Source organism: Salipiger pallidus (assembly GCF_014643635.1).
Lineage (GTDB): Bacteria > Pseudomonadota > Alphaproteobacteria > Rhodobacterales > Rhodobacteraceae > Salipiger > Salipiger pallidus.
Genome location: NZ_BMJV01000008.1, coordinates 110,665 through 168,335, shown reverse-complemented (window position 1 = coordinate 168,335; position 57,671 = coordinate 110,665). Strand labels below are relative to the sequence as shown.

The 57,671-nt window shown below is 64.2% G+C and carries 50 protein-coding genes, 1 tRNA gene and 1 pseudogene (2 of these 52 only partly in view); 26 read left to right on the top strand and 26 right to left on the bottom strand.

The window, feature by feature from the left end:
• Positions 1–389: the 5' end (the start) of a DMT family transporter gene (locus IEX41_RS17855; RefSeq protein ID WP_188791676.1), read on the bottom strand. The gene continues 553 nt to the left of window position 1, outside the view; 389 of the gene's 942 nt are visible here — the first part of the coding sequence; it begins with the start codon at positions 387–389; the stop codon falls past the left edge of the window.
• A gap of 69 nt (positions 390–458) precedes the next feature.
• Here IEX41_RS17855 and IEX41_RS21595 point away from each other — a divergent pair.
• From IEX41_RS21595 to IEX41_RS17815, 9 genes and pseudogenes are all read left to right on the top strand, one after another.
• Positions 459–602, top strand: a pseudogene (locus IEX41_RS21595) (LysR family transcriptional regulator); the annotation flags it as partial.
• Between the two features lie 283 nt (positions 603–885).
• Complete coding sequence (locus tag IEX41_RS21590) at positions 886–1,320, top strand: LysR substrate-binding domain-containing protein (RefSeq protein WP_229673340.1); 435 nt, start codon at positions 886–888, stop codon at positions 1,318–1,320.
• 274 nt (positions 1,321–1,594) lie between these two features.
• A complete protein-coding gene (locus IEX41_RS17845) occupies positions 1,595–2,740 on the top strand; it encodes a metallophosphoesterase family protein (protein WP_188791675.1) in 1,146 nt (381 codons plus the stop codon).
• Between the two features lie 259 nt (positions 2,741–2,999).
• Complete coding sequence (locus IEX41_RS17840; RefSeq protein WP_188791674.1) at positions 3,000–4,874, top strand: TniQ family protein; 1,875 nt, start codon at positions 3,000–3,002, stop codon at positions 4,872–4,874.
• A 581-nt stretch (positions 4,875–5,455) separates the two neighbouring features.
• Positions 5,456–5,830 (top strand): hypothetical protein, encoded by a 375-nt coding sequence (locus IEX41_RS17835; RefSeq protein WP_188791673.1) that lies wholly within the window; start codon positions 5,456–5,458, stop codon positions 5,828–5,830.
• A 296-nt stretch (positions 5,831–6,126) separates the two neighbouring features.
• Entirely contained in the window at positions 6,127–6,699 is a 573-nt protein-coding gene (locus IEX41_RS17830; protein WP_188791672.1) for a hypothetical protein, read from the top strand.
• A 327-nt stretch (positions 6,700–7,026) separates the two neighbouring features.
• Positions 7,027–7,200, top strand: coding sequence for a hypothetical protein (locus IEX41_RS17825; protein WP_188791671.1), 174 nt, complete (start codon positions 7,027–7,029; stop codon positions 7,198–7,200).
• Positions 7,197–9,674 carry an AAA family ATPase gene (locus IEX41_RS17820; protein WP_188791670.1) on the top strand — a complete coding sequence of 826 codons (2,478 nt, stop codon included), beginning with the start codon at positions 7,197–7,199 and terminating at the stop codon, positions 9,672–9,674. The genes IEX41_RS17825 and IEX41_RS17820 overlap by 4 nt, the downstream gene beginning before the upstream one ends.
• Before the next feature lie 175 nt (positions 9,675–9,849).
• Positions 9,850–10,413: a DUF2971 domain-containing protein gene (locus tag IEX41_RS17815; protein WP_188791669.1), complete on the top strand. Its 564-nt coding sequence runs from the start codon at positions 9,850–9,852 to the stop codon at positions 10,411–10,413.
• A gap of 503 nt (positions 10,414–10,916) precedes the next feature.
• Here IEX41_RS17815 and IEX41_RS17810 read toward each other — a convergent pair.
• Complete coding sequence (locus IEX41_RS17810) at positions 10,917–11,165, bottom strand: hypothetical protein (RefSeq protein WP_188791668.1); 249 nt, start codon at positions 11,163–11,165, stop codon at positions 10,917–10,919.
• A gap of 316 nt (positions 11,166–11,481) precedes the next feature.
• On the bottom strand, positions 11,482–13,770 hold the full coding sequence (locus IEX41_RS17805; protein WP_188791667.1) for an adenosylcobalamin-dependent ribonucleoside-diphosphate reductase: 2,289 nt from the start codon (positions 13,768–13,770) through the stop codon (positions 11,482–11,484).
• A 147-nt stretch (positions 13,771–13,917) separates the two neighbouring features.
• Here IEX41_RS17805 and IEX41_RS17800 point away from each other — a divergent pair, with 147 nt between their 5' ends.
• On the top strand, positions 13,918–14,349 hold the full coding sequence (locus IEX41_RS17800; RefSeq protein ID WP_188791666.1) for a DUF1489 family protein: 432 nt from the start codon (positions 13,918–13,920) through the stop codon (positions 14,347–14,349).
• Positions 14,350–14,394: 45 nt separating this feature from the next.
• Here the strand turns inward: IEX41_RS17800 and IEX41_RS17795 are convergent, their stop codons facing one another.
• The 10 genes from IEX41_RS17795 to IEX41_RS17750 all read right to left on the bottom strand — a co-directional run bounded on the left by IEX41_RS17795 (position 14,395) and on the right by IEX41_RS17750 (position 26,285).
• Positions 14,395–15,300 (bottom strand): porin, encoded by a 906-nt coding sequence (locus tag IEX41_RS17795; protein WP_188791665.1) that lies wholly within the window; start codon positions 15,298–15,300, stop codon positions 14,395–14,397.
• 106 nt (positions 15,301–15,406) lie between these two features.
• Positions 15,407–15,913 (bottom strand): YdcF family protein, encoded by a 507-nt coding sequence (locus tag IEX41_RS17790; protein ID WP_229673339.1) that lies wholly within the window; start codon positions 15,911–15,913, stop codon positions 15,407–15,409.
• An 82-nt stretch (positions 15,914–15,995) separates the two neighbouring features.
• Positions 15,996–17,066 (bottom strand): BMP family ABC transporter substrate-binding protein, encoded by a 1,071-nt coding sequence (locus IEX41_RS17785; RefSeq protein WP_188791664.1) that lies wholly within the window; start codon positions 17,064–17,066, stop codon positions 15,996–15,998.
• Between the two features lie 49 nt (positions 17,067–17,115).
• On the bottom strand, positions 17,116–18,024 hold the full coding sequence (locus tag IEX41_RS17780) for an ABC transporter permease (RefSeq protein ID WP_188791663.1): 909 nt from the start codon (positions 18,022–18,024) through the stop codon (positions 17,116–17,118).
• Positions 18,024–19,109 carry an ABC transporter permease gene (locus IEX41_RS17775; protein ID WP_188791662.1) on the bottom strand — a complete coding sequence of 362 codons (1,086 nt, stop codon included), beginning with the start codon at positions 19,107–19,109 and terminating at the stop codon, positions 18,024–18,026. The genes IEX41_RS17780 and IEX41_RS17775 overlap by 1 nt, the downstream gene beginning before the upstream one ends.
• A gap of 123 nt (positions 19,110–19,232) precedes the next feature.
• Positions 19,233–20,756 (bottom strand): ABC transporter ATP-binding protein, encoded by a 1,524-nt coding sequence (locus IEX41_RS17770; RefSeq protein WP_188791661.1) that lies wholly within the window; start codon positions 20,754–20,756, stop codon positions 19,233–19,235.
• Complete coding sequence (xdhC, locus tag IEX41_RS17765) at positions 20,723–21,694, bottom strand: xanthine dehydrogenase accessory protein XdhC (protein WP_188791660.1); 972 nt, start codon at positions 21,692–21,694, stop codon at positions 20,723–20,725. The genes IEX41_RS17770 and xdhC overlap by 34 nt, the downstream gene beginning before the upstream one ends.
• Positions 21,684–24,128, bottom strand: coding sequence for a xanthine dehydrogenase molybdopterin binding subunit (gene xdhB / locus IEX41_RS17760; protein ID WP_188791659.1), 2,445 nt, complete (start codon positions 24,126–24,128; stop codon positions 21,684–21,686). Before xdhB ends, xdhC begins: the two co-directional genes overlap by 11 nt.
• Entirely contained in the window at positions 24,125–25,492 is a 1,368-nt protein-coding gene (xdhA, locus tag IEX41_RS17755) for a xanthine dehydrogenase small subunit (protein WP_188791658.1), read from the bottom strand. Before xdhA ends, xdhB begins: the two co-directional genes overlap by 4 nt.
• A 187-nt stretch (positions 25,493–25,679) precedes the next feature.
• Positions 25,680–26,285 (bottom strand): alpha/beta hydrolase, encoded by a 606-nt coding sequence (locus IEX41_RS17750; protein ID WP_188791657.1) that lies wholly within the window; start codon positions 26,283–26,285, stop codon positions 25,680–25,682.
• A gap of 585 nt (positions 26,286–26,870) precedes the next feature.
• Between IEX41_RS17750 and dnaE the strand changes: the two genes are divergently transcribed.
• A complete protein-coding gene (dnaE, locus tag IEX41_RS17745; protein WP_188791656.1) occupies positions 26,871–30,395 on the top strand; it encodes a DNA polymerase III subunit alpha in 3,525 nt (1,174 codons plus the stop codon).
• Between the two features lie 6 nt (positions 30,396–30,401).
• Here dnaE and IEX41_RS17740 read toward each other — a convergent pair whose 3' ends face one another.
• From IEX41_RS17740 to IEX41_RS17725, 4 genes are all read right to left on the bottom strand, one after another.
• The gene (locus IEX41_RS17740) at positions 30,402–30,617 is read right to left on the bottom strand and encodes a SlyX family protein (protein ID WP_188791655.1); all 216 of its coding nucleotides are present in this window, start codon (positions 30,615–30,617) and stop codon (positions 30,402–30,404) included.
• Positions 30,618–30,767: 150 nt separating this feature from the next.
• A complete protein-coding gene (locus tag IEX41_RS17735; RefSeq protein ID WP_188791654.1) occupies positions 30,768–31,799 on the bottom strand; it encodes an ABC transporter substrate-binding protein in 1,032 nt (343 codons plus the stop codon).
• Positions 31,796–33,163, bottom strand: a complete 1,368-nt coding sequence (locus tag IEX41_RS17730; protein WP_188791653.1) for a sensor histidine kinase — start codon at positions 33,161–33,163, stop codon at positions 31,796–31,798. Before IEX41_RS17730 ends, IEX41_RS17735 begins: the two co-directional genes overlap by 4 nt.
• A complete protein-coding gene (locus tag IEX41_RS17725) occupies positions 33,160–33,843 on the bottom strand; it encodes a response regulator transcription factor (RefSeq protein ID WP_188791652.1) in 684 nt (227 codons plus the stop codon). Before IEX41_RS17725 ends, IEX41_RS17730 begins: the two co-directional genes overlap by 4 nt.
• 179 nt (positions 33,844–34,022) lie before the next feature.
• Between IEX41_RS17725 and IEX41_RS17720 the strand changes: the two genes are divergently transcribed.
• From IEX41_RS17720 to IEX41_RS17705, 4 genes are all read left to right on the top strand, one after another.
• Positions 34,023–35,012 carry a Bug family tripartite tricarboxylate transporter substrate binding protein gene (locus IEX41_RS17720; RefSeq protein ID WP_188791651.1) on the top strand — a complete coding sequence of 330 codons (990 nt, stop codon included), beginning with the start codon at positions 34,023–34,025 and terminating at the stop codon, positions 35,010–35,012.
• 101 nt (positions 35,013–35,113) lie between these two features.
• Positions 35,114–35,545, top strand: coding sequence for a tripartite tricarboxylate transporter TctB family protein (locus tag IEX41_RS17715; RefSeq protein WP_188791650.1), 432 nt, complete (start codon positions 35,114–35,116; stop codon positions 35,543–35,545).
• Positions 35,546–35,555: 10 nt separating this feature from the next.
• Positions 35,556–37,094: a tripartite tricarboxylate transporter permease gene (locus IEX41_RS17710; protein ID WP_188791649.1), complete on the top strand. Its 1,539-nt coding sequence runs from the start codon at positions 35,556–35,558 to the stop codon at positions 37,092–37,094.
• A 302-nt stretch (positions 37,095–37,396) separates the two neighbouring features.
• Positions 37,397–37,828, top strand: a complete 432-nt coding sequence (locus tag IEX41_RS17705; protein WP_188791648.1) for a YbjQ family protein — start codon at positions 37,397–37,399, stop codon at positions 37,826–37,828.
• 95 nt (positions 37,829–37,923) lie between these two features.
• On the opposite strand, the gene IEX41_RS17700 is transcribed toward IEX41_RS17705, so the two are convergent.
• Positions 37,924–38,010: transfer RNA gene (locus tag IEX41_RS17700), tRNA-Leu, on the bottom strand.
• 339 nt (positions 38,011–38,349) lie between these two features.
• On the opposite strand from IEX41_RS17700, the gene lipB reads away from it, so the two are divergent.
• From lipB to IEX41_RS17680, 4 genes are all read left to right on the top strand, one after another.
• The gene (lipB, locus tag IEX41_RS17695) at positions 38,350–39,000 is read left to right on the top strand and encodes a lipoyl(octanoyl) transferase LipB (RefSeq protein ID WP_188791647.1); all 651 of its coding nucleotides are present in this window, start codon (positions 38,350–38,352) and stop codon (positions 38,998–39,000) included.
• A gap of 684 nt (positions 39,001–39,684) precedes the next feature.
• Positions 39,685–41,358 carry a cytochrome c oxidase subunit I gene (gene ctaD, locus IEX41_RS17690; RefSeq protein WP_188791646.1) on the top strand — a complete coding sequence of 558 codons (1,674 nt, stop codon included), beginning with the start codon at positions 39,685–39,687 and terminating at the stop codon, positions 41,356–41,358.
• 82 nt (positions 41,359–41,440) lie between these two features.
• Positions 41,441–41,938, top strand: coding sequence for a DUF2244 domain-containing protein (locus IEX41_RS17685; protein ID WP_188791645.1), 498 nt, complete (start codon positions 41,441–41,443; stop codon positions 41,936–41,938).
• 17 nt (positions 41,939–41,955) lie between these two features.
• Entirely contained in the window at positions 41,956–42,852 is an 897-nt protein-coding gene (locus tag IEX41_RS17680; RefSeq protein ID WP_188791644.1) for a hypothetical protein, read from the top strand.
• Between the two features lie 36 nt (positions 42,853–42,888).
• Here the strand turns inward: IEX41_RS17680 and IEX41_RS17675 are convergent, their stop codons facing one another.
• A complete protein-coding gene (locus IEX41_RS17675) occupies positions 42,889–43,356 on the bottom strand; it encodes a GatB/YqeY domain-containing protein (protein WP_188791643.1) in 468 nt (155 codons plus the stop codon).
• Positions 43,357–43,550: 194 nt separating this feature from the next.
• Between IEX41_RS17675 and carA the strand changes: the two genes are divergently transcribed.
• Both carA and IEX41_RS17665 read left to right on the top strand, forming a co-directional pair.
• Entirely contained in the window at positions 43,551–44,690 is a 1,140-nt protein-coding gene (gene carA, locus IEX41_RS17670) for a glutamine-hydrolyzing carbamoyl-phosphate synthase small subunit (protein WP_188791642.1), read from the top strand.
• A gap of 201 nt (positions 44,691–44,891) precedes the next feature.
• Positions 44,892–46,697, top strand: coding sequence for a glycosyltransferase family 2 protein (locus IEX41_RS17665; protein ID WP_188791641.1), 1,806 nt, complete (start codon positions 44,892–44,894; stop codon positions 46,695–46,697).
• Positions 46,698–46,702: 5 nt separating this feature from the next.
• On the opposite strand, the gene IEX41_RS17660 is transcribed toward IEX41_RS17665, so the two are convergent.
• Positions 46,703–47,347 (bottom strand): GntR family transcriptional regulator, encoded by a 645-nt coding sequence (locus IEX41_RS17660; RefSeq protein ID WP_188791640.1) that lies wholly within the window; start codon positions 47,345–47,347, stop codon positions 46,703–46,705.
• A gap of 99 nt (positions 47,348–47,446) precedes the next feature.
• Between IEX41_RS17660 and IEX41_RS17655 the strand changes: the two genes are divergently transcribed.
• Together IEX41_RS17655 and IEX41_RS17650 are read left to right on the top strand one after the other, a co-directional pair.
• Complete coding sequence (locus IEX41_RS17655; RefSeq protein WP_188791639.1) at positions 47,447–48,103, top strand: pyrimidine 5'-nucleotidase; 657 nt, start codon at positions 47,447–47,449, stop codon at positions 48,101–48,103.
• A gap of 116 nt (positions 48,104–48,219) precedes the next feature.
• Positions 48,220–49,413, top strand: coding sequence for a UbiH/UbiF family hydroxylase (locus IEX41_RS17650; RefSeq protein WP_188791638.1), 1,194 nt, complete (start codon positions 48,220–48,222; stop codon positions 49,411–49,413).
• On the opposite strand, the gene IEX41_RS17645 is transcribed toward IEX41_RS17650, so the two are convergent.
• Entirely contained in the window at positions 49,410–50,450 is a 1,041-nt protein-coding gene (locus tag IEX41_RS17645) for an NAD(P)/FAD-dependent oxidoreductase (protein WP_188791637.1), read from the bottom strand. The two genes, IEX41_RS17650 and IEX41_RS17645, sit on opposite strands and share 4 nt — an antisense overlap.
• Before the next feature lie 47 nt (positions 50,451–50,497).
• On the opposite strand from IEX41_RS17645, the gene mnmC2 reads away from it, so the two are divergent.
• A complete protein-coding gene (mnmC2, locus tag IEX41_RS17640; RefSeq protein ID WP_188791636.1) occupies positions 50,498–51,172 on the top strand; it encodes a tRNA (5-methylaminomethyl-2-thiouridine)(34)-methyltransferase MnmC2 in 675 nt (224 codons plus the stop codon).
• Positions 51,169–52,062 (top strand): DMT family transporter, encoded by an 894-nt coding sequence (locus IEX41_RS17635; protein ID WP_188791635.1) that lies wholly within the window; start codon positions 51,169–51,171, stop codon positions 52,060–52,062. The genes mnmC2 and IEX41_RS17635 overlap by 4 nt, the downstream gene beginning before the upstream one ends.
• 126 nt (positions 52,063–52,188) lie before the next feature.
• Here the strand turns inward: IEX41_RS17635 and IEX41_RS17630 are convergent, their stop codons facing one another.
• The 5 genes from IEX41_RS17630 to IEX41_RS17610 all read right to left on the bottom strand — a co-directional run bounded on the left by IEX41_RS17630 (position 52,189) and on the right by IEX41_RS17610 (position 57,384).
• Positions 52,189–52,788 (bottom strand): superoxide dismutase, encoded by a 600-nt coding sequence (locus IEX41_RS17630; protein WP_188791634.1) that lies wholly within the window; start codon positions 52,786–52,788, stop codon positions 52,189–52,191.
• Positions 52,789–52,915: 127 nt separating this feature from the next.
• Positions 52,916–53,485 (bottom strand): sarcosine oxidase subunit gamma, encoded by a 570-nt coding sequence (locus IEX41_RS17625; protein ID WP_188791633.1) that lies wholly within the window; start codon positions 53,483–53,485, stop codon positions 52,916–52,918.
• The gene (locus IEX41_RS17620; RefSeq protein WP_188791632.1) at positions 53,478–56,513 is read right to left on the bottom strand and encodes a sarcosine oxidase subunit alpha family protein; all 3,036 of its coding nucleotides are present in this window, start codon (positions 56,511–56,513) and stop codon (positions 53,478–53,480) included. The genes IEX41_RS17625 and IEX41_RS17620 overlap by 8 nt, the downstream gene beginning before the upstream one ends.
• A 67-nt stretch (positions 56,514–56,580) precedes the next feature.
• Positions 56,581–56,892 carry a sarcosine oxidase subunit delta gene (locus IEX41_RS17615; RefSeq protein WP_188791631.1) on the bottom strand — a complete coding sequence of 104 codons (312 nt, stop codon included), beginning with the start codon at positions 56,890–56,892 and terminating at the stop codon, positions 56,581–56,583.
• Between the two features lie 102 nt (positions 56,893–56,994).
• A complete protein-coding gene (locus IEX41_RS17610; RefSeq protein ID WP_188791630.1) occupies positions 56,995–57,384 on the bottom strand; it encodes a hypothetical protein in 390 nt (129 codons plus the stop codon).
• Positions 57,385–57,620: 236 nt separating this feature from the next.
• On the opposite strand from IEX41_RS17610, the gene IEX41_RS17605 reads away from it, so the two are divergent.
• Positions 57,621–57,671: the beginning of a hypothetical protein gene (locus tag IEX41_RS17605; protein WP_188791629.1), read on the top strand. It continues 372 nt past the right edge of the window; only the first 51 of its 423 coding nucleotides appear in the window; it begins with the start codon at positions 57,621–57,623; its stop codon lies off the right edge, out of view.

Sequence of the window (57,671 nt, the reverse complement as noted above, 5' to 3'; positions counted from 1 at the left end):
CCGACCTTCATGCCCAGCAGGGCGCGCCCCAGTAGCGCCATCCAGGCGGGCGCGGTGTAGTAGCACGCTGCGGCGAGCGCGAAGGACATGGCCGGTAGCGCTGCGTAATAGCTCAGCCACATGGCCGCGAGGCAGAGGCTACGCGCCCAGACCCAGCCGCGGCGGGTGAGACGAAGGCTCGACCGGCCATGCATGGGCAGGAGCCAGGCGGCGAGCAGCACTGCGGCAACGGTCGAGCGCAGCAAGACCAGCTGTGCCAGCCCGAAGTTGTCTCCGCTCATCTTCACCAATGCGTCGGAGAAGGACAGAAGCGTAACCGCCGCGAGGATCGCGATGATGCCGTGCGTGGTCCCGCCAGAACGTGGGGTGTGATCAGATTTCCATGCCATACGCGATGGAAACCACGGGCTGCTTCCCTCATAAAATGAGAATGGGTCGCCAATGCATGAGGATTTGGAATGGATCGCCGTTCGCTTCCACCGTTGTCTCGTCTTCCTGCCTTCGAAGCGGCTGCCCGACATGAAAGCTTCACGGCCGCCGCCGAGGAACTTGGTCTGACGCAGACCGCTGTGACCAAGCAGATCGCCGCCCTGGAGGCGGATCTCGGCCTGCGGCTCTTCGAGCGTCGCAACAGGGCCGTCTTCCTGACCGAGGCTGGGCGCGCCTACGGACAGGTTGTCAGCGCATCCCTCGCCGATATCGCAGCCGAGACGACGCGCCTGCGCGGCGGCCCCTCCGGCGCGGGATTGGTCCTGCATTGCCAACTTTGCGAGGCGTTCTACTGGCTCATGCCGCGCCTTGCGGGCTTCCACGAACGCCATCCCGGTCTGGAGGTGCGGGTTNTCGGCGCGTCTGGCCTTCACCGCCTCGGACGAGATCTTTCCCGTGGCCGCCCCAGGCCTCGTGCCGTCCGGAGCGCTACCGCTTCCTGCTGCGGGACTGGCCCGATACCCGCTGCTGTCGCACCGGGTCCTGCCGCAGGACTGGATGGATTGGCCGGACTGGTTCGAGGCCGTCGGACGCCCCATGCCGAAAAGCGCGCGGATCACCGGCTTCGACAGCTTTCCCTTGGTGCTACAGGCGGCGGTCGCAGGTCAGGGGATCGCGCTCGGCTGGCGCAACACGGTAAGTGGGCTCATCGCAGACGGCAAGCTCGTGAGGCTTTGCGATGAGGCGGTCTTCAGCCCGACAGAGATCTCGGTCTTCCGCGGCACTCGCCGCGGCAACCATGCGGAGACCGATGCACTGCTCTCGTGGCTCCGAGAAAAATTGACCGAAAGCCCCGCCAACGGCGGCTCCGCCCGCACCGTTGATGTCTAGCCGCCCAGAATTCTGCGGTCTGGATGAATGACGGCCTCGAGTCTTTTGCGAAAAAGAAACTTGTTGAGGCCTTAAGTCCAGCGAATCCAGGGGCTTGGGGCTGCCAGGAACGTTGCGAAAAACCATTTATTATCAACGTTTTGCAATCCATCCAACTTAAGAGCATCTTTACCCTCGACTGAGCGAGGCGAGCATTCCAACTCCTCCCGATCAGCCGTGACGCGGCCTGCGCTCTCTGTGGGTCAAAACTCGCTCGAATTCATCGGAGGCTATGTTGGCCGCCCCCACCGTTATCGAAATCCCGGACAATGGCGGGGCGGTCGCAGTAGTGGCCGACCTCCACCTCAAGTCCCATTTTTGGCATGGAAGTAACCCGCTCGAGTTTCATGGCCTCGAAGATCGGCTGCTCGGGGAAAACGTCGATGCCTTGATCGTCGCGGGTGACCTGTCCGACGCCTTCGGCCCGTCTCTGCAGGACGCGCTCGCCTACCTGACCCGCTATGTGCCCGCCGATCGCATCTACATCGTCCCCGGAAATCACGACTACTATTCTGGGCGGCTTGACGACGAGAACCGGCTCCGTGACCTGATTCACGCCAGCGGGAGTTGGTTCGCGCAGAAGACCGAACTCCGCCATCGCAGCGACCGGTATCTCTGCGCCACGCTTTGGACCGACTTCGAGCTACTGTGGGATCAGGAGGCTGCCAAGAACTACGCACGCCGGTTCATGCGCGACTTCGACATGATCTCCACCGAAGCGTCTGGTCATGACTGGCTCGACCCGGGCGAGGTGCTGCCGCGCCGCATTGTCCCGGTTACACCTGAGGACATAATCGCCGTGCATGGGGAACACCGCGCTTGGCTGGAAGAAAGACTGGCGACCCCACATTTCGCCGGCAATGGCAGGACCTTTGTTGTCACTCACCACGGCCCGCACCCGTCGGCAGGAGGCCCAGTCGATGGTCTCACACCAGCCTTCCACTCAGACCTGACCGAAGTCCTCGAGCGGAGCGACATCGAAACCTGGTTCTTCGGTCATTCCCACCGACGACTTTCTTCCGTGGTTGCTGGGACACGCATTCAGAACATCTCGATTGGCTACCCGGACGAGAATCACGGCGACGACGAGGATGACCTGGCGGAGGTCTGCTTCATTGCGGCGGCGCTGGACACGCAGTCCGCGAGTGAGCCTAGGGAACTGCCGGCCGACCGCCAGGCACTCGAGCAGGACTTCAAGTACGCGCTTCGGTGCAGCGAAACCGGCATTCCTGTCCTGGTGGACAGGCTCACACCCGAAACGCGCGTTTTTCTGCGCCACGCGTTGAGAGGATGCGCCTGCCCTGTCGTGCCGGAAGGAGACGCGTACTACGCAACCGATGTCATCGTCGCGCTCGGCCAGACACGGCCAGGTTCTGAATGATGCCGTTTGATGCGATCATTTCGATCTCGGGGATACTGGTCTGTCTGGTTGGCCTTATTCATGTCGTCATCGCCTACCGGCAGACCACGCGCTCGGCTGAACCTGATCCGCAGCGCGTAAAACGCTTCGTCGAAAGCGCCCCGCCGATCCCCGGCCACCTGCTTTACGCTCATCAGGATCGATGCCCCGCAGCGAGGCCCTCTCGCGCGCAAAAGGCCGAGCCTAGTGAGCGAGCCCCCAAAAACCGCGAGGCGCCGCGTTGACCACACCACTCCCCCTCGCGCCCGATCTCCAGGATCGGGAAACTGCCCTCTCCTTCGCATCGCGCCTCGCCGCGATGAACGGCGTGGATACTGCGGGCTTCTGCACCGACATGGGGCTGTCCTTCAGCAAGGTAATCGACGGCAATCCTGAGGCCCTGGCCCGTCTGGCAGATCTCAGCGCGGCTGACGTCGAGGACCTGCGGCGCTGGTCGCCCCTCTACCTGGGCAACCGAGAGCACGAGTTCCGCGGCAATCGCTTTCATGCCAAGGCCATCAAGGAAAGCACCGTCCGGGGCTGTCCTGCCTGTCTGCGGGAGGATGCGGAAACCGCCCAAGACAGTTTTGAAGGCGACATGTACATCAGGGGCCACTGGCTCTTCCGGCCTGCGACACTCTGCCTGAAGCATCACCATCCTCTCGTTCCGCTATGGGCCGAGGCCAATGTCAGCCGGCGCTACGACGCTGCCGCTCGCTTGGCCGAGATCGCGCCCGGCGTATGGGCCGGAAAACTGGACAAGGAGCCTCGCGCCCCCAACCCGTTCGATGAATGGATCGAAGCGCGCCTCGCGGGCACCCCCACGGAGAGCTGGCTGGATCAGTTCGACCTCTACGCCGCAGCACATTTCTGCGAGTTGCTCGGCCGCGCCATCTGGGCGGTCAGATACCCGAAGTGGAAGAAGTTCGGCCCGGAGCGTGCCTGGATGTCCTTCGAGATGGGCTTCCGCTTCGCGACCGAAGGGGAAGCGACGGTCCGCGACACCCTGATGCAACTGCAGGAGACGATTGGCGAGCCGACCGACGGCCCCAAGAAGAAGTACGGCGCGCTCTATGACCGGCTCGCGTTCGACCTCCTGGGCGAGGCCTATGCCCCCTTCCGGGAGCTTCTCCGCGACCACATCGCCAGCACCTGGCCACTAGGTCCGGGCGACGATCTCATGGGAGAGCCTGTGCTGGAGCGAAAGGTCCACTCGGTCCGGACCGCCGCGCGCGAGCTTGGCATGGATCCTCGGCGCCTGCGGAAGCTGCTGGCCGATATCGATCTCGTCCGGCCCGCCGAGACCGGCCGCGATGACCAGTGGGAGCTGTTCGATGCCAGGGCAGCGCAGCCACATCTCGACCGGATCAACACCCTGGTGTCCGCAAAGGACTTCCAGGAAGCATTGAACATGTCACGCTCGCAGTTCGAGCTTTTGCGAAAAGAGGGTCATTTCCCGCCCGTGATCGATGGCGGAGATCACAAGCCACTCTGGGACGTCCGTGCTGCGCACCCGCACCTGGAAAGCCTGTTGACCGGGGCCGAGCCGATCTACGTGAGCATGCACGGCTGGGATGACATCCCGACGACGGCGCAAAGCCTCAAGGTCTCCCCCGGCACGGTCCTGAAGCTGCTCGAGGGCGGCAGGGTTCAGCGGATCGGCCGGCACACCAACCGTGATGGCTATGCCAGCATCGTGGTCACGAAAGGCGAGATCGAGCGCCTTCTGGAGCGCCCCGAGGCGCCGGGTCTCAGTATCGATGTCTTCGCCCGCCAGTGCGGTCTAACCCGCTCTGCCGCCATGCGGCTGGTGCGCGAAGGGCATGTCCCGTCCACGGAAGGCCGGCACCCCAAGATCAATGCGCGGCAGCGCTTCCTGGCGCCAGGCGACCTCGCCGCTTTCCATGAGCGGTTCGTGACCCTGCGCGGCCTGGCCGTCGAGCTTGGCATGCCTTGGCAAGCGCTCCGGCCCAAGCTGGCCGCTGCGGGGATCAAGCCCTTCAGTCCAGACGGGCAGGACTACGGCGCGGTTTTCGAGCGCAATGTCGCTACCGCCGCTGACCTTGCTTCCACGAAACCAGGAACCCAACACAACAAGGAGAACGACGGAGAATGAAATACCTCATCACGACATATGACCGCCATGATGTGACGGATCATGCCAACTACTGCGAAGCTCATCAGATCCCATGCATTTACGCGCTGGTTCTGGGCGAAAAATGCACTGTCTTCGTTCACTGCGAAAAACTTACTGGCCCCCGGAGCCAAGCCATCAAGCCCATGAGGCCGAGTTTGCGGAATTTATCACTCGTCTCCGCAACACCTACGGGGAGCCCGCTTGGATTCAAGAAACCCTGCCAATGTCGTTCTGGTATCACGACCTGCCTGCTTCAGCTGCGGAGGACGTGGCGGAAGAGACATATGAGTTCTTGAGAACGATCCTGGCTCCGTTCGACGACAAGTAGGTCACGAGCGGCTTCGCCACGCGAGGCACACCACTTGCGAGACAGGCCAGGCCACTTGGCCAGCACTTCAGTCGATCTAAGACTGGACCCCCAAGAGCCTCCGGCCATCCGTGTTTCACAGCACGCCGAGCGCTAACCTCGATGCACTCCTTGCATCGGGCTTCAAACCTGGCCAGCGGTGTCACGCCCCCAGATATCGCACTACCGAAAATGCACTATGGAGAAACGGCACATGGAGTATTCACCTGACGACTGGGTGATCCTGAAAGTTTCGTTGGCGACGCGGGACAGAACTTTCACTCAGCTCAGAGTATTAGGCGGCTGGCACGGTGGTTATCTCGACGGGGATGCCTGGCGAATAAACTCAGGCATCCAAACCGTTCATGCGGACGACCGCGCATACCGCTTCCTTGGTCGATCAGGTTCCGTCTATCTATGCCGACGCGGCGGATATCGCATGTCACGCATCATGGCGGCTGGCCTGACAGAGCTGAAGCGTCAGCCGAGCGTTGTCGATGCAGAGGTTCTGGAAGACAGGAATTGGCTTGAACCAGGGCTCTTTGAAGCCCTCCTCTCGATAGCGGCTGACGATACATCGGCGAGGTGACTTCGCCTCAAGACCTTCGCGAGTCGGCTAGGGGCTGCGTGATGCGCAGGCGTGGGACCTCAGCCGGAAGCGCCGCTGCTCCCGGCCCGAAGCTGACCCTGGCAACAGAGGTCGTCGCTCCGGTGCAGCTTCCCCGAACCGGTCATATGTGAGCTCGTGCAGCATGTGATCAGAAGTCGAGGTAAGCAGCGCGGACTGAAGCGGCCATTGCACCGTGGGGCAGCCTGAGCCAATGATGTGAAACCTCAAAAGGCCAGCGTCGCTGCGCGGGATCGAGTTGAGAAAGGCGAAGCGAAATGCATGAGAACCTCAGATCATATATGCGCCTCGTCGAGAAACGCTCGCGTGAACACAATCAGGCCTTCGGAATGCTATACGCTCAGGGACTATACGGTGCCTGCGCCGCGGTCATCCGGCAGGAAATCGATAACCTCATTCGAGTTGATTACTTGGCCTTCTCTGTCCCCCTCGCAGATCGCGATGAACTGTGCCGGGAGGCCCTTTCGGGTTCACGCTGGCAACGATGCACCGCCAAGGGGAAACTTACGGACATCCGCGATGTCCAATTTCACACTTACGCCAAGAACAATCACTCGTGGGTATCCTTGGCGTACGAATACAGTTCGAAGTTCATCCACCTAACGAATTTTTGGAACTACGGGGTGTCTGATCCGCTGGTGACGATGCCAGCGGATGACCGGTCGGAAATGATCTGCTACCTCAGCCGATATCATGGCTTCCCAGGGCATGATTTGAAGATGAATGATCTTTTTGAATACCTTCCACAGGTTTTCGAAAAAATCCGTAGCAACATCGAATGTTACGTAGAGCTGGAAGACGGGCTGCTTCTGCACCCTCTATCGTCCTGAGGCGCATCCCCTTCTCTGCTGCAAGAGTACACGAACGGCGGCTTGGACTCGAACCGGTCATGCTGCGACGTAGCAGCGGCGCATGCGAGGTCGCCCAGGCACAGCGGCACGGCCGGCCCAAAGCCGACCTAGGTCAGACCACCTTCCGCTGCACCGCAGAGCAAATATGTATAGCCACTGGCCAGTATTTTGCGTGGTATAGCCGGGGGCAATATTTGTTGTATTTTACGTCTAGGGCCAACAAACATGGGACTAGATCTACCAGGAGTTCAATTGTCAATGGATCGAGATCAAGGCCCGCCAATTTCACCCACACTTGAGAAGGTATTGAAGAAGTTCCTTGAGGTGATGAAGGCGGACGAGGCCATCGAAGACGATGCGGCAGACCGGCTGGATGCACTACTGCGGAGCGGCAAGGCCCCTAAACCGGACGAGATCAGCACCGCGCTATTTCCGCCGCCCGAAGATGAGAAGAATGGTGCGATAGGAGACGGCGCATGATCCGGCTTAAGACAATCCACATTGAAGAGTTTCGTGGGATCAAAGACCTCACGCTTGATCTGGGCGGCAAGAATTTCGGATTATGTGGGCCGAACGGAACGGGCAAGAGCGGCGTTGTCGATGCTATAGAATTCTGCCTCACGGGCAGTTTGACCCGCTTGTCGGGACAGGGTCAGGGAGAACTCAGCGTCGGCAAGCATGGCCCGCATGTCGATAGCCGAACCGCACCCGAGAAGGCCAAGGTCGAGATCACAGCGTATATTCCCTCGCTCGGCAAGGACGTGATCATCGCGCGGTCGGTCAAGTCTCCGAAGCAGGTGCGCGTCACGCCCTCCGGCGGAGCCGAGGAGGAGATCGTCTCCAGCTTGCAGGCCCATCCCGAGTTTGCGCTTTCGCGACGCGAGATCGCCAAATACATCATCACGCCGCCGTCGCAGCGCTCGACCGATGTGCAGAATCTCTTGCGCCTTGATCGCATCGGAGATTTGCGTAAAGCGCTGAACACATTCAAAAATAACGCTACCAAGGAGACGAGAGACGCGACGGGCGCGAAGCGCAAAGCGGAACAAGACCTCAAAACCGCTCTTGGAGTTGACACGCTCAAACGTGAAACCGTGCTGGAGAAGGCCAATGAACACCGCAAGAGGCTCGGGCTCCCCGACCTCACGGAACTGACGCCCGAAACCATCTTCATAGGCGCAGTGGAGGATGAGAAGGAGGACGAAGGGGGCAAGCAGTCCGCTCTGGTCAAATCCGTCGCGCTGGCTGACATCAAGGCTCTGACCGAGAGTGCCGCGCAAGACGAGCCCGAGGCACTGTCCGGCGCACGCAGCGATGCGCTTATGGCGCTGAACACGCTAAAAGAGGACCGCGCTGCGCTGACCCTGGCGCGGCAGCATGGCTTCATCACTAAGGGGCTGGAGTTCGTCAGTGACGAGAGCGAAGTGTGTCCGCTTTGCGATACGCCGTGGGAGTCCGAGGCGCTGCGCGCCCATCTTGAAGAAAAGCTAATCAGCAGCGATGCCATCGGCAAGATCCTGAAGAAGCTGGACACGGATTTCCAGACCATCGAGCAAGCCGTCAAAGACCGCATCGCCGATCTGCGCATAGTAGCGAACTATGCCAAGACGCTGAAACCTGCCGTCGCGACCGCGACGCTGGGCACATATGCGGCGCGGCTGAAACAGATTTTGACCACAATCAAAGACTTCAGTGAGGATCACGCGCAGCTCGACCCCGCGATCACCACCATGCAGGACGCCTGGTGGGCATTACCCCGTGAGGTTCAGGCCCTGCTTGAAGAGATACGCAAGGCCGTCACGGCGCTGCCCGACAGCTCCGCCAAAGATAAGGCAATCCAGTTCCTGACGGTGCTACAGGAACGCTATGTCCGCCTGATCGAAGCGAACCGCTCCGCCAAGGAAAGCGCGCAGCGCAGCACCGCGGCTGAGAAGGTCTATGATCATTATGTACAGACCTCGAACGACGTGCTGGAGGATATTTACGATGCTGTCGCGAAGGAGTTCACAGCGCTTTACAAGGCCATCAACGACGATGAGGGCAAGTTTGTCGGAGAACTCAAGGCCGAACCCGCAAAGCTGAGCTTCAATGTGGACTTCTACGGCAGGGGCACGTTCCCGCCTGGCGCATATCACAGCGAAGGACACCAGGACGGGATGGGACTGTGCCTCTATCTTTCGCTGATGCAGCACACGCTCGGGGACAAGTTTACCTTCGCCGTGCTCGACGATGTGATGATGTCCGTCGATACAGGCCATCGCCGTGAGGTGTGTCGCCTACTCAAGACGAAGTTCCCAAACACGCAGTTCATCCTCACGACCCATGATCGGGTCTGGCTGCAGTATATGAAAACCGAGAAGCTGATCGCAAAGAGCCAGCTATTCGGCGGCTGGAGCGTGGAGTTCGGGCCGCGCATCTGGGATGATCACGATATTTGGACGGAGATCGACCAGCAGCTCGACAAGAACGATGTGCCGCGCGCGGCCTGGCTCCTACGCCGTTACCTCGAATACATCGCCACTGTCCTTGCCGACAATCTCCGCGCTCAAGTGGAGTTTCGCGGGGACGGCCATTACGACCTTGGCGATCTGCTGCCGCCCGTCCTAAAGCGCTGGCAAAACCGCCTCGATAAAGGGATCAAAGCCGCCGCCCATTGGGGTAACGACGAAGAGAAGAGCAAACTCACGGAAAAACGTGACGAATCGAATGCGTTGACTGCAGCAACATACGTTGAACAATGGGCTATCAATCCATCAGTTCATTTCAACGAATGGGAAAATTTTGAGAGCGGCGAATTCAAGAAAGTCACCGCTGCATACAAGCTTCTACTCGACAGCATGCGTTGCTCGAACGAGAAATGTGGAACTTTGCCCTACGTCGTCCCTAGAAAAGGGAGTTCAGTGCAGCTGAGGTGCGATTGCCAGTCGATAAACATTAACCTCAAGGGAAAATAAGTTTCAAAGACAGCTGAGGCTATTTTGAAAAGTGCGGCTCGCTTCCGCTTTTCGCGCGTGCTGCGAAGGTCAGATCCCCGCCCTTCGTGTTGATGGCTCGCAGTGATGCTGCTCAAATAAGCAGTTTCTGCTCGCCTCGCAGGGACCAGAGTTATTGACGTCGGACATATCATCCATGCTTACCATTCACCCCGTGTTCAAAGAGAGAAGAATTTTGGCACAGATAGTTACTTATGCAAGGCCCAGCCGACTCTTCCGATACCGCCGCATCGACAAAGAAACAATCGACCGTGAACTCAAGGCTATCGAGGAAGGCTATATCTTTTGCGCCGGCCACACGACCTTGAACGACCCTATGGAAGGGGGGCATCGACTCAGCACTATGCTTTCCAAAGGCCGCAGCAGTCAGGCGGTTAAGGCAAAAGTTGAGCAAGCGGTCGGCTCGATGGGAATAGCCTCGTTTTCTGAAATCAAGAATCACGAAACCATGTGGGCGCATTACGCCAATAACTTCAAAGGCATCTGCATTTCATACAGGACTATCTCTTTGATATCCGGCCTTGCGAGCGATATCGACATTGTCAAAATGAACTACAGCGAAGATCCTCCAGTCTTACTGCGAAATTCAGAGACGCCGGAGGAGAGAGCAAAGTTGTCCCTTTCATACAAGACGTTGCGCTGGTCCCAAGAGCGAGAGTGGCGCGTGTTCTCGATAAATCAAGGCAAACAGAGATATTAGAATATTTCAGCCGTATCTGCCGTTTATATTGGCGCGAGAGTTGAGGATGAGGAGAGGAAGACGATCATTCGGAGAATAAGGGCGATCAAAATTCCAGTCTATAAAATGAGAATCGATAGCTACCAACTGAAGTTTTCAAATGTTGTATAAAGAAGAATCCGACCACATCAATATAACACCGTATTCATGTTAAGAAATCCGGCTATCTCGCAAAACGTTTAAGGTTGCGCAGCGTTCATCTCACTGAAGCATGATGTGAGCCCCCCGGCGAAAGTCGGGAAGCCAACCTTTCCCAGGATGCCGCGTCATTGAAGCGAGGGATGATGCACCCTCGGCGAAAGTCTGCTCCCCGCCCTTCGCGCCAAGGCAGATCATCATGCAGCGCCGGACGTGAGCAATGACTATGGCCCCTTGAAGCAAACCATTCGCTCCCAAGAGTGATGACGCTTCGTGTATTGGTATCTGGTTTTAAGCCCAGTACCCCGGGAAGCCCTCGGGAGGCGTCACTCAGATCTGATCTCCCGCTGGTGGCGAGCAAGAAGGGTGACCAGTCTTCGGCCGGAAATCACCTTGTGGCGCTTGAGGTGGATGAGGCCCCGTTCGACCGGGTCGAGGTCAACGTCGTCTCCACAGACGCGAGCAAGGGTATCGGCGTAGACGTCTGTTGCTGTGACGGGCACCTGACAATTTCTCCGACGCTGATATCGGCTGAGGATCGTAGCGACAGCTTGCGTCGGCTTAATGGTCTTCATCAGAGTTCCCACTGCTTCTAAGCGACCTCGTGTCCAGGGTCTCACCATCGCAAGCCAGCCCCACTGCGCCATGCTCAGGCTCTTACAGGGAGGGCACAACGGCCCTCCGCCAGATCCCCCGCTTCATGCCACGAACCGCACATCCCCTTCATACGCGAAAGGCGCCGGAGCGTCTGCCCCAGCGCCTCTGTCACCGTCTTTCAGAGAGTAGCCCAAGGACACCAGGCGATACGTTTCACCATTGACACCCCTTGCGCAGACTTATGCTTCCGTTTGCGCATTCATCTGCTTTCTCTGACTATAGGATCCTACCGCGTTAGCCGCACTTTGAGTGGCCGCAGCTCGAACAGGTCATGCAACCCTCGACCATCATCATCGAGAACTGGCCGCAGGACGGGCAGGCTTTGCCGCGCGGGGCGTCGAGATTCACGACCTGCGCCTGCGGGTCGGACTTGAGGCCCATGCCCTCGCCTTCAAGAAAACCGGTCGCCACAAGGTGACGCTCGATCACACCGCCGATCGCGGCAAGGATCGAGGGGATGTACTTGCCCTGAACCCAGGCACCGCCGCGCGGATCGAAGACCGCTTTCAGCTCCTCGACCACGAAGGACACGTCTCCGCCGCGACGGAACACGGCCGAGATCATCCGCGTCAGCGCGACGGTCCAGGCGTAATGCTCCATGTTCTTCGAATTGATGAAGACCTCGAAGGGACGGCGATGACCGCTGACGATGATGTCGTTGATCGTCAGGTAGATGGCGTGCTCGCTGTCGGGCCACTTCAGCTTGTAGGTCTGCCCTTCCAGCGCCTGCGGACGGTCCAGCGGATCGGCCATGTAGATCACGTCGCCATGGGGCTCGTTCGGCTCGGCGGCAGAGGTCGCGACGACCTCGGGGGCCTTGGGCTTGTCCTCGGACACCGACAGAACCGACCCCGTCACGTCATTCGGCCGGTAGGTGGTGCAGCCTTTGCAGCCGGTCTCGTAGGCCTGCATGTAGACGTCCTTGAACGCCTCGAACGAGATATCCTCGGGGCAGTTGATGGTCTTGGAAATGGAGCTGTCGATCCACTTCTGGGCAGCTGCCTGCATGCGCACGTGCGCCTGCGGATCAAGGGTCTGGGCGTTGACGAAATACTCCGGCAGCTCGGCATCGCCGAACTTGTCGCGCCACATCTGCACAGCGTAGTCGACCACCTCTTCCTCGGTGCGGGTGCCGTCCTTCTGGAGCACCTTGCGCTTGTAGGCGTAGGCAAAGACCGGCTCGATCCCCGACGACACGTTGCCTGCGTAAAGCGAGATCGTCCCGGTGGGCGCGATCGAGGTCAGCAGAGCGTTGCGGATGCCGTGTTCGCGGATGGCCTCGCGCACGTCGTCATCCATGTTCATCATGTTGCCCGACGCGAGGTACTTCTCGGCGTCAAAGAGCGGGAAAGCGCCCTTTTCCTTGGCCAGCTCGACCGAGGCAAGGTAGGCCGCCCGGGCGATGCGGTGCAGCCAGGCTTCGGCCTGCGCCGCTGCCTTTTCGGTGCCGTACTGCAGGCCCTTCATCAGCAGCGCGTCCGCAAGGCCGGTCACGCCAAGACCGATGCGACGCTTGTTCTGCGCCTCTTCCTGTTGCGCGGGCAGCGGGAAGCGCGAGGCGTCGACCACGTTGTCCATCATGCGCACGGCGGTGGCGACAAGGCGCTCGAGCTCGGCATCGTCGATCTCGGCATCGGCCTCGAACGGGTTCGACACGAGGCGCGCAAGGTTGATCGATCCAAGCAGGCAGGCGCCGTAGGGCGGCAGGGGCTGCTCGCCGCAGGGGTTGGTGGCGGCGATCTGCTCGATGTAGTTGAGGTTGTTCGCCTTGTTGATGCGGTCGATGAAGATCACGCCCGGCTCGGCGTAATCATAGGTCGCCTTCATGATCTTGTTCCAAAGATCACGCGCCTTGACCGTGTGGTAGATCTTGCCGTCGTAGACCAGATCCCAGGAGCCGTCCGCCTTGACCGCTTCCATGAACGGGTCGGTGACGAGGACCGAAAGGTTGAACATGCGCAGCCGCGCGCTGTCGGACTTGGCCGAGATGAACTGTTCCACGTCCGGGTGATCGCAGCGCATGGTGGCCATCATCGCGCCGCGGCGCGAGCCGGCGGACATGATGGTGCGGCACATGGCATCCCACACGTCCATGAAGGACAGCGGGCCGGAGGCGTCGGCAGCGACGCCGGCGACGTGTGCGCCCTTGGGACGGATGGTCGAGAAATCATAACCGATCCCCCCGCCCTGCTGCATGGTCAGCGCGGCCTCTTTGAGCATGTCGAAGATGCCGGCCATGCTGTCGGGAACCGTGCCCATGACGAAGCAGTTGAACAGGGTGACCGAACGCGCGGTGCCCGCGCCCGAGGTGATGCGACCGGCCGGGAGGTACCGGAAATCTTCGAGCGCCTCGTAGAAGGTCTTTTCCCAGCCTTTGGCGTCCTTTTCGACGGAGGCGAGCGAGCGGGCGATTCGGCGCCAGCTGTCTTCGACGGTCACGTCGATCGGGGTGCCGTCCGCCTCCTTGAAGCGGTACTTCATGTCCCAGATCTGTTCGGCAATGGGGGCGGCGAAACGGCTCATGGCAGCAGGATTCCTTCGTTGGCAGAGGTGCCTGTTAGCAGCCTCCAGAGTACCACGTCCAGCCCCTTCAGGACAGTCCCGGCATACCACCGCTTGAAGATTGCTATAGTGCAACTACAATATGCAGCACATACTGCGGAGAACCCCTTGGAAACGTTCACCCACCTCATCAAGCTCAGCGTCGGTACGGAAAGTATCGAATCCCTTGTCGCGTGGCAGGCAAGCCGCGCCGCCCAGACATCGGACGGGCTGCCACGCCACGTCACCCGCATGTATCCCAAGCGCGAGGAGGAGATCCTTGCAGGGGGCAGCATCTACTGGGTGTTTCAGGGGCTGATCCAGTGCCGTCAGCGCATCCTGCGGCTGGAACGGATCACCGGCGAGGACGGGATAGACCGCTGCGCAATGGTGCTCGATCCCGAGATTCGGCGGGTCGCACCGGCACCGCGGCGTCCGTTCCAGGGCTGGCGCTACCTGGCGCCTTCCGATGCCCCGCCGGACATGAAGGCGGGCCGCAAGGACGAAGAGCCCCTGCCCGCCGCACTAGCCGGGGCGCTGGCCGAAATCGGCGTGCTCTGAGACGCCGGTGGTGGCCGGCCACGCGTACGGGGCCGGCCGGGATCGTCAGTAGCCGACCGACCCGAGCGCGCCGCTGATCGCGTTGCGATCGCCCTTGAGCGCATTGCTCGACACAGTGGTGCCCGGCAGACGCTTGCTCGAGGCGTTGCCGAAGAGCACCGTCGCCCCCAGCGAAACGCGCGAGCCGTCGCCGGTGCCGAAACCGTCGTCCGCATCCGCATGGGCATATTCGCCGGTCAGGATAAGCGGGCGGCCCTGCACGCTGGTCTGGTAGTTCACGCCGATGGACTGGCTGCGCACCTGCAGGTCGGTGTCGTCGACATCGGTGCCCTGGAAGGCGACGAAGCCGCTGAACTGCTCGTTGAAGGCATAGCCCGCGCCGATGCCGTAGCTGCGCGCGTCGGTGTCGCCGGCGGGCGTGTCGACGTCCGACTGGACCATGTTGCCGAACAGGGTCAGCTGGCTGCCCACTTCACCGCGCAGGCGCAGGCCGTAATCGGTGGTGTCCACGCCGGACACCCCGTCTACATCGGTCTCGCCCACGAACAGGCTCGCCTCAAAACCGCTGGTCCGGTAGCTGCCCTCGAGGCCGTAGCTGTCGAGGTCGATGGTATCGCCGAGGTCGAGATCGAGCTCATCGCGCGAATAGTACGCACCGACGCCCCAGGTGTCGGTGATCCAGTACTTGGGCAGCAGGTCGATGGTCAGGGACGACAGGTCCGACCCGTCATCGGGATCGACCATGCTGTAGCCAAGGTCGATGTCTGCGGTGAAGTTGCCGTAGGCAAGGTCGGTTTCGGTCTGCAGCTCGTAGCCGGTACCGTCGCCAAGGTCGGAATCGACGCTGTTGATCGCGCCGCTGACGGCGGTGGAATACACCATCTGGGCCTGTGCGGCGGTACCCGCAAGAAGAAGGGCGGCGCAGGCTGCGCCGGTGAATGCTCTGGTCATCACTGCCTCGTTGTTTTTCTGTGCGCCCGTTAACCGGGCGCGTTCCAGCCGCGTAGCGGCTCCCCCGGCTAGCCCCTGCCGACCCCCCTGAGCAACAGCCACACGATCACGATTTCTTCGGTCGTAGCAGGTACCACAGGAAGGCCGGGATCTCGCGCAGCGCCCCGCGCATCTGCGCCCCAACGCGCGCCCCACGCAGCGGCACCGCCGCCCCCCGCGCGCGCAGCCCCGCCCGCCGGGCAACCAGCAGCGCCCGCGGCAGGTGGTAGCCGTCACTGACCACGAGCACATCCCGGCTTCCCAGCCGCGCCAGCACCGGCAATGCCAGCCTGATGTTTTCATGGGTGTTGCGTGATTGCCCCTCGCAGAACACCGCCTCCCCGGGCACCCCGGCCTCGAGGCACAGCACCCGGATGACCTCGGCCTCGGAAGGCGGATGCTCTCCGACACCTCCGCAGCCCACGATGGCCCGGACCCGTCCCGCCTGCCAAAGCGCCGCTGCCGTCAGCGCCCGCCGCCGCAGGCTGGGCGAGGCCTCGCCCCCCGGCCACACCGCCGCCCCCAGCACCAGCGCCACGGGCAGCGCGCGCCCCTGCCCTTCTTCTCTTTCCAAATACGCCCCCTCACGACAGCGCCAAAGAAAACACCGCCGACGCATCAGCGCCGGCGGTGCCACGATCCATCAAGGGATGGGATCAGTTCGGGATCTCGCCGGTCACGCCCTCAACGTAGAAATCCATGCCCGCAAGCACGCCATCGTCGGCCACTTCGCCTTCGGCAAGCCAGGCGGACCCGTCCTGCTTGTTGATAGGGCCGGTGAAGGGATGGTACGCGCCCGACGCGATGTCCTCCTTCATCTGCGTGACATGGGACAGCACGTCATCGGGGATCGGGCCGGTGAACTCGCCGATGCCAACCATGCCGTCACCGATGCCCTGCCAGACGTTATGGCTTTCCCAGCTGCCGTCGATCAGCGCCTGCACCCGGTCAATGTAATAGGGTGCCCAGTCATCGATAATCGACGACAGGCGCGGCTCGGGCTTGTATTCGGCCATGTCGGCGGCCTGACCAAAGCCATAGGCTCCAGCCTTTTCCAGCACCGACAGCGGCGCGGTGGAATCGGTGTGCGCCAGTACCACGTCCGCCCCTTGATCAAGCAGCGCCTGCGTCGCGTCCGCTTCCTTGGCCGGGTCGAACCAGGTGTTGAGCCAGACCACGGCGATCTCGACTTCAGGGTTGGCCTGGGCCGCGTGCAGGTAGGACGAGTTGATGCCCCGGATCACTTCGGGGATCGGGAAGGACCCGATGTAGCCAATCTTGTTCGTCTCGGTCATCGCCCCGGCAAGATAGCCGGTGATCGCCCGGCCCTCATAGAAGCGCGCGGAATAGGCCGACACGTTGTCGGCGGTCTTGTAGCCGGTGGCGTGCTCGAACTTCACGTCAGGGAATTTCTCGGCGACGTTGATGGTCGGGTCCATGTAGCCGAAGGACGTGGTGAAGATCAGGTCCGCGCCGGACAGCGCCATTTGGGTCAGAACGCGCTCGGCGTCAGCGCCCTCGGGCACGGATTCCTGTTCGACGATCTCGATCTGGTCGCCGAAATGCTCTTTCATCTTCATCGCGGATTCGTGGTGGTGCTGCGACCAGCCACCATCGTTCACCGGGCCCACGTAGACGAAGCCGACCTTCGGCACGTCCTGGGCAAAGGCACCGCCCGCGGCAAGGCTGAGGGCTGCGGCCGAGGCCAGAAGGGTTCTGCGTTTCATGTGAGTCGTCTCCCTGTCGTACTCAAGTCATTGAAATGGGTTGGCCGCCTCAGCTCGAGGCGTGGAAGGATCTGCCCAGCGATCCGGGTGCGCCATGCACCCCGCGGGCAGATATGATCACCAGTACCAGAATGGTTATCAGGTACGGCGACATGGACAAGATCTCGACCGGCAGCGTGGTGCCCGCCGCCTGAAGGTTCAGCTGGATCACCGTGACACCTCCGAAGAGGTAGGCCCCGATCAGCACCCCAAGCGCCCGCCACGAAGCAAAGACCACGATGGCCAGCGCGATCCATCCTGCGCCCGCGGTCATCCCTTCGGTCCATTGCGGCACCCGGACAAGGCTCACGTAGGCGCCGCCCAGCCCTGCGCAGGCCCCGCCGAAGGCGATGGCTGCCAGCCGGATCCGCACCACCTTGTACCCCAGCGCATGGGCACTCTCGTGGTCTTCGCCCACCGCCCGCAGGATAAGCCCCGCGCGTGTGAGGCGCAGGAAGGCCCAGACCGCCGCGACGAGGGCCAAGCTGGCGTAGACCATGACGTCATGGGAAAACAGCATCCGTCCCAGCACCGGAATATCTCCCAGCAATGGAATGTCGAGCCTGCCCAACGACGGCGCCCTCTGGCCTTCATAGTTCGACCCGATCAGCGCCGACAGCCCCAGCCCCACCAGCGTGAGGCCAAGCCCCGTCGCCACCTGGTTCGACAGCAGGTACTGCGTCAGCACACCGAAACACAGCGACAGCGCCGCCCCGGCCACCGCCGCCCCGGCAAAGCCCAGCAGCGGCGATCCGGTGCCCACGGCGATGGCAAAGCCCATCACCGCACCGGTGATCATCATGCCCTCGACCCCAAGGTTCAGCACCCCCGATTTCTCGACCACCATCTCGCCGATGGCAGCCAGCAGGATCGGCGTAGCCGACACCATGATCGAAACGACAAGCAGGACAGGGTCCATCAGGCGGTCTCCCTTCTTGCAAACCGCAGGCGATAGTTGGTGAACACATCCGTCGCCAGAAGGAAGAACAGCAACATCCCCTGGAACAGCTGGATCGACGCGCCCGGCAGCCCCAGCATCAGCTGCGCCAGCTCGCCCCCGATATAGGTGAGCGCCATGAGCAGCCCGGCGAGCAGGATGCCGAACGGGTTGAGCCGGCCAAGGAAGGCGACGATGATGGCGGTGAACCCATAGCCCGATCCGAAGTCGATGCTGACCTGCCCGGCCGGGCCCGTCACCTCGAAGAGCCCTGCCGCCCCCGCGAGCGCGCCTGAAATGCCAAGGCACAGGAACACGATCCGCACCGGCGACACGCCTGCAAACCGCGCCGCCCGCGGCGCCTCGCCGGTCAGCCGCACGTTGTAGCCCTGGATATGCCGCGCCATAAGGACATAAGCTGCAATCACTGCGATGAAGGCCGCCACGACGCCCCAGTGCATGCCGGTCCCGGCCACGAGTTCGTCATTGAAGACCGCCGGCCATTGCTTGAAATTCCGAGATCCGGGAAAGCCCTGCCCTTCGGGATTGCGCAGCCAGCCAGACGAGGCCGAGGCGAGGATGTTCTCGGCGACATAGACCAGCATCAGCGACACGAGGATCTCGTTGGTACCGAACTTCGTGCGCAGCACCGCCGGGATCATCGCCCAGGCCCAGCCACCAAGCGCGCCCGCCACCACCATCAGCGGGAAGAGCAGCGCGGAATCGGCCGGGTAGAACGCCAGCCCCACGGCAGCGCCGCAGACCGCGCCCATGATGTACTGCCCCTCGGCCCCGATGTTCCAGATCCCCGCACGGAAGCCGATGCTCAGCCCGATCGCGATCAGGATCAGCGGCCCCGCCTTAACCAGAAGCTGAGGCCGCGAATACCCGGCGAACTGCGGGTGAAACAGCGGATCCCAGAAGATCGTGCGGATCGCCTCCAGCGGCGGCTTTCCAAGGGCGGCGAACATGATCCCGCCGACGATCATGGTCAGCAGCACCGCGAGCACCGGCGTCACCCCGGTCCAGAGCCGCGACGGCTCGGGCCGCCTCTCGAGCCGGATCATCGCCCCGCCTCCCGTTTCACGAAGTACGGCAGCACGGATAAAGCACCGCCCCGCTCCTTTTTCTCTTTGCAAATACGCGCCCGCGGCGGCGCCACCGGCGCAACGCAAGGCAGGCATGCGGCTTCATCCAGCGGCATGCGCCACCTCCATGTCATGCGCCCCGCCCATCATCAGGCCGATCTTCTCGATATCAAGCTCCGCCACCGGGACCGCCCGCGACAAGCGCCCCTCGTTGAGCGCCGCGAAGCGATCCGAAACCTCCATCAGCTCATCAAGATCCTGGCTGATGCAGATGATCGCAGCCCCCTGCCCTGCAAGGTCCAGTAGCGCCTGCCGGATCGCGGCGGCAGCGGCGGCATCGACGCCCCAGGTGGGCTGGTTCACCACGAGCACAGACGGATCCTGCAGGATCTCGCGGCCCACCACGTATTTCTGAAGGTTCCCCCCCGACAGCGCCCGCGCCGCGACCCCCGGCCCCGGGGTACGCACGTCGAACCGGGCAATCACCTCCTCGGCAAAGCCCTTTGCCGCGGCCCAGTCGATGAAGCCCCCGGATACAAGCTCCTTGCGCCGGGCGGCGGTCAGAACCGCGTTCTCGGTCAGGCTCATGTTCGGTGCAGCGGCATGACCCAGCCGCTCCTCGGGCGCGCTCAGAACCCCTAGCGCCCGGCGCGCCACCGGCCCCTTGCGGCTGATGTCCTCGCCCTTGAACCAGATCGCCCCGGCAGGTGCCAGCCGCTCGCCAGACAGCGCCGACAGCAGTTCATCCTGCCCGTTTCCGGCCACACCGCCAATGCCCAGAACCTCGCCGCTGCGCACCTCCAGCGACAGCTCGCGCAGTGGCGTGCCGAACGCTCCCGGCGCGGGAAGCTCCAATGCGCGGCATTCGAGCAGCACATCGCCGGCCTCACCGCCCCGCACCTCGGGGGCGGCAAAGCTCGACCCCACCATCATCTCGGCCATCTGCCGCGCCGTCACATCGCGCGGGGTACAGGTGCCGACATTCTTTCCCAGCCGCAGGATCGTCGCCTCGTCACAAAGCGTCCGGATCTCTTCGAGCTTGTGCGAGATATACAGGATCGATGTGCCTTCCGACTTCAGCTTGAGCAGCGTCTGGAACAGAATCTCCACCTCCTGCGGCGTCAACACCGAGGTCGGCTCGTCCATGATCAGCAGCCGCGGCTCCTGCAGCAGGCAACGGATGATCTCGACCCGCTGGCGCTCACCGGCAGACAGCGTCCCCACGGTCCGGCGTGGATCGAGCGGCAACCCATAAGCCTCCGACACCTCGCGGATCTGCCGCGCAAGATCGCGCAGCGGCGGCGGTGTCTCCATGCCCAGGGCCACATTCTCGGCCACGTCCAGCGCGTTGAAGAGCGAAAAATGCTGAAACACCATGGCCACGCCCGACTGGCGCGCATCCGACGGCTTACTGGGGGCGTAGGGTTTGCCTTCCAGCACCATCTCGCCCTTGTCGGGCTGCACGAGGCCGAAGATCATCTTGACCAGCGTCGATTTTCCGGCGCCGTTCTCGCCTAACAGCGCATGGATTTCGGACGCCCCGATGTCGAACGAGACATCGTCATTGGCGACCACGCCCGGATAGGCCTTGGTCAGCCCCCGGAGCCTGAGAAGTGTGTCGTCCACGCGCTGTCTCCCCCCGTGTCCTGCGCCTGTGTCTTGCAATCCGAGCGCATCAATAGGTCTGCGGCGACCCCGATGGCAATGGCCTGCGGGTGCTTGCCCATGCTCTTCTCGCCAATCGGACAATCGATGCGCGAAATCTGCGCATCGGAATGTCCAAGCGATTGTAGACGCTTGCGAAACCGCGCCCACTTGGTGTCCGATCCGATCACCCCCGCACTGCGGAACCCGCGCCCCAGCAGCGCGTGGCACAGTGCAAGATCGAGCTCGTGACTGTAGGTGAGCACGATATGCTCGGCGTCCAGAGGGGCCAGAAAGACCGCGCCGGGCAAATCCGGCGCGGGCAGCAGCCTCACCCCCTCGGGCGGAGACTCCGGAAAGCGCTCAGGCCCGGTGTCAGCCCAGGTGATGGCAATGTCCGGCAATGGTGCAAGCGTGGCAACAACGGCGCGTCCGACGTGGCCCGCCCCCCAGACCCAGACCTGCCGCGACGGCTCCGCCATCGGCTCGACCATCCAGCCCTGCACCAGCTGCGGCTCAGGCCGGATGCCCCGTGCCCGCGCGCGATCCAGAAGCCGGCGTACGGCCATGGGCATCTCACCCGGCCCCCGCGCCATCACCGGCCCGTTCAGCTCCCCGTCCAGCGCCTCGAGCTCTGCCGCGCCATAAAGCTCGGTCAGAAGCGTCACCGACCCGCCGCAACATTGCCCCAGCTGAGGGCCCAGCGGATGCCGCGTGAGCCCCGGCGCGCCCAGCGCCCGGCCCGCGGCCATCAGCTCCAGCGCACCGCCGCCGATGCTGCCAAGCTGACCGCCCTCCCAGACCAGCATCGCGGCACCGACCTCTCGCGGGGCCGACCCGGCGACATCGGCTACCACGACCCGCGCCACCCGCCCATGGTGCGCCACGGCGACGCGCAGGCCGGCAAGGTCAAAGCCCATCCTGAACCCTCCGCACCGCCATCAGCACCCGCTCTGGCGTCGCCGGCGCGTCCAGCGCCGGGTATTCCTCCCCGCACGATGCCACCGCGTCCGAGAGCGCAAGAAACGCCGAAATCCCCAGCATGAACGGAGGCTCCCCCACCGCCTTAGAGCGATAGATCGTCTCTTCGCGGTTCCACCCGTCCCAAAGCGCCACGTTGAACACCTCGGGCCGGTCGGAACAGGCAGGGATCTTGTAGGTCGACGGGGCGTGGGTGCGCAGCCGCCCCTCGCTGTCCCACACCAGCTCCTCGGTGGTCAGCCAGCCCGCGCCCTGCACATAGCCGCCCTCGATCTGGCCCACATCGATCGCCGGGTTCAGTGAGGCGCCAGCGTCATGGAGGATGTCCGTGCGCAGGATCCGGTATTCGCCGGTCAGCGTGTCCAGGACCACCTCGGTGCAGGCAGCACCATAGGCGAAATAGTAGAACGGCCGCCCCTGCCCACGAATGCGATCCCACTCAATCTTGGGCGTCTTATAGAAGCCGGTGGATGACAGGCTCACCCGCCCCTCGTAGCACAGCTTTGCCGCTTCCTCGAAACTCAGCGTCTCCTCGCCCACATGTACGTATCCGTCGGCGAACAGCACACCCGCCGCCTCTGCCTGGTAGAGCCCGGCCAGGTGTTCCGCCATGCGCTCACGGATGATGTCACAAGCCGCCGCAACCGCCATGCCATTCAGGTCGGACCCCGAAGAGGCGGCCGTTGCCGAGGTGTTGGGCACCTTGGCCGTGTCGGTCGCGGTGATCCGGACCCGGTCCTGCGGCACGCCAAAGCGGCTCGCCGCCACCTGCGCCACCTTCTGGAACAGCCCCTGCCCCATCTCGGTGCCACCGTGGTTCATGGCGATGGAGCCATCCTGGTACACATGCACCAGCGCCCCTGCCTGATTGAGATGGGTAAGCGTGAAGGAAATCCCGAACTTCACCGGCGTCAGCGCCAGCCCTCGCTTGAGCAGGGGCGTCTCGGCGTTCCACCGCGCCACGGCTTCGCGCCGCGCGGCATAATCGCAATCCGCTGCCAGCCGGGCGGTCAGTTCCCCAAGAATGAAATCCTCCACCGGCTGGCCGTAATGTGTCACCTGCGCCCCTGCAGGCGCCTCAACGGGCCTCCCCACGGGAGCGGCTCCTTCGGCCCCCCGCGATGCCAGGTCCGCCTCACCCCCATGTTTCCTTTGACCCGAAATATCCTCGGGGGGAGGAGCCGCAGGCTCCCGGGGGGCAGACAGCCCCCCGTCCAGCCCATCCAGAGGCGCAGCATCGGCATAATAGTTCACCTGTCGCACCTCGAGCGGATCGCGCCCCACCGCATGGGCCACGTGGTCGAGCACCCGCTCGATTCCCAGCATCCCCTGCGGGCCGCCAAAGCCGCGATAGGCGGTGGCGCTCTGCATGTTGGTCTTCAGCCGGTGGCTTTCGACTCTGAGGGCGGGAATGTCGTAGGCGTTGTCTGCATGCAGCATCGCCCGGTCGGCCACTGCCAGCGACAAGTCCTGCGCCCAGCCGCAGCGGGTATACTGCACGAAATCCACCGCCAGCAGTCGGCCGTCTTTGTCAAAGCCCGCCCGGTAATCGATGCGGAAATCATGGCGTTTGCCGGTGATGGTCATGTCGTCGTCACGGTCATAACGCATCTTGGCCGGCCGCCCGAGCGCATCGGCCACCACGGCGCAAGCAATGGCCAGCGCGTTACCTTGGCTTTCCTTGCCGCCGAAACCGCCTCCCATGCGCCGGGTCTCGACCCGCACCGCGTGCAGTGGCTTGTGAAGCGCATGGGCCACCTTGTGCTGGATCTCGGTCGGGTGCTGGGTCGAGGAATGCACCAGCAGATCACCGTCCTCCTGCGGCAATACCAGCGCCGCCTGTCCCTCGAGATAGAAATGCTCCTGTCCGCCCATGTCGATGCTGCCCGCGATGGTCATCGGCGCTTCGGCCAGAGCCGCCTGCGCATCGCCCTTCTCCCAGGTGCGCGGGCCTTCCTCGAACCGAGTGTTCGCCTCCATCGCCGCATCCACCGAAAGGATGGCGCTGCTTGCCTCGTAGCTCATCCGCGCCTTGCGCACGGCCTTGCGCGCCAGGAGATGCGAGGTCGCGGCGACCATGAATACCGGCTGGCCGACGTAATGCACAGTCCCGTCCGACAGCAGCGGCTCGTCCCCGAGCGAGGGCGAGCAATCGCATTCCGACGGCAGGTCCTTCGCCTCCCAAACGCCCAGAACGCCGGGCGCGCGGCGTACCTCCGCGAGGTCCACCGTCACCCGTCCAGAGGCCCGCTCGGACAGGCTGAAGGCAAGGTGGACGCAGTTGGCAGGGGTGGGAATATCATCGATATACCGCGCCTTGCCAGTGACATGCAGCGGCGCTGCGTCATGCGGCAGGGGTTTGTTCACGCTCATGCCCGCACCTCTCGCACGTCGGTGGCCGCGCCAAGATCACTGAGCAGGCAGCGGGTCAGCATGTTGCGCGCCGCCACCATGCGGTACTCGGAACTGGCCCGCATGTCGGACAGGGGCTGGAAATCCTCGTCCCAGGCATCCCACGCGGCCACCACCGCCTCGTCGTTCCAAGGCTTGCCCGTCAGCGCCGCCTCGACCGCCGAGGCGCGTTTCGGGATGCCCGCCATGCCGCCAAAGGCGATGCGGGCATCGCTCACCCGGCCCTCCTCGACCGTGATGCGAAACGCTCCGCAGACCGCCGAGATGTCCTGATCAAACCGCTTGGACAACTTGAAAACCCGAAGCAGGTCCGGCTGGCGTGGAATGCTCACCGCCTCGACGAATTCGCCAGGGTAGCGGTCCTGCTTGCCGTACTCGATGAAGAAATCCTCAATCGCCATCTCGCGCCGCGTGTCGCGGTGGCGCAAGTGCAGTCGCGCGCCCAGCGCGATGAGCACCGGCGGGTTGTCCCCGATGGGCGAGCCGTTGGCGATGTTTCCGCCGATGGTCGCCGCCGCCCGCACCTGCGCCGACCCGTAGCGTCGCAGCATCTGGGCGTAGGCCGGGAAATGGTCCGCCATGAGCGCCAGCACCCGGTCCATGGTCACTCCGGCGCCGATGCGGATCTCGCCTTCGGTGACCTCGATCCGTTGCAGATCTCGGCAACGGTTGAGGAAAATCACCTCGTCCAGATCGCGCAGCTGCTTGGTCACCCACAGGCCTACATCCGTGGCCCCGGCCACAAGCACTGCCGAAGGATGGCGCGCATAAACCTCGGCAAGTGCATCGCCCGTCTCGGGGGCATGGGTCTGCGCCGATGCGGTCAGGGCCTCCAGCGCAGGTTCGTCCATCCAGTCGGGCACCGGCTCTGCGGCGGCGGCCTCGGCCGCGCGGACGATGGGCGCATAGCCGGTACAGCGGCAAAGGTTGCCCGCAAGCGCATCGTCATACCCGGTGTTGCCCGCCTTGTGGGCATTGGCCATGGAAACCACGAAGCCCGGCGTGCAGAACCCGCATTGCGAGCCGTGGTGATCCACCATCGCCCGCTGAACCGGATGCATTTCGCCACCGGGGCCCGACACTCCTTCGACCGTGCGCAGCGCCTTGCCGTGCAGCTGGGGCAGGAACAGGATGCAGGCATTGACCGCCCGGCTGCCTTCGCCATCCGTGACCATCACCGTGCAGGCGCCGCAATCGCCTTCGTTGCAGCCTTCCTTGGTGCCCGTCAGGCCACGCTCTTCGCGCAGCCAGTCCAGCGCCGTGCGCGTCGGCGATACGCCACGCAGTTCGACTCTTTCCCCGTTGAGAAGAAAGCAGATATCCATGAATTTGACCCGCCGCCTTACATGTCCATCCGGGTGCGCTCCCCCGATGCGGCGTAGGGGGTGCGCGGACGTTCCCCGCTAGGGTCCGAGGCTAGTGAAGGCCGCCGAAGCTTGGCAAGAGGAAAATGCCTGTTTTTCAGGCCCTGCGTCTGGTTTGCGGGCAAATAAGGCACTGCGCGGGCCGGCGTCAGCCTTTCGATGAACACGCCCTGAGCGCGACGGTGGCCTCCTCGTCGGCACGAACGAACGCGGCCACCTCTGCGATCGCGCAGGCATTGCTGAGAATGCCGTTATGATCGGAGGTCTCGAACACCTGCAAGCGGGCCCCCGGCCATGTCCGGGCCAGCTCCTCCACATCGGCGATGGGCGCGGCGTGATCGGTACGGGCGTGCAACAGCAGCAGCGGTTCCGTCCGCGCCCGCGCGACGGGTCGCCAGTCGCGGAGGATATCGTGCCGGCCGCCGTAGCGGTTGACCCAATACAGAAAGGCGTCACGGCATGCGCCGGTGATACCGAATTGCTGCGCTCCCACATAGACAAGCTGCCGAAGGTCCAACGGCGTAGACAGCATCACCACACGCGGGGCGCTGTGTCCTTCTGCCAAAAGCCACGGGATCGGCGAGGCGCTGACGCAATGGGCCACCACCGCATCATAGGGGCCGCCCTCGTCCATAGCGTGCCCGATTGCGTCGGTCAGCGTGCCGAAATCGCAGGGCGTTCGTGCCTTTTCAAGATGGCCGGGCAGGACCATGGCATCCACCTCGGCCCCGTCGCGGCGCAGTGCGCGTGCCATGCGCGCCATCTGCCGGATGTCCCCGTCCTTGCCAGGAAGAAGTAGGACACGGCGCTGCGCGGCCCCCTTCGGCACTGATGACCGCAACAGTCCGTATGCGTCCGTCAGAGGAACGTAGGCGACATCGGACCGCGCATCGACCTTCGAGCGATCCAGTGACACGGTCGAACAAACATAGCGCCACGCAAGGATCCGCGCCATGAGCGACGGCATCAGACGCGATCCGGCCTGCACCAGCCGCCGCTTCCGGCCGACCATCATACGCGGATCGAACGGAACCTCGGGCGCAGGCTGTTGCGCAGGGCGTAGGGAGGTCTCAGGGGACGGCATTGCGATGGACGGCTCGATCTGCAGCTGTGAGGTTGGCGTGTCAACGCCCTGGGCAGCACGGCAAGGCGCTCTCGCAAGCACACCACGCGTCCCGACCAAGGGCAAACGACGAAGTACAATGTTACAAGCCAATTTGATGAAACTGTGGCATCAGAGCGCCGCCTTTGAGGAACTTCGCTCACGGCCGTGGCCGTCACGCAACGCCGGGCGCAATCGTGACTTCCGCCTGCCGGGGCGGCGGCATACTGTGCAGACATGGCAGATCCCCGATTCATCCACCTCCGCGTCCACACCGAATATTCGCTGCTTGAAGGGGCCATTCGCCTCAAGAAGCTGCCTGGCCTCTGCGAGGCCATGGAGATGCCCGCCGTGGCGGTCACCGACACCAACAACCTGTTCTCGGCACTGGAATTCTCGGTCGGTGCCGCAGGCGCTGGCGTGCAGCCCATCGTCGGCTGCCAGCTTGACCTGCGCTACGTTCAGCCGGCGCAGGGCGAACGCCCCAAGACCCCTGCCCCCATCGTCCTGCTGGCGCAGAACGAGGAAGGCTACGAGAACCTGATGAAGCTCAACTCGTGCCTCTACATGCGCACGGACGGTGAGCTGGGGCACGTGACGCTCGAGGAGCTCGAGCAGTACGGCAAGGGGCTGATCTGCCTGACCGGCGGCCCCGATGGCCCGGTGGGCCGCCTGCTGCGCGACAACCACCGCTCCGCTGCTCAGGTGCTGATGACCGCCCTGCACCGAATCTACGCCGATCGCCTCTACGTGGAACTGCAGCGCCACCCCGGCGAGGACGGTCTGCCCGAGGCGGAGAAGCTGTCGGAACGTGGCCATGTGGAGATGGCCTACGAGATGGGCCTGCCGCTCGTTGCCACCAACGATGTCTATTTCCCCAAAGCCGACATGTACGAGGCCCACGACGCGATGATCTGCATCGCCGAGGGCGCCTATGTCGATCAGGCGCACCCGCGCCGCCGCCTCACGGCCCAGCATTATCTCAAGACCCCACAGGAGATGGCGACGCTTTTCGCGGACCTGCCGGAAGCGCTCGAGAACACCGTCGAGATCGCGAAGCGCTGCGCCTTCGCCACGTATCGCCGCGATCCGATCCTTCCCAAGTTCGCCGACGACGAGGTCGCAGAGCTGCGGCGCATGGCCAATGAAGGCCTGCAACGCCGCCTCGCGGTGATCCCGCACGCGGTATCAGTCGAGAAATACCAGGAACGGCTGGATTTCGAGATGGGCATCATCGAGGGGATGGGCTTTCCGGGCTACTTCCTCATTGTTGCGGACTTCATCCAGTGGGCCAAGGATCACGACATCCCCGTGGGTCCGGGCCGTGGCTCGGGTGCGGGCAGCCTTGTCGCCTACGCGCTGACCATCACCGACCTCGACCCGCTGCGCTATAGCCTGCTGTTCGAACGCTTCCTGAACCCGGAACGGGTGTCGATGCCCGACTTCGACATCGACTTCTGCATGGACCGCCGCGAAGAGGTGATCCGCTACGTGCAGGACAAGTACGGCCATGACCGGGTGGCGCAGATCATCACCTTCGGCGCACTGCTGTCCAAGGCCGCCGTGCGCGACATGGGCCGGGTGCTGCAGATGCCCTACGGGCAGGTGGACCGCCTGTCCAAGATGATCCCCGTCGAAGGGGTCAAGCCCGTCTCCATCGAGCAGGCCCTGCGCGACGAGCCGCGCCTTGCCGAAGAGGCCCGCAACGAAGAGGTGGTGGACCGGCTGCTGAAATACGGCATGAAGGTCGAGGGGCTGCTGCGCTCGGCGGGCACTCACGCCGCGGGCGTGGTCATCGCCGACCGCCCCACCGACGAGCTGGTGCCGCTCTACCGCGATCCGCGTTCGGAAATGCCCGCGACCCAGTTCAACATGAAATGGGTGGAGCAGGCCGGGCTGGTGAAGTTCGACTTCCTCGGCCTGAAGACGCTGACCGTGGTCCAGAACGCGGTGAACCTCATCCTGAAATCGGGGCGGCCCATCCACGTGGCCGCCGACGGGACCGAGCTTTACCAGCCCGCCGATGGCGGCGAGAACCAGATGAACCTCATTCCTCTGGATGATCCCAAGACCTACAAGCTTTACGCGGATGCAAAGACGGTCGCGGTGTTCCAGGTGGAATCCACCGGCATGATGGACGCGCTCAAGCGCATGAAGCCCACCTGCATCGAGGATATCGTGGCACTGGTGGCACTTTACCGTCCCGGCCCCATGGAGAACATCCCGGTCTATTGCGAGGTCAAGAACGGCCAGCGCAAGATCACTTCGGTCCACCCGTCCATCGACCACATCCTTGCCGAGACGCAGGGCATCATCGTCTACCAGGAACAGGTGATGCAGATTGCGCAGGAGATGGCGGGCTATTCGCTTGGCGGCGCCGACCTGCTGCGCCGCGCCATGGGCAAGAAGATCAAAGAGGCGATGGACGCCGAACGCCCCAAGTTCGAAAAAGGCGCGGCGGAAAACGGCGTCGACAAGAAGAAGGCCACCGAGGTCTTCGACCTTCTCGAGAAATTCGCCAACTACGGCTTCAACAAGTCGCACGCGGCGGCCTATGCAGTGGTGTCCTACCAGACCGCGTGGCTCAAGGCGAACCACCCGGTGGAGTTCATGGCCGGCGTCATGAACTGCGATATCCACCTGACGGAAAAGCTGTCGGTGTATTTCTACGAGGCCAAGAAAGGCCTCAAGCTCGATTACATCCCGCCGTGCGTGAACCGCTCTCAGCCCGAGTTCGACGTGCACGAGGGTAAGCTGGTCTACGGGCTGGGCGCGCTCAAGAACGTCGGCCTCGATGCCATGCGACTGGTGTCCGAGGGGCGGCGGTCCGTGCCCGAGGATCCCAAGAGCCCCGATCGCCCCTTCGCCACGATTTTCGATTTGGCCCGCCGAGTGGATCTCAAGCGCGTGGGCAAGCGCCCGCTCGAGATGCTGGCGCGGGCCGGGGCGTTCGACCAGCTCGACCGCAACCGGCGGCGGATGTTCGACAGCCTCGATGCGCTGGTGGCCTATTCGGCGGCGGTGCATGAACAGCGCGCCTCGGCGCAGGTGTCGCTCTTCGGCGAGGCGGGCGACGATCTGCCCGAGCCGCGCCTTGCGCCGGTGCCCGACTGGCTCCCCGCGGAACGGCTGGCCGAAGAGTTCAAGGCCATCGGCTTTTACCTCTCGGGCCATCCGCTTGACGATTACATGCCCGCGCTGAAGCGGCGCGACGTGATGACCCTGGACGAGGTCGAGGACAAGGCCCGCGGCGGGGCCTGCATCGCCAAGCTCGCCGGCATCGTCGCCGGCCGGCAGGAGCGCAAATCGGCGCGTGGCAACCGCTTTGCCTTTGCCCAGCTGTCGGATCCCACCGGCGGCTACGAGGTCACCATCTTCTCGGACACGCTGGAAAAATCCCGCGATCTGCTGGAGACCGGATCGAAGGTGGTGGTGACGGTCGAGGCCACCATGGAAAGCGATCAGCTCAAGCTGCTGGCGCGCAGCTTCGGTCCCGTCGACACAGTGGTGGCCGATGCCGGAGCCGCAGGCATGCGGATCTATATCGAGACGCCGGGCACAGTGCCGCATATTGCCTCGGTCCTTGGGCGTGCGGCGCAGCAGATGCCAAAAGCAGCGCGGGGGCCGATCCGACTGTGCCTAAATGCCGACGGCCTGCCCGGCGAGGTCGAGATGGACCTCAAGCAGGACTTTCCCGTCACGCCCGAGATCAAGGGCGCGGTGAAATCGCTCGACGGGGTGCTCGCGGTGGAGGACTTCTGAGCCGCCTCAGTAGTGCGGCGGGCGGACGTCTGCCATGATCGCGCTGCCGCCGCCATCGGACTGACGCTCGGCCTCGCGTTCGAGCAACAGGGCGACGCGGCGGGTTAGCAACGCGATTTCGCCATCCTGCCGGGCTATTGTGTCCGACAGGTCATCCATTGCGCGCTCCAAATAGGCGATGCGCTCTTCGAGGGCTTGGGCGTCCGTGGTCCCTTGGGTCATGGGGCTCTCCTGATCTGTCGCTGCCGCATTTAGGCACGAGCGGCGTTCCTGTCCATGGCTCTCGCCGCTTGCCCGGGACCAAAGGGGCTCTGCCCCGCCCTGCGGGGTCCCGCTGGAATACTTTTCGACAAGAGAAAACGCTGGCCGGGGTCAGCCGCCGCCATCACGCTCGAACGCGTTGGCCCACAAATGGAACATGCGAGCGCGCGTGCTGCCATCGAGCGCGCGCAGCAATGGCGGCGACAGTGGGATCAGGCGACGGGCGCTTGGCAGCAAGCCGGTTTCCGAGGGATCCACCGACATGACAAGACCGATATCGGCCAGCATGGTCTGCGCCTCGGCCCCGAGCAGAAAGTCCAGAAGGCGTTCGGCTGCGGGAGCGTTGCCAGCCTGTTTCGGGATCAGGTAGGCGCGTGACAGCACCAGGGTATAATCCTCGGGCAGGATGACACCGATGTGGCGCCCGGCCCGCTGCGCCGCGTAGGAGCCGAGTACGTTGTAGGCGATGTGATAGCGTCCCGAAGCGACCCCGTCGATGATCTCGGCGGAACAACAGGTGGCGATGGCATCCATGCGGGCGAGCGCTTCGAGCATGGCGCCGAAGGTGCTGGCCTCGAGGCTGTCGGCATGGGCGAAGAGGTAGCCAAGGCCCGACGCCTCGATGTCGTAGGTGGCAATGCGGCCGCGCAGCGCCTCGGGTTGACGGCGCATGAGGTCGAGCAGCTCGAAGCGGCTGCGCGGCACGCGGTCGCCTTCCAGCGCATCGCTGTTGTAGACGATGACGGCCGGTTCCTCGGAGATGCCCCAAAGTTCGTCCCGCCAGCGCCGCGCCTCCGGCAGCGCCGTGGTCAGCGCCGAGCGGTAGGGACGGGCACAGGCTGCATTGACGAGGAACAGCGCCTGATGGACCGCCGACGTGAAGATGGCATCCGCTGACACCCCCTCGCCCTCGCAGGCGTTGCGGCTGGCTTCGAACAGCGCGTTTGAACCCCATTGTTCATAGCTTACCCGGATGTCGGGATTGCGTTCAGTGAACCGTTCCATCACCGGGCGGATGATCGAAAGGTCAGTGGTTGATCGCAGCAGCAGGGTAGAGCCGCCCGTTCCGAACGTGGCAGTGGCCTCTTGCGCGGTGGTGCCCACGGGTAACAGCGTCAGCAGCAGGATCAGGATGCGGATCATGTGGGGGCCTCCGGGCAGAGCGGCAGAACGAGCATGATGCGGAAGCGCCCGTCCGTGCGGGCCGTGTCCACGTGGCCGCCGAAGGCTTCGGCAGTCGCCACCACGATCGACAGACCGATCCCGACACTGTCCTCGCGTGACGCGGTGCTGCGCTGGAACCGGGCACCGAGGCTGCCTTCGATCTGGGGTGGGATGCCGGGGCCGCTGTCTTCGACCCACAGCGTCGCCTCTTTCCCCTGGACCGAGGCGCCGATGGCCACCGGCGCCTGCCCGTGTTTCAGCGCGTTGACCAGCAGGTTGCGACCGGCTTCGCGCAGCGAGAAGCCGTCGGCCCGCACCATGACCGGCCCCTCCCCGATCATGAGCCGCAGCTCCGCATCGGGCGCGAGGACCTCGTGATCGCTGGCCTCAACCAGCTCCAGCGCCACCTCCCGCAGGTCCAGCACCTCGCGCGGAGCGCTTTCGGTGCGGTGAATGACCAGAGCCCGCGACAACAGCTTGTCAAGCAACGTCCCCAAGGACCGCGTGCGCGCCAGGATGCGGGCAAGAGAGCGGTCACGAGCAGGGCCATCCTCTTGTTCGAGAAGCGATTCCGCCTGCACACGGATGGCGGCCACCGGGGTCCGCAGCTGGTGGGCGCTGTCCGAGATCAGCGTCCGCATGCCCTCTACCTGCCGGTCGATGCGACCCATGAAGCGGTTCATGCCGGCCAGCAGGACACCCAGCTCGCGTGGCAATCCTTCGGTCGAGACCGGGGTCAGGTCCTGTGGGTCGCGGGCCGAGAATTCCTCGGACAGGGTATCGAGCGGGCGCATCGCCGACCGGATGACAGCCCAGGCCAGGATCATCAGCACGCCCCCCGCCAGGACCATGGGCACGAGGGCGCCCGTCACCAGCTCGAGCGCCATGGCCTGGCGGGCCAGAAGGGTCTGTCCCACTGTCACGGTCACCTCGCCCGAAAAGTCCCGCTCGGCGAATCGCCGGGTGATGCGCACGAATCGGGCGTCTTCCCCTTGCAGCTCGGAATCGAAGTAGACGGGACCGGCGGCAGTGCGCCCGGGCTCGCGATGGGATGTTTGCAGACCGGTGATGAAGCGCCCACCAGGGCCGCGCACAGCGTAGTGAATGCGGTCGTCCGGCGCCTGCGCCAGCAGTTGAAACGCCGAGACGGGCAGATCGACCACCGGGGCTCCGCGTTGCACCCGGATCGATTCGGCGATGTCGCTGGCCGCGCCCAGAAGGATCCGGTCATAGGATTTTTCCGCCGCGATGCGACCGTTGTAGAGCGTCCAGAAGGCCGCGCAGACGCCACCGGCCAGCAACAGCGCCAAGACCGCGGCCAGGACCCGAGACGCCAGGCTCATGTCGCGGCCCCTGCTTCGAAATCAATGCGATAGCCAACACCGCGCTGAGTGATGATCTCCACACCGCTTCCTGCAAGCTTCTTGCGCAAGCGGCCAATGTAGATCTCAATGGCATTGACCCCGACGTCTGCGTCTCCGAAGCCGTAGAGGCTATCGTAAAGCCGTGTCTTGCTGAGGTAATTCCCCTGATGCCGCAGCAGCAGGCCAAGCAGCGCCGCCTCGCGCCCCGTCAGGTCGAGCCGGTCGTCACCAAGGGTCGCCGTCATGCCGGCGGGCGAGAAGCGCAGCGGCCCGAGCGCCACGGTATCCCCCTTCTGCTCGGCCTCGCGGCGCACGAGGGCGCGCAGCCGCGCCTCGAGTTCGCGCTGATCGAACGGTTTGCCAAGGTAGTCGTCCGCCCCCTGATCCAGCGCCACCACCCGGTCGTCCACCGACACCAGCGCGGTAAGCATCAGCACCGGCGTGCGGTCCCCGGCCCCGCGCATCTCGCGCAGAAGACGCAATCCCGAGCCGTCCGGCAGGTTGATGTCGAGTACCACCGCGTCATAGCCCTGCACCGCGCGGGAATCACGCGCGGCCTCAAGAGTCGGGGCAAGATCGCAGACGATTCCGGACCGGGTAAACCCGGCGATGATCCCGTCGGCGAGATCCATCGTATCCTCGACGAGCAGCACGCGCATCAAGCCCCCCTTCCCGTCATACTGCGACTCAATCCTGACACTGACAGGTTCGCGACAGGTTGACGCAGTAGAAACGTCTTACCCCGCAGGTGCCCCGGCTGCCAACCGGCTCCGGAAACGGCGGGTCGGCATTCGGCGACGTGCAAGGAGGCGCGGCGCCTGATCTGAGGAGGAAACACATGATCATCACCGCAACCCGTGGCCTCGTGGCAGCAGCTGTTCTTGGCGTGTCGGCAATTGCCGCACAGGCGCAGGACTTTACCCCCGAGAACCCCGAGTGCATCGCCCCGGCCAACCCCGGTGGCGGCTGGGACTTCACCTGCCGCCAGGTGGGCAAGTCCATGCAGGACCAGGGCCTGATCGAAAAGACCATGCAGGTCGTGAACCTTGCCGGCGGCGGCGGCGGCGTGGCCTTTGCCGAGGTCGTCAACAAGCGTGCCGACAGCAACGATCTGATCGTCGCGGCCTCGTCCGCCACCGCGACCCGCCTTGCGCAGGGTGCCTACCCGGGCAACACCACCGACCAGGTGCGCTGGCTCGCGTCCATCGGCGCCGACTACGGCGTGATCGCCGTGTCCGCCGACAGCGAGATCGAAACCCTGCCGCAGCTTCTGGACATGATGAAGGAAGACCCGCGCTCTGTCTCCATTGCGGGCGGTTCGGCCGTGGGCGGCTGGGATCACCTCAAGGTGCTAATCGCCGCGGATGCCTATGGCATCGAGGATGTGCGCACGGTGAAATACGTGGCCTTCGACGGCGGTGGCGAGGCGGTGACCCAGCTTCTTGCTGGCTCCGTGCAGGCCTTCACCGGTGACGCATCTGAAGCCAAGGGCTTTGTCGACAGCGGCGACATCAAGGTCATCGCGGTTCTGTCGCCCGAGCGCCTGTCCGGTGACTTCGCCGACTTCCCCACCGCGCAGGAGCAGGGAATCGACGCCATCGGCGCCAACTGGCGTGGCTTCTACGCCCCCGGCGGCATGAGCGACGAAGCCTATGACGCGTGGGTGTCGAAGATCGCCGATCTCTACGCATCCGACGAATGGAAGAGCATCATGGAGGCCAACGGCCTTGCGCCGCTCGACCTTGCGGGTGCCGAGTTCGAGACCTTCGTCACCGACAGCGTCTCCGAAATCCAGGACATCTCGCGCGAGATCGGGATCATCAAGTAATCCCCATCTCCCGCTCGCGCGGGACGTGCGCGGCGGACCATGCCATCCAGGGTCCGCCGCATCTTAATATCCAGAAAATCAAGCATCCACAGGGGGACACCATGAGTGACCGCATCTTCGGGCTGTTCGGCCTGGCGCTCGCCATCTTCTTCGCCTGGGCCGCCTTCCAGATCGAGGAAAGCTTCCTTTCCGACGAAGTGGGCCCCAAGGCCTTTCCGCTGATCATCGCCACCATCCTCGGCCTGTCGTCGCTCTTCATTGCGCTGAAGCCCGACGCCAGCCCGGAATGGCCAAGCCTCGGCCGCCTGGCCGAGATCCTCGCCGCCGTGGTCGCGATGATCCTCTACGCCGAGTTTCTGCCCATCGTGGGTTTTGTCATCGCCACCGCAGCGGCCGCCGCCTACCTGACCTGGCGGCTTGGATCGGCTCCGCTGCAGTCGCTGATCATCGGGGTCTGCACCTCGGTCGGCATCTACGTGATCTTCCACCTTGTGCTGGGGCTGTCGCTGGCTCGCGGCCCGCTCGGCTTCTGAGGAACACAGCATGGAACTTCTTGCCAACCTAGGCGACGGTTTCGCCGTTGCCCTCACCCTGCAGAACCTCGGCCTTGCGCTGCTGGGCTGCTTCCTCGGGACGATCATGGGGGCCCTGCCCGGACTCGGGCCGTCGAACGGCGTGGCGATCCTGATCCCGCTGGCCTTCACCATGGGCCTTGGCCCGACCCCGTCGCTCATCCTGCTGACCTCGGTCTATTACGGCGCCATGTACGGCGGGCGCATCAGCTCGATCCTGCTGGGCATCCCCGGTGACGAGCCGGCAATGATGACCGTGCTCGACGGACACCCCATGGCCAAGAAGGGCATGGCGGGCGAAGCGCTGTCCCTGTCGGGGATCGCCTCCTTCGTCGGGGCCTTCTTCGCCACCTGGGGCCTGATCCTGCTGGCACCGCAGCTGGTCAAGATCGCGCTGCTGTTCGGACCGGCGGAATACTTCGCCCTCTTCGCGCTGGCCTTTGCCACGCTGGGAGGCGTGTCCTCGACCAACCAGGCCAAATCGGCCTTCGCCGCGATGCTGGGCCTTGGCCTTGCGACCATCGGCGTCGACACCCAGACCGGCGTGCCGCGCTTCACGTTCGGCGAGGTGCACCTTTATGACGGGCTCGATTTCCTCGTCGCCATCGTCGGCCTCTTCGCCCTCTCCGAGGTCTTCATCTTCCTCGAGCATCGCCATGGTGACGCAGACGCCGACAGCAAGAAACTGACCGTCGGGCGCCTCACCCCGCCCATGTCGATGATCAAGGCCTGCACGCCGACCATGCTGCGCACCTCGGTGCTGGGCTTCATCGCGGGCGTACTGCCCGGTGCGGGTGCCTCGCTGGGGTCGTTCATCTCCTACTCCATGGAGAAGAAGCTGGTGGACAAGAAGGGCACCTTCGGCACCGGCGATCCCCGCGGCGTGGCCGCCCCGGAGGCGGGCAACAACGCGGCTGCCGGTGGCGCGCTCGTGCCGATGCTGGCGCTGGGTGTGCCAGGCTCGGGCACCACTGCGGTCCTGCTGGCGGTGCTGCTGTCGCTGAACATCACGCCCGGCCCGCTGCTGTTCACCCAGAACCCCGACGTGGTCTGGGGCCTGATCGCGGCGCTGTTCATCGCCAACATCATGCTCCTGCTGCTGAACATCCCCATGGTGGGCCTGTTCACCCGCGTGCTGATGGTGCCGCCGCGCATCCTCATGCCGATCGTGGCGATGGTCAGCTTCGTCGGGATCTATGGCATCTCGGGGTCGACCTTCGATCTGCTGGTGATGATCGGCTTCGGGGTGATGGGCTGGGTGCTGCGCAAGCTCGATGTGCCGCTGGTGCCGATCATCCTTGGCACGCTGCTGGGCAACACGATGGAGAACAACCTGCGCCGCGCGATCACCATCGACAACGGCGACTGGTTCACCCTGGTGGACAGCCCGCTGTCGATCACGCTCTGGGCCATCGCCATCATCGGCTTCATCATGCCGCTGATCGTCGGCCGCGCCCTGCGCTCACGGATGCACCGCAAGGGCGAGGACGAGGGCTCGATCTCGGACTGAAGAAGCCGCTGATCGTTTCGACTGGGCGCACGGGGGACACCTCGTGCGCCTTTTTCGTTCGGGGAGAGTCAGACCCGGCATTGGGACATCGAGAATATCGGCCCATGTGAGAGCACTCAGATCACAGATCGCAGTTCAACTGGGCAAACAAATTGTCCAGGCTTGTGGGTGCACGGAAAGACTGCAAGGCTGCGCCATGAGCCTTTACCTTCAGGAGTTTCGAAGTGGCAGCTTGTGCAAATTGCGGCCGAAAGCTTGGTTTCTTTGATCCCGGCTCTGCTGGCCTCTGCCATCAATGCGCCATGGGGGCGTCGGAACTGATCACCCGCCACTCAGACAACTTTGAGGAAGATCAGCTCGAATTAGAACGAGACATCGCCGCCATCCTCCTCACCACCGAAACCGCCCCCAACCTCGAGATCCTCGAGCGGATCGAGATCGTCACCGCCGAATGCGCCTTCGGTATGAACATCTTCAAGGATCTCTTCGCCGGGGTCCGCGACGTTATCGGCGGACGCTCTGCCGCCGTGCAGAAGACCCTCCGCGATAGCCGCCGCACGGCTCTTCATGAACTGAAGAAAGAGGCGCACGCGGTGGGCGCTAATGCCGTCATCGCGGTTGACCTCGACTACACGGAACTGAGCGCCGCCGGGAACATGGTTCTGCTGGTTGCCTCGGGCACCGCAGTTCGTATCGCGAGCAATCCTGCCTCAGCCCCTGAGCACCGACCATAATGCAGAAAACCGGCCATGGACGCGCCATGCCGGGTGGCCCCTAAGGGGATGATATCATTTCCTATGTTCGGGAGTGTCTCTCGTCTGGGAGAGAATGGTGCGGTCGAGAAGACTCGAACTTCCACGGGTGTTACCCCACAGCGACCTCAACGCTGCGCGTCTACCAATTCCGCCACGACCGCACTGTCTAGGCTTGGTGAAGCGGTCTCTACATAGTCCCCACGGGGATGAAAAGAGGAAAATCGCAGATGGTCGCATTTTTCTTCGCAAGCCCCGGAAGACGCCCGGAAAACGGGAATGGCGGCAGGCATATTTCCCTTGGCTGGCGCCTGCCGACGCCTCATCGCTCACCAGCACCCAATGCACATGATGAAACCGATACCTGTGCAGGCCGAAACGCTTTGCTCTCAGCCTGCGCGGGCATCCGACGGAGCGCCGGTGAGCCGCCCTGCCTTGTCTCTACCCATGCCCAAATCGCATGCACTCTTGACGGCGCCTGCGCCCGGGCCTAGCCCGCTGGCATGGTGGAATGGATCACGACAGACGGCCTTACCGGCTATGACGAGGCGGTTTCCTTCATGGAGGCCCGGGCCGAAGCCATCGCCCGCGGCGAGGCGGACGAGGCGATCTGGCTGGTCGAGCACCCTCCCCTGTATACCGCTGGCACTTCTGCCCGCGTCGAGGACCTGCGCGAGCCGGACCGATTCCCGGTATTCACCACCAAGCGCGGCGGCCAGTTCACCTACCACGGCCCCGGGCAGCGGGTGGTCTATGTCATGCTCGACGTGGGCAAGCGCGGCCGGGATGTGCGCCGTTTCGTCAAGCAGCTGGAAACATGGGTGATCGCGGCTCTGGCCGAGTTCTCGGTCACCGGCCATATCCGCGAGGGGCGAGTGGGCGTCTGGGTCGAACGCCCTGACCGCCCCACCCTGCCCGATGGCCGCATGGCCGAGGACAAGGTCGCCGCCATCGGCATTCGCCTGCGCCGCTGGGTGAGCTTCCACGGCATCTCGATCAACGTGGAACCCGAGCTTGAACATTTCGGCGGCATCGTGCCCTGCGGCATCAGCGATTACGGGGTGACGAGCCTCGTTGACCTGGGCCTGCCGGTGACGATGACCGACGTGGATGTGGCGCTTAAGTCCACGTTCGACCTGGTCTTCGAAGACTGAACACAAAGGCGATTCGCTTCATACTCTCTCGCCATCAAGGTAAAATGGCCGGAGCAGCCTGCATCTCGGGAAAATGGCCGCTCCGGCCTGGGATCCGCGGCGGGACGGGGAAGCCACGCGCGGCAACGAACGCACCAGCCGGGACTGGACCGAGACGTTCGAAGAAGGTGCCCCGGTCAGCGCGAGGCCGAGACATGGGACAGGATGTCGTCACCTCGCAGGCCGCGTTCTGCCAGGGCGTCGTCGGACAGGGCCTAAAGCGTCCCGATCCACTCGGCGATCTCGCGCTGGCGGCGGGCAGAAGGCGTATCGATCAGACGCCCTGGCCTGGTCGGACGCGGGTGGGCGAGGCTTTGCACAAATTGAACCATTTTCCGGCCCCTATAGTAATGTAACTGGCAACTGAGCTCACGCTACCGACAGCACAGCGCGGGCGCAGGTCCGGAAGACCCGACGTTCGGCCAGCAAACGCGCCCGGATCGAGGTACATTTCAGACTAAAAGAGTCAGGTGAAAGCGCCGTTTTAAAGCCATGGTGACCGGAATAAAGTTTGATCGAGATCAAATGCCTATATTGCCCGGTTGTTTGGGACATTCTAAAAGAATGATGGAAGAAGGAGAGGCGCGCACGCGGTCGTAACCGACCCGCGCGTCAAAAGGGACGAGACCAATCAGGAGGCACCAGATGGCTGACGCCGCCATTCACGGCCACGGACACGAGGACAACCGGGGGTTCTTTACCCGCTGGTTCATGTCCACGAATCACAAGGATATCGGGATTCTCTACCTGATCACCTCGGCGATCGTGGGCCTCATTTCGGTATGCTTTACCGTCTACATGCGACTGGAGCTCATGGAGCCCGGCGTACAATTCATGTGCATGGAGGGGGCGAGACTGATTCCCACCGCCACCGAGAACTGCACTCCCAACGGGCACCTGTGGAACGTGCTCATCACCGGCCACGGCATCCTGATGATGTTCTTCGTGGTCATTCCGGCATTGTTCGGCGGCTTCGGCAACTACTTCATGCCACTGCAGATCGGTGCGCCGGACATGGCGTTCCCGCGCCTCAACAACCTGTCGTTCTGGCTTTATGCCGCCGGGACCACGCTGGCGGTCTGTTCGGTCTTTGCACCGGGCGGCAACGGCCAGGCGGGTTCGGGTATCGGCTGGGTGCTCTATCCGCCGCTGTCGACCTCCGAGGCGGGCATGTCCACGGACCTCGCGATCTTCGCCGTGCACGTGTCGGGCGCATCGTCGATCCTTGGGGCGATCAACATCATCACCACCTTCCTGAACATGCGTGCCCCGGGCATGACCCTGTTCAAGGTGCCGCTGTTCGCATGGTCGGTGTTCATCACCGCATGGCTGATCCTTCTGTCGCTGCCCGTTCTGGCCGGCGCGATCACCATGCTGCTGACCGACCGTAACTTCGGGACGACGTTCTTCGACCCGGCCGGCGGCGGTGATCCGATCCTCTACCAGCACATCCTGTGGTTCTTCGGCCACCCGGAAGTGTACATCGTGATCTTGCCGGGCTTCGGCATCGCCAGCCACGTCATCGCGACCTTCTCGCGCAAGCCCATCTTCGGCTACCTGCCCATGGTCTGGGCGATCATCGCGATCGGCGCGCTCGGCTTCGTCGTGTGGGCGCACCACATGTACACAGTCGGCATGTCGCTGACCCAGCAGAGCTACTTCATGCTGGCAACCATGGTGATCGCGGTCCCGACAGGGGTGAAGATCTTCAGCTGGATCGCGACCATGTGGGGCGGCTCGATCGAGTTCAAGACGCCGATGCTCTTTGCCATCGGCTTCCTGATCCTCTTCACCGTGGGCGGCGTCACCGGCATCGTCCTGTCGCAGGCGGCCGTCGACCGTGCCTACCACGACACCTACTACGTGGTGGCCCACTTCCACTACACCATGTCCATGGGGGCAGCTTTCACCATCTTCGCGGGGGTCTATTTCTACCTGCCGAAGATGACCGGCAAGATGTACCCCGAGACGCTGGGCAAACTGCACTTCTGGATGTTCTTCATCGGTGTGAACCTGACGTTCTTCCCGCAGCACTTCCTTGGCCGCCAGGGCATGCCGCGCCGTTACATCGACTACCCGGAAGCCTTCGCCACTTGGAACTTCGTGTCGAGCTGGGGTGCCCTGCTGTCCTTCGCGTCGTTCCTGCTGTTCTTCGGCATCGTCATCTACACCGTCCGCAAGGGCGCACCGGCGACCGAACGCAACCCGTGGAACGAATACGCGGACACGCTGGAGTGGACCCTGCCCTCGCCGCCGCCCGAGCACACGTTCGAGCAGCTTCCCAAGCGCGAGGACTGGGACAAGCAGCACGCCCACTGAGGCCTGATCCAAATCGAAGGGCCCCGGAGCATCTCCGGGGCCTTTTGCGTTATGTCCTCAAACCGGACCGAGGATCCCCAAGATGCCTTACCGCTGGGAAACCCCACCAGACCGTAATGGCCATGGAGAGATGCATCTCTGGCCGCACCAGTCACTTACGCCGGACGGCTTTTCCAATTTCATGCTGGGCTTCTTCGCGCTTGCGGTGATCCCGTTCTTCGGTCTGCTGGGGACAAGCCTGCTCTGGGCGCTGCTACCGTTCATGCTCGCCGCCGTGGGGGGCATCTGGTTCGCCATCCGCCGCAACAACCGCGACCGGCAGATCCTCGAGATACTCACCCTGTCCCCCGACGCCCTGACCCTGAGGCGACACAATACCAAGGGGCCGCCGCAAGACTGGCAAGAAAACCCGTACTGGGCGCGGGTGACGCTGCACCGCGACGGCGGGCCTGTCCCCTTCTACGTCACCCTGTCGGGACGAGGACGAGAGGTTGAGATCGGCGCCTTTCTGAGCGAAGACGAACGCAAGGCGCTACACGCCGAGCTGTCAGACCGGCTCGCGCAGCTGGCGCAAGGCTGAATTACGAAGGACGCCCCATGGCCCAGGCCCCCGCCACCCCCAAGACCCGGCGCGCCGCCCTTCTTGCAGCGGCCTCGATTAGCTCCTCTCGCGCCCGCACGCTGGCGCGCAGCCCCTCCGAAGGGGCCGCTCTTGACCTGCGCGCAGCGCAGAGGGGCCGCGCGATGCCCCGCGCCGAAGAGGTGATCTTTCTCGTGCCACTGGTTAGCCCCGAGCACGTGGGCGACTGGGCTGCGGTGTCGGAGCGCCTTGCCCAGACCATCGAGAGCTTTCGCCGCCAGGCCGGACCATGGCAGGCGGTGATCTGCTGCCAGCAGCGCCCGCCCCTGCCGGACGATCCGCGGCTGCACTGGCTGCCCTTCGAGGACCCCACGCCCGGCAACGACAAGTGGCGCAAGCTCGCCACTCTTTATGACCACCTTTCACAGGTGGCCACGCGCCCCGCGCTGGTTATGAGCTTCGATGCGGATGATCTGCTGCGGGATGGCACCGTGGAACGAATGCTGTCCGCCCCTGCCCCCGGCTGGCTGGTCGAGGACGGCTATGTCATGGATCATGCCACGGGCGACGTTGCCCTCGCCGGGGCGCGCAGCCTGTCGCAGCCTTTGCGCAAACCATTCTGGAAGCTCTGCGGTTCATGCGCCGCGATCCTGCACGACCCGGCCCTGCCGCAAAGCGCCGCGTTCCTGAAGGCGATGACCCAGCATGAACACCGGATGTTCCCCTATCTCGCACGCCTCGCCGGACGGCCCTTGCAGGCACTGACCCCACCGGCGGTGCTCTACGTTCTGAACCACGGCGAGAATTTCGGGGCACGGCGCGGGCGGGTGGGCTTCAAAACCCGTTTCGTGCAGCGCTTTGCCCTACCGGAAAAAGATTGGGCGCGGGTCTCGGACGAGTTCGCCTCGCCCTGAGGCCGCGCCCAAATTCCTTTGCAAGGAATTTGCGTCTCAGCCTGCCGCCGAGAGCCGGTTCTTTACCATCGTGCCTGCGGCACCGAAATCCATGCGCCCTTGGTAGCGGGTCTTGAGCACGCCCATGACGCGCCCCATGTCCCGGATCGAGCTGGCACCGATCTCATCCACCGCGGCGTCAACTGCCGCCTCGGCTTCGGCGTCGCTGAGCGGCTTGGGGAGGAACTCCTCGATCACCGCGATCTCCGCCAATTCCGCCTCAGCAAGATCGAGCCGCCCACCCTCTTCGTAGGTGCGCACGCTCTCGCGCCGCTGCTTCACCATCTTGGCCAGGATCGCCAAAAGTTCAGGCTCGCCGACGCCGCCGTCATTGCCGTCGGCGCGGGCCGCAATGTCGCGATCCTTGAAGGCGGCGTTGATCAGCCGCAGCGTGGAGAGGCGCTGGGACGCCTTGTCCCTCATCGCCTGCTTCGTTGCTGTCGAGATGCGTTCACGCAGATCCATGGATGCCCTATCTTGGATGTCTTGGGAAAAGACTAACCTATCGAAACGCCCCACCCGGCGCAACTCCGGGCCACGCCGACGCAAGCATCTGATTTCAATAGATTTCTCATTTCATGACCGCCCTTGACCCTTTTTGCGTCAAGCCTTACCTAAGGCGAGATTTGCCGTTCCCACGCCGCCAGAGGAGTCGCGCCATGCCCGCAAGCCCTAAACCGACCGCCTGTCTTGCCCTTGCAGATGGTACCCTGTTCTATGGTCAGGGCTTCGGCGCTACCGGCCAGACCGAGGCAGAGCTGTGCTTCAACACCGCCATGTCCGGTTACCAGGAAATCATGACCGACCCGTCCTACGCGGGCCAGATTGTGACATTTACCTTCCCGCACATCGGCAACGTCGGTGTCACCCCCGAAGATGACGAGACGCAGGATCCCGTGGCGGCGGGCATGGTGGTCAAGTGGATGCCCACCCAGTCGTCGAACTGGCGCGCGGTTCAGGAACTGTCGGAATGGCTCGCGTCGCGCGGGCGGATCGCCATTGGCGGCATCGACACTCGGCGCCTGACCCGTGCCATCCGGCAGTCGGGGGCGCCGCACGTGGCGCTGGCCCATGATCCGGACGGCAACTTCGACGTGGAAAAGCTCGTTGCCGCGGCTCGTGCCTTCCCCGGCCTGACCGGTGTCGACCTCGCCAAGGGCGTCAGCTGCGCCCAGTCCTACCGCTGGAACGAGATGCGGTGGGCTTGGCCCGAAGGCTACCAGCCGCAGACCAACCCGGTGAAGAAGGTCGTTGCCATCGACTACGGTGCCAAGCGCAACATTCTGCGCTGCCTTGCGTCGGCTGGCTGTGACGTCACCGTCCTGCCCGCCACCGCCACCAAGGAGGAAGTGCTCGCCCACGAGCCCGACGGCGTGTTCCTGTCGAACGGCCCGGGCGATCCCGCCGCAACCGGCGAATACGCGGTTCCGATGATCCGCGGCATCCTCGACGACACCAAGCTGCCGGTCTTCGGCATCTGCCTTGGTCACCAGATGCTGGCACTCGCGCTTGGTGGCAAGACCGTCAAGATGAACCACGGCCACCACGGCGCGAACCACCCGGTGAAGGACGTCGAAACCGGCAAGGTCGAGATCACTTCGATGAACCACGGCTTCGCAGTGGACGCGCAGAGCCTGCCCGAAGGCGTGATGGAAACGCACGTGTCGCTCTTTGACGGGTCGAATTGCGGGATCCGTATGTCCGACCGGCCGGTGTTCTCGGTACAGCATCACCCCGAGGCCAGCCCCGGCCCGCAGGATTCCTTCTATCTCTTCGAACGCTTCGTAAGTATGATGTAAGCCTCCAACCCTTAACATGATGTTAACACGGATATAAAAGGGTTAATCAGGTCTACATTTAACCTCGTGTTCATGAAATTTGCATGATCTGAGCCTGTCCCATGACAGGAGCCGATCATGCAAAATTCGGACCCAGGTTCTCGCTCTGCCCACTTGGCCCAGGCTGACGCGCCAAGAACAAGGCCACTTGGCGCGATCCTGATGCAACGTCGCAAGCTCGATGCAGCCGAGACATTGCGCACGCTTGGCAAAAGCTACAACAGCGGTGCCGAGTTCGCTCAGGTCGTCGTCACAGATGGCCTGGCGACCCCCCAAGACGTCCTCGAGGCGCAAAGCCTGCACTACGGTGCCCTGCAGCTCGACCGGAGCATCCATCCGGTCGATTCGTCGCTTAGCGGCCTGCTCGATCCCGAGACATGCCTAACGCTCTCGGCGCTGCCTTGGCTGCGCATCGGGGACACAATCGTGATCGCCACCTCGCAGCCGCAGAATTTTGACGCGATCGAAGCTGCCCTGCCAGCCGAGATCGGGAGCGTGGCCATGGCCCTCGCACTCGAGTCGGACATCCACGGCGAGATTGCTGCGCGGCACGGTTCGGACATGGTGCGACGGGCCGAAACGCAAGTGGATGCGCCGGACAGCTGTCGGGACATGGACCGCCTCACTCCGCTTGCTGCGCTCATTGGCGCGGCTTTCGCACTGCTCGCCATCGGGCTGCTGATTGCGCGGCCGGACCTGTTCTTTTCCGCAGCGGTTCTTGTGGCCATGGCGACACTCCTCATGGCACAGATCCTGAAGCTCAGCGCGTTCTGTGCCGGTCGCACCCCGCCGCGAGGTGGTGGCGGCAGGCCGCGCACGACCCCGCCCTTCTCGGTGCTGGTGCCGCTGTTCCGCGAAGAGAACATCGCGCGCGACCTTTTGCAGCGGCTTTCCAGGCTTGATTATCCACGCGCTCAGCTGGACGTGATGCTGGTGCTCGAGGCGCAGGATGACACGACGCGCAAGGCCTTGGCGGAAACGGAGCTGCCAGCGTGGATGCGGGTGATCGAGGTCCCGGACGGCCCTATCACCACCAAACCGCGCGCCATGAATTACGCCTTGCGCTTTGCCCGGGGCGAGCTTGTCGGGATCTACGATGCCGAGGATTCTCCTGCCGCCGATCAGCTGCTGCAGGTCGCCCATCATTTCCAGCGCGCGCCCCCGGAGGTGGCCTGCCTTCAGGGCATTCTCGATTTCTACAACCCCCATGCCAACTGGATGTCTCGCTGTTTCACCATCGAGTACGCAACCTGGTTTCGCATTATGCTTCCCGGCCTCGCTCGGCTGGGTTTCGCAATCCCGCTGGGGGGAACGACCGTGTTCTTCCGCCGCGACGCGCTGGAACGGGTCGGCTGCTGGGATGCGCACAACGTGACCGAGGATGCGGACCTCGGAATGCGCCTGGCCCGTCGGGGCTATGTCACCGAGATGATCCCCGTGGTCACCCGCGAAGAGGCCAACAACCGCCCCTGGCCCTGGATCAAGCAGCGCTCACGCTGGCTCAAGGGATACATGATCACCTGGCGCGTCCACATGCGCCGCCCCCTGCGCCTGCTGCACGATTTCGGAGCATGGAAGTTCCTCGGCTTCCAACTCGTGTTTCTCACTGCCTTCATGCAATACCTGCTGGCACCCGTGCTGTGGTCGTTCTGGCTGGTGCTCGCGGGCTGGGCCCCGCCGCTTGCCGCATGGCTCGGCACAGGACAGATGACGGCGCTGCTCTGGTGTTTCCTCGGCGCCGAAGCGGTCTCATTGATGGTCGGGGTTGCCGCTGTCAGCCGCAGCCCACACAGGGGGCTGCTGCCATGGGTGCCGACCATGTTCCTCTACTTCCCACTGGGCGCGATCGCCGCCTACAAGGCCGCGTGGGAGCTGCTCACCCGTCCGTTCTACTGGGACAAGACCATGCACGGCCATTCGACGCCGGACCGGCCCGACGCTGAGATCCCCGAGGACCAGCCCCGGTGATCGCTTCAATCGACCTTCTGGCTATCGAGCTTAAGGCGGGTGACGAAGGCAACCGAGATGTGATCGCGCAGTGCCCGGTAGGCGGCCTCTTCGTCGCGCCGGGCAATGGCATCGACAATCGCCTCGTGTTCGCCAAGGGCGATCTGGCCCCGCCCCTCCGCTGCAAGCGAGGTGGTTGCCATCAGCGCCATGGACCGGTGCACGAGGTCAAGTTGCTGCACGAGGAACCGGTTGTGCGACGCCAGATGGATCATCTTGTGAAAGCGCCGGTTGGCCCGTGCCAAGGTCGAAGGATCACCAAGCAGCGCCTGATCCTCGGCAACCATCTCGCGCAGCACCAGAATTTCCTCGTCCGAGGCATGGCGGGCCGCAAGCCGCGCCGCAAGCCCTTCGAGCTCGGTGCGCACGACGTAAAGTTCGGCCATCTGGTTGTGATCGAGCGATGCCACAATGAGAGACCGACCGTCACGGGCCAGCAGGGACTGGGTTTCCAGCCGTTGCAGGGCCTCGCGGATGGGCGTGCGCGATACACCGAAGCGCTCCGCCAGTTCGCTTTCTACCAGCCGGTCGCCGGGACGGTAGACGCCTGAATCGATCGCATCGAGGATCAGCGTGTAGGCGTCCTTGCTGGGCGTCCGGGCCTGGTTCATCGGGGTCTCCTTGCTGGTTCCGGCCACGATAGCGTCAACAGCCCGGACTTATCAATGCGCCCATTGCCGCAAGCCCCTGCAAAGATTACCCTGTGCGCCATGACACACCAGCCTTTCGAGAAGGTCCGCACCTGGGTCTTCGATCTCGACAACACGCTTTATTCCCCTGCCGTGCGGCTTTTCGACCAGATCGAGAAGAAGATGACCGCCTATGTCATGCGCGTCACCGGCTTTGCCGAGATAGAGGCGGACCGCCTGCGCAAGGAGTACTGGCACCTGCACGGCACCACGCTGGCGGGCCTCATGGCCGAGCACCGTATCGACGCGGACGCCTATCTCGAAGAGGTGCACGACATCTCCTTCGAGGCGCTCACCCCCGACCCGCATCTGGCAGAGCTGATCGGCAACCTGCCGGGGCGACGCATCGTCTACACCAATGGCAGCGCCCCCTATGCGGCGCAGGTGCTGAAGGCGCGGGGCCTGGATGCTGCATTCGATGCGATCTACGGCGTGGAACATGCCGGATACCGCCCCAAGCCCGAAGAGGCCGCCTTTCGCGCGGTGTTCGAGCGCGACGGCGTGGACCCAACGATTGCCGCCATGTTCGAGGACGACCCGCGCAACCTTGCCGCCCCCCATGCCATGGGGATGCGCACCATCCACGTTGCTCCGGAGCGCGGACCGGGGGATCATATCGAGCATCACACCGACGACCTGAGCGCCTTCCTGCGTGACATCGCCCGCCCGGCCCCCTGAGCGGGCCAGTAACTGGGCCAGTGACTAGGCCGGCGACCCGCCCCCCCCCCTGCGGCACTTCGCGAGATGACAGCGACGCACCCCCGCCCTAGATAAGGGCACAAAGGAGAGCGGCCATGGACCATGACATTCTGATCTCGGGCGGCGGCATCGCGGGCCTGACGGCGGCGGCGGCCTTCGGGGCGGCGGGCTTTTCGGTGATCTGCGTCGACCCGTCCCCACCGGTAACCGACCGCGAAGCCAAGGGTGCCGACCTGCGGTCCACCGCCTTCCTGCAACCGGCGCAGGCCTTCCTTGAAAAGGCCGGTCTTTGGGACAGGCTCGCCCCGCACGCGATGCCCCTGCAGATCATGCGCATCGTCGATGCGGGCGGTGAGGTGACCGAGCCTCGGGTGACCAAGGATTTCGACGCCTCGGATATCTCGGACAAGCCTTTTGGCTGGAACCTGCCCAACTGGCTGCTGCGCCGAGAGATGGCGGCGCATCTGGATGCCATGCCCAATGTGGATTTCCGCCCCGACACCGCCACGACGACGCTGTTCACCCGCGCCGCCCACGCCCGCGTGGGTCTGTCGGACGGCAGTTCGCAACAGGTACGGCTGGTGATCGCCGCCGACGGGCGCGGCTCGCCCATGCGGCAGGCGGCGGGCATCGGGGCGAAGACCCGGCGCTTTGGCCAGAAGGCGCTGGCGCTGGCCGTGAACCATCCCCTGCCCCATGGCAATGTCTCGACCGAGGTGCACCGCACCGGCGGGCCGTTCACGCTCGTTCCCCTGCCCGACCACGACGGCAAGCCGTCCTCGGCGGTGGTGTGGATGGAGGAAGGACCGAAGGCCGAGGCCCTGTTCCGCCTGCCCGACGCGGAGCTCGAGGCCGCCATGTCCGACCGGTCCTGCCACCTGCTTGGGCCGCTCACACTGGCCTCGCAGCGCACCATCTGGCCGATTATTGCCCAACATGCAGAGCGGCTCGCGGGCGAACGGCTGGCGCTGGTGGCCGAGGCGGCCCATGTGGTGCCGCCCATTGGCGCGCAGGGGCTGAACATGTCGCTGAACGATCTGTCAGCGCTTCTGGATCTGGCGGTAAAGGCCCCCGAGCGGCTTGGGGACGCGGCGATGCTGGATGCCTACCACCGGGCGCGGATCACCGACATCCGGGCGCGGGTGGCAGGGATCACCCTGCTCAACCGCACCTCCATGCTGTCTGCCGCGCCGCTGCGCGATGCGCGGGCGCATGCGCTGGATGCACTTTACGGCATAGCCCCGCTGCGCAAGACTCTGATGCAGCTGGGACTAGGCGCCAAGGGCTAGAGCGAGTCCTCGACGCGGAAGCCTTCTGGGATCTCGTCGCGCCCCTCGAGCAGGAGCGCGGCCATCACATGCGCCACCTTGGGGGCCATGCCAAAGCCGATCTTGAAGCCCCCGTTGGCGATGAAATGCCCGGCCCGGTCGGGGTGCGCGCCCAGCATCGGCGCGCGGCTGCGGGCACGGGGGCGAACGCCGGCCCAATGCTCGATGACCTCGGCGCCATGCAGCACCGGCATCACCTCGCGGGCGCGGGCGACCAGCTCATCGCATTGCGCATCGCAGGAGGTGGGCTCGTCGAATTCCCGCTCCGAGGTCGAGCCGATGGCGACCGTGCCGTCCCCATGCGGCACGATGTGCAGCCCCCCGGCAAAGACCTGCGCCACGTCGCCCGCATCATGGCGCATGAGCGCCGACTGGCCCTTGATCCCCGTGCCGACCATGCGGCTTCGGCCCTGCGACAGCTCTTCCAGCCCGCGCCAACCGGTGGCCCAGAGCACCGCGCCGCGATCCTCGGCTTCGGGCACGACCTCTACGCCCATGGCCGACAGCGCCGCCACCAGCGCGGCGCAGGCGCGGCGCGGCGACATGCGCGCGGTGAGCGTGTCGCGGATGAGCCAGCCCGACGGCGTGACCGGCGCCCATGGGCCGGCAGCGCCCTCGGGGAGGACTTCCCACACGGCGGCATCCCCCCACAGGTCCTGCGCCGTCAGCACGCGGGCGCGGGCCAGCTCCAGACCCGCGTCATCGGCGATGGGCTGCAACCGGCCGCTGCGAGAATAGTCGGGGGACACGCCGCCCACAGCCTCGACCTCGGCCCAGAAATCGCCCGCCATCAGCAGGCTGTCCAACTGAAACGCCTTCTTGGCATTCCAGTTCTCGGGGACATGCGGGGCCAGCGCGCCGACGATGCCGCCGCTTGACCCGGCGGCCGGACCATAAGGATCCACGACCGTCACCGTCGCCCCTGCCCGGGCGCAGACCCAGGCGATGGAGAGGCCGAAGATTCCCGCTCCGCGCACCGTTATGTCGCTGCTTGCCATTGCCGCTACTCCCCTGCATGGTCGCACCACTTCTAGGACAAAGCCCCATGACGAACCAGCCCGACACCCTGCACTGGCGTGACGGAGACGTGCCCGTCTCCGACCGCTTCGACGACCCTTATTATTCGCTCGACAACGGTCTGGCCGAGACCCGGCACACCTTCCTTGCGGGCAATCGCCTGCCGGAGCGGTTCACGGATGGCTTCCACGTGGCCGAGCTGGGCTTCGGCACCGGGCTGAACCTGTTGGCGACGCTCGCGCTGTGGCGTGAGGCGGGCAGCCCGGGGCGGCTGCGCTTTACCACGTTCGAGGCCTACCCCCTTGGCGCGGCGGACATGATCCGGGCACAGGCGCAGTTCCCGGACCTCGCCGGCATTGCCGCCGAGCTTGCCCCGTACTGGGAGCAGGAAGCCCGCCGGATCGACCTGCCGGACCTGAGGTTCGAGATGGTTGAGGGCGATGCCCGCACCACCCTTGCCGCGTGGCAGGACAAGGCCGATGCGTGGTTCCTCGACGGCTTTTCGCCCGCCAAGAATCCCGAGCTCTGGGGCGAGGGGCTCATGGCCGAGGTCGCGCGCCACACCGCACCGAGCGGCACGGCAGCCACTTACACGGCGGCGGGCCACGTGCGCCGGGCGCTCGAGGCCGCAGGCTTTGACGTGACCCGGACACCGGGATATGGCCGAAAGAGGCACATGACCGTGGCGGAGCTTTCCCGATGACAACGCAGAACACCCGGCTCGGGATCGGGCTCATGATTCTGACAACGCTGATCTTTGCGGTGCAGGACGGCGTCTCGCGCCACCTGTCCGAGACGTACAACGTCTACATGGTGGTGATGATCCGCTACTGGTTCTTCGCCGCCTTCGTGATGGTCATCGCCTCGCGTCAGGGCGGCGGGCTGCGCGCCGCTGCCGCCACATCCCAGCCGTTTCTGCAGATCTTTCGCGGCGTTCTGCTGGTGGTCGAGATCTGCGTGATGGTCACCGCCTTCGTGCTGCTGGGCCTGACCGAAAGCCATGCGATTTTCACCGCCTACCCTCTGCTGGTCGCCGCGTTGTCGGGGCCCATCCTAGGGGAAAAGGTTGGCTGGCGGCGCTGGATGGCTATCGGGGTCGGGTTCATCGGGGTGCTCATCATCCTGCAACCGTCGGGCGGGGTGTTCTCGCCCTATGCCATCGTGCCTCTGGCCGCCGCGCTGATGTTTGCCCTTTATGGCCTGCTGACGCGCTACGCCGCGCGCAAGGACAGCGCCGCGACCTCGTTCTTCTGGACCGGCGTGGCCGGATCTGTCACTGCCACGCTCATCGGCATGTGGTACTGGGAGCCCATGTCCGGCGACGACTGGGTGTGGATGATCGTGCTGTGCTTCACCGGCGCCGCGGGGCATTTCACGCTCATCAAGTGTTACGAGGTGGCCGAGGCATCTGCGGTGCAGCCCTTCGCCTACCTGCAACTGGTGTTCGCGACCGCCATCGGCATGACCGTCTTTGGCGAGACGCTGCGCACCAACGTGGCCATCGGCGCGGGCATAATCGTGGCGGCGGGGCTGTTCACTCTCTGGCGGGCGCAGAAGCGCAATCAGGAGCCAGCGGTCAAGCGGGTGCCCTGACTGCCGCTTGACCGCCCAGGGCCTCTGAGGTGCTCGCGCATGAATGTCAAAAGGCCCCGCGACATCTCACGGGGCCTTTCGTTTGGTTCGTGGAGGGACCGGGCGAGGAGCCCGGCCCGTCCGGGATCACATGCGCGACGCGACGTTTTCCCAGTTCACCAGGTTGTCGAGGAAGTTCGCAAGGTACGCGGGGCGCTTGTTGCGGAAATCGATGTAGTAGGAGTGTTCCCACACGTCGCAGCCCAGCAGGGCGGTCTGGCCGAAGCACAGCGGGTTCACGCCGTTCTCGGTCTTGGTGATCTTGAGGCCACCGTCCGTGTCCTTGACCAGCCACGCCCAGCCAGAGCCGAACTGGCCTGCGCCCGCTGCCGAGAAGTCTTCCTTGAACTTGTCGATGGTGCCGAAGGAGTCCTTCAGGGCCGCTTCGAGCTCGGACGGCATGGCGTTGTCGCCAGCGCCCATCATTTCCCAGAACTGGGTGTGGTTCCAGTGCTGCGACGCGTTGTTGAAGAGGCCCGTCTGAGCCACGGCGGACTTGTCGTAGGTGCCGGTCACGATGTCTTCGAGCGACTTGCCCGCCCACTCGGTACCGTCGACCAGCTTGTTGAGCGTGGTGACATAGGTGTTGTGGTGGATATCGTGGTGATACTCGAGCGTTTCCTTCGACATGCCCTTCGAGGCAAGCGCGTCATGTGCGTAGGGAAGGTCGGGAAGTTCGAAAGCCATTGGTATATCCTCCGGGCTTGAGTGAATTTGTAGTCATTCCTATTCCTGCTGAACGCGAGGTCAAGGAGTGTCACAGTTTAAACGTGCACATCCATCGGATGTTCCGTCCACAGATAGGGCAACATCTTCAGGCGGACAGGAAATTCACCTCTCCGCCCGGCTGCGCCAGCGTGCTGAGCGCCTCGAAGGCGTAAGCGCCGACAGAGCGGAAGACAAACACCTGCGCCTCGTCTTCGGACCGCAGCCAGTAGCCCGCTGCCACCTGCGCCAGCCGCGACCGGCGCACATCGCCCACCGGGAAACCGCGCGGGGCCATGTCCGTGGGCGTGACCTTGGCAAGGATATCACGCAAGTGAGGCCCGCTGACACGGAACTGCGCGCGGGCGTCGGACAGATTGGTGATCGCTATGAACCAGCCGTCGAAGGCGGCGTTCAGCGACTCCATCACGCCATCCACGGCATCATAGGGCACCAGCAGCAGAAGCTCGTCCGGCGACATCCAGAGCAGCGCCCTGTCCCCGTCCGTTACGGACCCGCGTTGGTCGGGGAAGGCCATGCCAAGTGCGTCCGACAGCTTGGTGCGATAGTCCTCGGACATCTCGCAGCGCAGGGTGATCTGGCCCTGCGGCGGCAGGGCTTCGACGGTGATCAGCCCTTCGGACCGGGCACCTTCGTTAGGGGCCATCACGTCAGACATCCTGTTTCTCTCCCTTCGGGTCGAAGAACACCGGGTTCACGATGCGTGCCTCGACCGTGGTCAGCTCGTCCCGGGTTTCATCCTGATCCTCGGCGGTGAACGAAATAACCTCGCCCATGCGGTCGGGGCCATTCAGCACCAGCCCCATGGCAATGCCCTTCTTGAGGGTCGGCGACCAGTAGGTCGAGGTCACGCGCCCTTGGGTGTTGCGCTGGCCGTTGGCGTTCTTGCCGGGGGCTGGCGCGTAGCAGCCGTCAGGCAGCACCGAGCCGTCGAGCGTTTTCAGACCCACCAGCTTCCAGCGGTCACCGCGCGCCATGTCGTGCCGCTCCTGCGCCCGCTTGCCGAGGTAGTCGTCCTTCTTCTTCGAGATCGCCCAGTTCAGCCCCAGATCCTGCGGGATCACCGTGCCGTCGGATTCGTCCCCGATCATGATGAAGCCCTTCTCCGCCCGCATGACGTGAAGCGCCTCGGTGCCGTAGGGGGTTATGTTCCACTCGGCCCCCGCCTCGAGCAGTTTGCCCCAGAAGGCACGGCCCCGGTTCGCAGGGATGGCGATCTCATAGCTGAGCTCGCCCGAGAAACTGATGCGGTAGACCCGTACCGGCGTATCCGCCAGCGAGCCGTCGGCCCACCCCATGAAGGGCAGCGCCTCGGGGCTGACGTCCATGCCACCGAGCTTTTCCAGCAGCTTGCGGGCGTTCGGCCCGACCACGGCGATTTGCGCATATTGCTCGGTCAGGTTGGCGGTGTAGACCTTCCAGTCCCACCATTCGCATTGCAGCCAGTCTTCCATGTGGGCGTGCACATGGTCCGCCCCACCAGAGGTGGTGTGGCACAGCCAGCTGTCCTCGGACAGGCGCACGACGACGCCGTCATCCATCAGGAAGCCGTTCTCGTTGCACATGAGGCCATAGCGACATTTGCCCACCGGCAGCGTCGACATCATGTTGGTGTACATCATGTCGAGGAACCTGCCCGCGTCCGGCCCTTTGACAAGGATCTTGCCCAGTGTCGAGGCATCGAGCAGACCAAGGCTCTCTCGGGTGGCGGTGATCTCGCGATTCACCGCGTCGTGGCGGGTCTCACCGCCGCGCGGGTAGCAGTAGGGGCGACGCCACTGGCCGACAATCTCCCAAGCGGCATTGTTGGCCTCGTGCCAGTCCTGCATGGGGGTGCGGCGCAGCGGCTGGAAGATATCGCCCCGCGCCTCGCCCGCGATGGCGCCGAAGCTGATCGGCGTATACGGGGGCCGGAAGGTGGTGGTGCCCACCTGCGGGATCGGCGTGCCCAGCGCATCCGCTAGGATCGCAAGGCCGTTGATGTTGCTCAGCTTGCCCTGATCCGACGCCATGCCAAGGGTGGTATAGCGCTTGGTATGTTCAACGCTCTCGTAGCCTTCGCGCGCGGCCAGCTGCACGTCCGACACCTTCACGTCGTTCTGGTAATCGAGAAAGGCCTTCATCTTCAGGTCCGCCCGCGCGCCTTGGGGCATCAGCCAGACCGGGGCCAGAGGCGACTCGGGGGTAACGACGGCCTCGGGCGTCGTGGCGGTCGCCTCATGGCCCAGCTTGCCCGCCACGGCGGCACCAGCCTTGGCGGCGCAGTGCAGCGTTTCGGGCAGGCTGAGGAAGCCGTTCGCCGCCCCGCAGGCGCTGACGAAAGGCGCCCCGTCCGCGCCGGTGGGCGCGCGCGAGGCGTCGGGGCGGAAGAAATGCCCCTCCGCGTCCCATTCGAGCTTGCCGCCGCAATGGGAGAAGAGGTGTACCACCGGAGACCAGCCGCCAGACATGGCAACCGCGTCGCAGGCGATGGTGTCCAGTTCGCCGCCCGATCCGGTCTGATCGCAGATCGCCACGCCGCTGACCCTCTGACCGCCCAGCACCTTCGAGATACCGCGCCCCGGCTCGACCTTGATGCCAAGATCGCGGGCCTCCTGCATCAGCGCTCCGCCGCCCATGGGCCGCGCGTCGATGATCGCGGGCACATCGAGGCCCGCCTGCTTGAGAAGGATCGCGGTGCGATAGGCGTCGTCGTTGTTGGTGACCACGACCGTGCGATCACCGGGGGCCACCCCCCAGTTGACCACGTAATCGCGCACCGCCGAGGCCAGCATCACACCGGGCACATCGTTGCCGGCAAAGCTGAGCGGGCGCTCGATGGCCCCCGTCGCGGTGATGACCTGTTTCGCACGGATGCGCCACAGCCGGTGGCGTGGACCTGCCGCGCCTGGCTTGTGGTCGGTGAGGCGTTCGTAGCCAAGGACGTAGCCGTGGTCATAGACCCCTGCCCCCATCATGCGGCTGCGCATCTTCACGTTTGGCATGGCCTGCAGCGCGGCAACGGTCTCATCGACCCAAGCGCCCGGCTCCATGCCGTCGATGGTACCACCGTCCACCGGTGCACGTCCGCCCCAGTGGGCGGTTTGTTCGATCAGAAGTACCTCGGCGCCAGCCTCGGCGGCGGTCTTCGCCGCCAGCAGGCCCGCGACGCCGCCGCCGACCACCAGAAGGTCGACATGGGCGTGGTAATGTTCGTAACGGTCCGCGTCCCGTGCCTCGGGATGCGGTGCCTGCCCTAGGCCCGCCGCCTGCCGGATCACCGGCTCGTAAAGATGTTTCCAGAAGCTGCGCGGCCACAGGAAGGTCTTGTAATAGAAGCCCGCAGGCAGGAAGCGCGCCAGTTTCGCGTTTATCTCGCCCACGTCGAACTCGAGGCTTGGCCAGTGGTTCTGGCTGCTGCTCACCAGCCCGTCGAAAAGTTCGGTGGTGGTGGCGCGCTGGTCCGGCTCGAACCGCGCACCCTCTCCCAGATGCACCAGCGCGTTGGGCTCTTCGGGGCCCGAGGCCACGATGCCTCGCGGGCGGTGGAACTTGTAGCTGCGGCCCAGCAGGACCTGATCGGCGGCCAGCAGTGCCGAGGCCAGCGTGTCGCCCTCGTAACCGGTGAAGCGGCGCCCATTAAAGGTAAAGCCGATCTGCTTGCTCCGGTCAGTGAACCGGCCGCCCCTGGCGAGTCTCGTGCTCATGGCTGGGACCTCTTGTCAGTTGCGCCGAACCCGCGTCCGGCAAAGGAGGATTCCGAAGTTCGAAGGCTCATGCCTCGCCCGTCCGTTCCGCGATATGATCCTGCAGGTCCTGCGGCGGCGCATGGGTCTGGGCGGCATAGGTGCCGTAGACCTCCATGGTCACACTGCTGCGTGCGGCCAGGAACCACTTGCCGCAGCCATAGGCATGGCGCCAGCGCTCCAGCACGACGCCCTTGGGATTGTCGCGGGTAAAGAGGTAATCCTCGAGCGCCTCGTCGCTGCTGCCCGGCCCCTCACGCTTCAGATGCGCCTCGCCTCCGGGCACAAGGTCGATCTCGGCGGCGTCTTCGCCACAGCAGGGGCAGTGCAGGATCAGCATTGGGCGATCTCCTTCGATTGCGGACAAGAGTTGCCCGGCCTCGCGCTGGACGCAAGACCGGGCAGGCCCGCCGAAGCGGACAGATCGATCGGGACACCGCGATCAGTCGGCTGCAGGGGCCGTGGTGTTGGTGTCGTCAGCCGGGGCGGCATCATCAGTCGCCGGGGCAGCCTCGTCCGTTGCCGGAGCGGTTTCCTCGGCTGCGGGCGCGGTTTCCATGGCTGCGCCGCTGTCCGCTGCCGGTGCCTCGTCGCCCTCGACGACGACATTGGTGTCACCACCAGTGGTCGCGGCAGGGGTGCTGTCGCCATCACCGCCGAAAATGACAAAGCCCAGCACGGCGACGATGACCACGAGGATGCCGACCACGAAGGCGATGCCGGAGTTGCCGGATTTCGTGGTGGTCGTGGTCGTCGTGGTGGTGCGGGCCGGATCGTGTGCGGGATCGCGCGGCGGCACGTGGGTGTTCGAACGGTCGGTGTAATCGGACATTGGAGCTTCTCCTCACAGGATGCGTTTTCTGCGGGATCAACCTTCGGTCGTGCGCTCTCGTTCCGCCGGATTTTTCCAACAACCGCCCGATTGGCAGCATTCCGCCAAAAGATGAGCGGAAAAATCCGGCAGACCGCGTCTGGGGCGGTTTTTTCAGAGCCGGGGACCGCCCCGTAAACCGGTCTGGAATCGTTGGCCTCTACATTCGGCAAGAGGCACATAAAAAGAGTAGCATCATGGGCAGACTTCAGACACTTACCCTGACCAGCCACCGGGGCCGCGCGTAC

Coding starts and splice junctions, on each gene's coding strand:
- IEX41_RS17715 (WP_188791650.1), top strand. CDS start 35,114: ATGAGTGACCGCATCTTCGGGCTGTTCGGCCTGGCGCTCGCCATCTTC.
- lipB (WP_188791647.1), top strand. CDS start 38,350: ATGGTGGAATGGATCACGACAGACGGCCTTACCGGCTATGACGAGGCG.
- IEX41_RS17705 (WP_188791648.1), top strand. CDS start 37,397: ATGGGGGCGTCGGAACTGATCACCCGCCACTCAGACAACTTTGAGGAA.
- IEX41_RS17615 (WP_188791631.1), bottom strand. CDS start 56,892: ATGCTGATCCTGCACTGCCCCTGCTGTGGCGAAGACGCCGCCGAGATC.
- IEX41_RS17660 (WP_188791640.1), bottom strand. CDS start 47,347: ATGAACCAGGCCCGGACGCCCAGCAAGGACGCCTACACGCTGATCCTC.
- IEX41_RS17710 (WP_188791649.1), top strand. CDS start 35,556: ATGGAACTTCTTGCCAACCTAGGCGACGGTTTCGCCGTTGCCCTCACC.
- IEX41_RS17655 (WP_188791639.1), top strand. CDS start 47,447: ATGACACACCAGCCTTTCGAGAAGGTCCGCACCTGGGTCTTCGATCTC.
- IEX41_RS17785 (WP_188791664.1), bottom strand. CDS start 17,066: ATGAAACGCAGAACCCTTCTGGCCTCGGCCGCAGCCCTCAGCCTTGCC.
- IEX41_RS17815 (WP_188791669.1), top strand. CDS start 9,850: ATGCTTACCATTCACCCCGTGTTCAAAGAGAGAAGAATTTTGGCACAG.
- IEX41_RS17635 (WP_188791635.1), top strand. CDS start 51,169: ATGACAACGCAGAACACCCGGCTCGGGATCGGGCTCATGATTCTGACA.
- IEX41_RS17810 (WP_188791668.1), bottom strand. CDS start 11,165: ATGAAGACCATTAAGCCGACGCAAGCTGTCGCTACGATCCTCAGCCGA.
- IEX41_RS17820 (WP_188791670.1), top strand. CDS start 7,197: ATGATCCGGCTTAAGACAATCCACATTGAAGAGTTTCGTGGGATCAAA.
- IEX41_RS17720 (WP_188791651.1), top strand. CDS start 34,023: ATGATCATCACCGCAACCCGTGGCCTCGTGGCAGCAGCTGTTCTTGGC.
- xdhC (WP_188791660.1), bottom strand. CDS start 21,694: ATGGGCTTTGACCTTGCCGGCCTGCGCGTCGCCGTGGCGCACCATGGG.
- IEX41_RS17735 (WP_188791654.1), bottom strand. CDS start 31,799: ATGATCCGCATCCTGATCCTGCTGCTGACGCTGTTACCCGTGGGCACC.
- ctaD (WP_188791646.1), top strand. CDS start 39,685: ATGGCTGACGCCGCCATTCACGGCCACGGACACGAGGACAACCGGGGG.
- dnaE (WP_188791656.1), top strand. CDS start 26,871: ATGGCAGATCCCCGATTCATCCACCTCCGCGTCCACACCGAATATTCG.
- IEX41_RS17650 (WP_188791638.1), top strand. CDS start 48,220: ATGGACCATGACATTCTGATCTCGGGCGGCGGCATCGCGGGCCTGACG.
- mnmC2 (WP_188791636.1), top strand. CDS start 50,498: ATGACGAACCAGCCCGACACCCTGCACTGGCGTGACGGAGACGTGCCC.
- IEX41_RS17610 (WP_188791630.1), bottom strand. CDS start 57,384: ATGTCCGATTACACCGACCGTTCGAACACCCACGTGCCGCCGCGCGAT.
- carA (WP_188791642.1), top strand. CDS start 43,551: ATGCCCGCAAGCCCTAAACCGACCGCCTGTCTTGCCCTTGCAGATGGT.
- IEX41_RS17675 (WP_188791643.1), bottom strand. CDS start 43,356: ATGGATCTGCGTGAACGCATCTCGACAGCAACGAAGCAGGCGATGAGG.
- IEX41_RS17645 (WP_188791637.1), bottom strand. CDS start 50,450: ATGGCAAGCAGCGACATAACGGTGCGCGGAGCGGGAATCTTCGGCCTC.
- IEX41_RS17685 (WP_188791645.1), top strand. CDS start 41,441: ATGCCTTACCGCTGGGAAACCCCACCAGACCGTAATGGCCATGGAGAG.
- IEX41_RS17730 (WP_188791653.1), bottom strand. CDS start 33,163: ATGAGCCTGGCGTCTCGGGTCCTGGCCGCGGTCTTGGCGCTGTTGCTG.
- IEX41_RS17665 (WP_188791641.1), top strand. CDS start 44,892: ATGCAACGTCGCAAGCTCGATGCAGCCGAGACATTGCGCACGCTTGGC.
- IEX41_RS17805 (WP_188791667.1), bottom strand. CDS start 13,770: ATGAGCCGTTTCGCCGCCCCCATTGCCGAACAGATCTGGGACATGAAG.
- xdhA (WP_188791658.1), bottom strand. CDS start 25,492: ATGGATATCTGCTTTCTTCTCAACGGGGAAAGAGTCGAACTGCGTGGC.
- IEX41_RS17775 (WP_188791662.1), bottom strand. CDS start 19,109: ATGATCCGGCTCGAGAGGCGGCCCGAGCCGTCGCGGCTCTGGACCGGG.
- IEX41_RS17620 (WP_188791632.1), bottom strand. CDS start 56,513: ATGAGCACGAGACTCGCCAGGGGCGGCCGGTTCACTGACCGGAGCAAG.
- IEX41_RS17780 (WP_188791663.1), bottom strand. CDS start 18,024: ATGGACCCTGTCCTGCTTGTCGTTTCGATCATGGTGTCGGCTACGCCG.
- IEX41_RS17630 (WP_188791634.1), bottom strand. CDS start 52,788: ATGGCTTTCGAACTTCCCGACCTTCCCTACGCACATGACGCGCTTGCC.
- IEX41_RS17625 (WP_188791633.1), bottom strand. CDS start 53,485: ATGTCTGACGTGATGGCCCCTAACGAAGGTGCCCGGTCCGAAGGGCTG.
- IEX41_RS17795 (WP_188791665.1), bottom strand. CDS start 15,300: ATGACCAGAGCATTCACCGGCGCAGCCTGCGCCGCCCTTCTTCTTGCG.
- IEX41_RS17835 (WP_188791673.1), top strand. CDS start 5,456: ATGGAGTATTCACCTGACGACTGGGTGATCCTGAAAGTTTCGTTGGCG.
- IEX41_RS17830 (WP_188791672.1), top strand. CDS start 6,127: ATGCATGAGAACCTCAGATCATATATGCGCCTCGTCGAGAAACGCTCG.
- IEX41_RS17750 (WP_188791657.1), bottom strand. CDS start 26,285: ATGGCACGCGCACTGCGCCGCGACGGGGCCGAGGTGGATGCCATGGTC.
- xdhB (WP_188791659.1), bottom strand. CDS start 24,128: ATGAGCGTGAACAAACCCCTGCCGCATGACGCAGCGCCGCTGCATGTC.
- IEX41_RS17725 (WP_188791652.1), bottom strand. CDS start 33,843: ATGCGCGTGCTGCTCGTCGAGGATACGATGGATCTCGCCGACGGGATC.
- IEX41_RS17680 (WP_188791644.1), top strand. CDS start 41,956: ATGGCCCAGGCCCCCGCCACCCCCAAGACCCGGCGCGCCGCCCTTCTT.
- IEX41_RS17740 (WP_188791655.1), bottom strand. CDS start 30,617: ATGACCCAAGGGACCACGGACGCCCAAGCCCTCGAAGAGCGCATCGCC.